General features: G+C 60.6%; 55 protein-coding genes, 1 tRNA gene, 1 other RNA gene and 1 pseudogene (1 of these 58 cut by a window edge). 27 read left to right on the top strand and 31 right to left on the bottom strand.

Annotated features, from left to right (window positions below):
* Window positions 1-54: 54 nt before the first annotated feature.
* From AAGW23_RS02300 to AAGW23_RS02220, 17 genes and pseudogenes are all read right to left on the bottom strand, one after another.
* Entirely contained in the window at window positions 55-810 is a 756-nt protein-coding gene (locus AAGW23_RS02300; RefSeq protein WP_102836544.1) for an ABC transporter substrate-binding protein, read from the bottom strand.
* Window positions 811-826: 16 nt separating this feature from the next.
* Window positions 827-1,600: an ABC transporter ATP-binding protein gene (locus AAGW23_RS02295; protein WP_342404734.1), complete on the bottom strand. Its 774-nt coding sequence runs from the start codon at window positions 1,598-1,600 to the stop codon at window positions 827-829.
* 295 nt (window positions 1,601-1,895) lie between these two features.
* A complete protein-coding gene (locus tag AAGW23_RS02290) occupies window positions 1,896-3,953 on the bottom strand; it encodes a BCCT family transporter (RefSeq protein WP_342404732.1) in 2,058 nt (685 codons plus the stop codon).
* Window positions 3,954-4,263: 310 nt separating this feature from the next.
* A complete protein-coding gene (locus AAGW23_RS02285; protein ID WP_342404731.1) occupies window positions 4,264-5,220 on the bottom strand; it encodes a DMT family transporter in 957 nt (318 codons plus the stop codon).
* A complete protein-coding gene (locus AAGW23_RS02280; protein WP_342404730.1) occupies window positions 5,217-5,789 on the bottom strand; it encodes a TetR/AcrR family transcriptional regulator in 573 nt (190 codons plus the stop codon). Before AAGW23_RS02280 ends, AAGW23_RS02285 begins: the two co-directional genes overlap by 4 nt.
* A 133-nt stretch (window positions 5,790-5,922) precedes the next feature.
* Window positions 5,923-6,258, bottom strand: coding sequence for a DUF3325 family protein (locus AAGW23_RS02275; RefSeq protein WP_342404729.1), 336 nt, complete (start codon window positions 6,256-6,258; stop codon window positions 5,923-5,925).
* A complete protein-coding gene (locus tag AAGW23_RS02270; protein WP_342404727.1) occupies window positions 6,251-7,798 on the bottom strand; it encodes a PepSY-associated TM helix domain-containing protein in 1,548 nt (515 codons plus the stop codon). The genes AAGW23_RS02275 and AAGW23_RS02270 overlap by 8 nt, the downstream gene beginning before the upstream one ends.
* A gap of 30 nt (window positions 7,799-7,828) precedes the next feature.
* Window positions 7,829-8,170 (bottom strand): hypothetical protein, encoded by a 342-nt coding sequence (locus tag AAGW23_RS02265; RefSeq protein ID WP_342404726.1) that lies wholly within the window; start codon window positions 8,168-8,170, stop codon window positions 7,829-7,831.
* A gap of 4 nt (window positions 8,171-8,174) precedes the next feature.
* Window positions 8,175-10,307 carry a TonB-dependent receptor gene (locus tag AAGW23_RS02260; protein ID WP_342404725.1) on the bottom strand — a complete coding sequence of 711 codons (2,133 nt, stop codon included), beginning with the start codon at window positions 10,305-10,307 and terminating at the stop codon, window positions 8,175-8,177.
* Window positions 10,308-10,448: 141 nt separating this feature from the next.
* Window positions 10,449-10,943: a thermonuclease family protein gene (locus AAGW23_RS02255; protein WP_342404724.1), complete on the bottom strand. Its 495-nt coding sequence runs from the start codon at window positions 10,941-10,943 to the stop codon at window positions 10,449-10,451.
* A gap of 160 nt (window positions 10,944-11,103) precedes the next feature.
* Window positions 11,104-11,883: a substrate-binding periplasmic protein gene (locus AAGW23_RS02250; RefSeq protein ID WP_342404723.1), complete on the bottom strand. Its 780-nt coding sequence runs from the start codon at window positions 11,881-11,883 to the stop codon at window positions 11,104-11,106.
* A 439-nt stretch (window positions 11,884-12,322) separates the two neighbouring features.
* A pseudogene (locus tag AAGW23_RS02245) lies at window positions 12,323-12,525 on the bottom strand (Arm DNA-binding domain-containing protein); the annotation flags it as partial.
* 206 nt (window positions 12,526-12,731) lie between these two features.
* Window positions 12,732-12,807 (bottom strand) — tRNA-Phe (locus tag AAGW23_RS02240).
* A 161-nt stretch (window positions 12,808-12,968) separates the two neighbouring features.
* Window positions 12,969-13,241: an oxidative damage protection protein gene (locus tag AAGW23_RS02235; protein ID WP_248494158.1), complete on the bottom strand. Its 273-nt coding sequence runs from the start codon at window positions 13,239-13,241 to the stop codon at window positions 12,969-12,971.
* Window positions 13,238-14,320, bottom strand: coding sequence for an A/G-specific adenine glycosylase (gene mutY / locus AAGW23_RS02230; RefSeq protein ID WP_342404721.1), 1,083 nt, complete (start codon window positions 14,318-14,320; stop codon window positions 13,238-13,240). Before mutY ends, AAGW23_RS02235 begins: the two co-directional genes overlap by 4 nt.
* Entirely contained in the window at window positions 14,317-16,542 is a 2,226-nt protein-coding gene (locus tag AAGW23_RS02225; protein ID WP_342404720.1) for an AsmA family protein, read from the bottom strand. The genes mutY and AAGW23_RS02225 overlap by 4 nt, the downstream gene beginning before the upstream one ends.
* A 167-nt stretch (window positions 16,543-16,709) precedes the next feature.
* Window positions 16,710-17,108, bottom strand: a complete 399-nt coding sequence (locus tag AAGW23_RS02220) for an acetyl-CoA sensor PanZ family protein (RefSeq protein ID WP_342404719.1) — start codon at window positions 17,106-17,108, stop codon at window positions 16,710-16,712.
* A 231-nt stretch (window positions 17,109-17,339) separates the two neighbouring features.
* On the opposite strand from AAGW23_RS02220, the gene hisB reads away from it, so the two are divergent.
* The 7 genes from hisB (at window position 17,340) to AAGW23_RS02185 (ending at window position 22,448) form a co-directional block, all read left to right on the top strand.
* Window positions 17,340-17,933 carry an imidazoleglycerol-phosphate dehydratase HisB gene (hisB, locus tag AAGW23_RS02215; protein WP_102836564.1) on the top strand — a complete coding sequence of 198 codons (594 nt, stop codon included), beginning with the start codon at window positions 17,340-17,342 and terminating at the stop codon, window positions 17,931-17,933.
* On the top strand, window positions 17,933-18,571 hold the full coding sequence (hisH, locus tag AAGW23_RS02210; RefSeq protein ID WP_148925552.1) for an imidazole glycerol phosphate synthase subunit HisH: 639 nt from the start codon (window positions 17,933-17,935) through the stop codon (window positions 18,569-18,571). The genes hisB and hisH overlap by 1 nt, the downstream gene beginning before the upstream one ends.
* Window positions 18,571-18,831 carry a DUF2164 domain-containing protein gene (locus tag AAGW23_RS02205; RefSeq protein WP_102836566.1) on the top strand — a complete coding sequence of 87 codons (261 nt, stop codon included), beginning with the start codon at window positions 18,571-18,573 and terminating at the stop codon, window positions 18,829-18,831. Before hisH ends, AAGW23_RS02205 begins: the two co-directional genes overlap by 1 nt.
* Window positions 18,832-18,932: 101 nt before the next feature.
* Entirely contained in the window at window positions 18,933-19,676 is a 744-nt protein-coding gene (gene hisA / locus AAGW23_RS02200; RefSeq protein WP_342404718.1) for a 1-(5-phosphoribosyl)-5-[(5-phosphoribosylamino)methylideneamino]imidazole-4-carboxamide isomerase, read from the top strand.
* 95 nt (window positions 19,677-19,771) lie between these two features.
* A complete protein-coding gene (gene hisF, locus AAGW23_RS02195) occupies window positions 19,772-20,542 on the top strand; it encodes an imidazole glycerol phosphate synthase subunit HisF (protein ID WP_342404717.1) in 771 nt (256 codons plus the stop codon).
* A 92-nt stretch (window positions 20,543-20,634) separates the two neighbouring features.
* Window positions 20,635-21,381: an ABC transporter substrate-binding protein gene (locus tag AAGW23_RS02190; RefSeq protein ID WP_342404716.1), complete on the top strand. Its 747-nt coding sequence runs from the start codon at window positions 20,635-20,637 to the stop codon at window positions 21,379-21,381.
* A 320-nt stretch (window positions 21,382-21,701) separates the two neighbouring features.
* On the top strand, window positions 21,702-22,448 hold the full coding sequence (locus AAGW23_RS02185) for an ABC transporter substrate-binding protein (protein ID WP_342404715.1): 747 nt from the start codon (window positions 21,702-21,704) through the stop codon (window positions 22,446-22,448).
* 7 nt (window positions 22,449-22,455) lie between these two features.
* Here the strand turns inward: AAGW23_RS02185 and AAGW23_RS02180 are convergent, their stop codons facing one another.
* The 4 genes from AAGW23_RS02180 to gpmI all read right to left on the bottom strand — a co-directional run bounded on the left by AAGW23_RS02180 (window position 22,456) and on the right by gpmI (window position 27,611).
* The gene (locus AAGW23_RS02180) at window positions 22,456-23,268 is read right to left on the bottom strand and encodes a divergent polysaccharide deacetylase family protein (RefSeq protein WP_342404714.1); all 813 of its coding nucleotides are present in this window, start codon (window positions 23,266-23,268) and stop codon (window positions 22,456-22,458) included.
* Window positions 23,269-23,271: 3 nt separating this feature from the next.
* Window positions 23,272-24,609, bottom strand: a complete 1,338-nt coding sequence (locus tag AAGW23_RS02175) for a S41 family peptidase (RefSeq protein ID WP_342404713.1) — start codon at window positions 24,607-24,609, stop codon at window positions 23,272-23,274.
* A gap of 42 nt (window positions 24,610-24,651) precedes the next feature.
* Entirely contained in the window at window positions 24,652-25,920 is a 1,269-nt protein-coding gene (locus AAGW23_RS02170; RefSeq protein WP_342404712.1) for a murein hydrolase activator EnvC, read from the bottom strand.
* Window positions 25,921-26,075: 155 nt separating this feature from the next.
* Window positions 26,076-27,611 (bottom strand): 2,3-bisphosphoglycerate-independent phosphoglycerate mutase, encoded by a 1,536-nt coding sequence (gpmI, locus tag AAGW23_RS02165; protein ID WP_342404711.1) that lies wholly within the window; start codon window positions 27,609-27,611, stop codon window positions 26,076-26,078.
* Between the two features lie 140 nt (window positions 27,612-27,751).
* Between gpmI and AAGW23_RS02160 the strand changes: the two genes are divergently transcribed.
* From AAGW23_RS02160 to secB, 3 genes are all read left to right on the top strand, one after another.
* Window positions 27,752-28,165 carry a rhodanese-like domain-containing protein gene (locus AAGW23_RS02160; protein ID WP_342404710.1) on the top strand — a complete coding sequence of 138 codons (414 nt, stop codon included), beginning with the start codon at window positions 27,752-27,754 and terminating at the stop codon, window positions 28,163-28,165.
* Between the two features lie 2 nt (window positions 28,166-28,167).
* Window positions 28,168-28,422, top strand: a complete 255-nt coding sequence (gene grxC, locus AAGW23_RS02155; protein ID WP_342404709.1) for a glutaredoxin 3 — start codon at window positions 28,168-28,170, stop codon at window positions 28,420-28,422.
* An 87-nt stretch (window positions 28,423-28,509) separates the two neighbouring features.
* The gene (gene secB, locus AAGW23_RS02150) at window positions 28,510-29,004 is read left to right on the top strand and encodes a protein-export chaperone SecB (RefSeq protein ID WP_342404708.1); all 495 of its coding nucleotides are present in this window, start codon (window positions 28,510-28,512) and stop codon (window positions 29,002-29,004) included.
* 52 nt (window positions 29,005-29,056) lie between these two features.
* Here the strand turns inward: secB and AAGW23_RS02145 are convergent, their stop codons facing one another.
* Entirely contained in the window at window positions 29,057-30,034 is a 978-nt protein-coding gene (locus AAGW23_RS02145) for an NADPH:quinone oxidoreductase family protein (protein WP_342404707.1), read from the bottom strand.
* A gap of 185 nt (window positions 30,035-30,219) precedes the next feature.
* Here AAGW23_RS02145 and AAGW23_RS02140 point away from each other — a divergent pair, with 185 nt between their 5' ends.
* A complete protein-coding gene (locus tag AAGW23_RS02140; RefSeq protein ID WP_342404706.1) occupies window positions 30,220-30,627 on the top strand; it encodes a flagellar basal body-associated protein FliL in 408 nt (135 codons plus the stop codon).
* Window positions 30,628-30,655: 28 nt separating this feature from the next.
* Here AAGW23_RS02140 and AAGW23_RS02135 read toward each other — a convergent pair whose 3' ends face one another.
* Window positions 30,656-31,105, bottom strand: coding sequence for an EVE domain-containing protein (locus AAGW23_RS02135; RefSeq protein ID WP_342404705.1), 450 nt, complete (start codon window positions 31,103-31,105; stop codon window positions 30,656-30,658).
* Window positions 31,106-31,262: 157 nt separating this feature from the next.
* Here AAGW23_RS02135 and AAGW23_RS02130 point away from each other — a divergent pair, with 157 nt between their 5' ends.
* Complete coding sequence (locus tag AAGW23_RS02130; RefSeq protein WP_045423487.1) at window positions 31,263-31,448, top strand: hypothetical protein; 186 nt, start codon at window positions 31,263-31,265, stop codon at window positions 31,446-31,448.
* Between the two features lie 53 nt (window positions 31,449-31,501).
* Here the strand turns inward: AAGW23_RS02130 and AAGW23_RS02125 are convergent, their stop codons facing one another.
* The 4 genes from AAGW23_RS02125 to AAGW23_RS02110 all read right to left on the bottom strand — a co-directional run bounded on the left by AAGW23_RS02125 (window position 31,502) and on the right by AAGW23_RS02110 (window position 32,840).
* Window positions 31,502-32,101, bottom strand: coding sequence for a 5-formyltetrahydrofolate cyclo-ligase (locus AAGW23_RS02125; RefSeq protein WP_342404704.1), 600 nt, complete (start codon window positions 32,099-32,101; stop codon window positions 31,502-31,504).
* A 6-nt stretch (window positions 32,102-32,107) separates the two neighbouring features.
* Window positions 32,108-32,286: non-coding RNA, 6S RNA (gene ssrS / locus AAGW23_RS02120), on the bottom strand.
* Window positions 32,287-32,319: 33 nt separating this feature from the next.
* Window positions 32,320-32,634, bottom strand: a complete 315-nt coding sequence (locus AAGW23_RS02115; RefSeq protein ID WP_046161525.1) for a cell division protein ZapA — start codon at window positions 32,632-32,634, stop codon at window positions 32,320-32,322.
* Window positions 32,631-32,840: a TIGR02449 family protein gene (locus tag AAGW23_RS02110; RefSeq protein ID WP_342404703.1), complete on the bottom strand. Its 210-nt coding sequence runs from the start codon at window positions 32,838-32,840 to the stop codon at window positions 32,631-32,633. Before AAGW23_RS02110 ends, AAGW23_RS02115 begins: the two co-directional genes overlap by 4 nt.
* Before the next feature lie 124 nt (window positions 32,841-32,964).
* On the opposite strand from AAGW23_RS02110, the gene AAGW23_RS02105 reads away from it, so the two are divergent.
* The 9 genes from AAGW23_RS02105 to gcvP all read left to right on the top strand — a co-directional run bounded on the left by AAGW23_RS02105 (window position 32,965) and on the right by gcvP (window position 44,958).
* Window positions 32,965-33,519: a YecA family protein gene (locus AAGW23_RS02105; RefSeq protein ID WP_102836578.1), complete on the top strand. Its 555-nt coding sequence runs from the start codon at window positions 32,965-32,967 to the stop codon at window positions 33,517-33,519.
* Between the two features lie 13 nt (window positions 33,520-33,532).
* Entirely contained in the window at window positions 33,533-34,864 is a 1,332-nt protein-coding gene (gene pepP / locus AAGW23_RS02100) for a Xaa-Pro aminopeptidase (RefSeq protein ID WP_342404702.1), read from the top strand.
* A complete protein-coding gene (gene ubiH, locus AAGW23_RS02095) occupies window positions 34,865-36,043 on the top strand; it encodes a 2-octaprenyl-6-methoxyphenyl hydroxylase (RefSeq protein WP_342404700.1) in 1,179 nt (392 codons plus the stop codon).
* Window positions 36,044-36,200: 157 nt separating this feature from the next.
* Window positions 36,201-37,421, top strand: a complete 1,221-nt coding sequence (locus AAGW23_RS02090) for a 2-octaprenyl-3-methyl-6-methoxy-1,4-benzoquinol hydroxylase (protein ID WP_342404699.1) — start codon at window positions 36,201-36,203, stop codon at window positions 37,419-37,421.
* Between the two features lie 107 nt (window positions 37,422-37,528).
* Window positions 37,529-38,530 (top strand): extracellular solute-binding protein, encoded by a 1,002-nt coding sequence (locus AAGW23_RS02085; protein WP_159966826.1) that lies wholly within the window; start codon window positions 37,529-37,531, stop codon window positions 38,528-38,530.
* A 136-nt stretch (window positions 38,531-38,666) separates the two neighbouring features.
* Window positions 38,667-40,283, top strand: coding sequence for an iron ABC transporter permease (locus AAGW23_RS02080; protein ID WP_342404697.1), 1,617 nt, complete (start codon window positions 38,667-38,669; stop codon window positions 40,281-40,283).
* A gap of 137 nt (window positions 40,284-40,420) precedes the next feature.
* On the top strand, window positions 40,421-41,503 hold the full coding sequence (gcvT, locus tag AAGW23_RS02075) for a glycine cleavage system aminomethyltransferase GcvT (RefSeq protein ID WP_342404696.1): 1,083 nt from the start codon (window positions 40,421-40,423) through the stop codon (window positions 41,501-41,503).
* Window positions 41,504-41,583: 80 nt separating this feature from the next.
* A complete protein-coding gene (gene gcvH, locus AAGW23_RS02070) occupies window positions 41,584-41,973 on the top strand; it encodes a glycine cleavage system protein GcvH (RefSeq protein WP_342404694.1) in 390 nt (129 codons plus the stop codon).
* Between the two features lie 108 nt (window positions 41,974-42,081).
* Complete coding sequence (gene gcvP, locus AAGW23_RS02065) at window positions 42,082-44,958, top strand: aminomethyl-transferring glycine dehydrogenase (protein ID WP_342404693.1); 2,877 nt, start codon at window positions 42,082-42,084, stop codon at window positions 44,956-44,958.
* A 57-nt stretch (window positions 44,959-45,015) separates the two neighbouring features.
* On the opposite strand, the gene yihA is transcribed toward gcvP, so the two are convergent.
* The gene (yihA, locus tag AAGW23_RS02060; RefSeq protein ID WP_342404691.1) at window positions 45,016-45,678 is read right to left on the bottom strand and encodes a ribosome biogenesis GTP-binding protein YihA/YsxC; all 663 of its coding nucleotides are present in this window, start codon (window positions 45,676-45,678) and stop codon (window positions 45,016-45,018) included.
* Window positions 45,679-45,956: 278 nt separating this feature from the next.
* On the opposite strand from yihA, the gene AAGW23_RS02055 reads away from it, so the two are divergent.
* From AAGW23_RS02055 to AAGW23_RS02035, 5 genes are all read left to right on the top strand, one after another.
* Window positions 45,957-46,589, top strand: a complete 633-nt coding sequence (locus AAGW23_RS02055; RefSeq protein ID WP_342404690.1) for a c-type cytochrome — start codon at window positions 45,957-45,959, stop codon at window positions 46,587-46,589.
* A gap of 183 nt (window positions 46,590-46,772) precedes the next feature.
* Window positions 46,773-47,402, top strand: coding sequence for a thiol:disulfide interchange protein DsbA/DsbL (locus tag AAGW23_RS02050; protein ID WP_342404688.1), 630 nt, complete (start codon window positions 46,773-46,775; stop codon window positions 47,400-47,402).
* A gap of 6 nt (window positions 47,403-47,408) precedes the next feature.
* Window positions 47,409-48,278, top strand: coding sequence for an endonuclease/exonuclease/phosphatase family protein (locus tag AAGW23_RS02045; protein ID WP_342404687.1), 870 nt, complete (start codon window positions 47,409-47,411; stop codon window positions 48,276-48,278).
* Window positions 48,278-50,134 carry a diguanylate cyclase gene (locus tag AAGW23_RS02040; protein WP_342404686.1) on the top strand — a complete coding sequence of 619 codons (1,857 nt, stop codon included), beginning with the start codon at window positions 48,278-48,280 and terminating at the stop codon, window positions 50,132-50,134. Before AAGW23_RS02045 ends, AAGW23_RS02040 begins: the two co-directional genes overlap by 1 nt.
* 146 nt (window positions 50,135-50,280) lie before the next feature.
* Complete coding sequence (locus AAGW23_RS02035; RefSeq protein WP_342404685.1) at window positions 50,281-51,057, top strand: N-acetylmuramoyl-L-alanine amidase; 777 nt, start codon at window positions 50,281-50,283, stop codon at window positions 51,055-51,057.
* A 9-nt stretch (window positions 51,058-51,066) separates the two neighbouring features.
* On the opposite strand, the gene AAGW23_RS02030 is transcribed toward AAGW23_RS02035, so the two are convergent.
* Genes AAGW23_RS02030 through algB form a run of 3 tightly spaced genes read right to left on the bottom strand, consistent with a single transcriptional unit; the run spans window position 51,067 to window position 54,640 of the window.
* Complete coding sequence (locus AAGW23_RS02030) at window positions 51,067-51,474, bottom strand: DUF1330 domain-containing protein (RefSeq protein ID WP_342404684.1); 408 nt, start codon at window positions 51,472-51,474, stop codon at window positions 51,067-51,069.
* A gap of 35 nt (window positions 51,475-51,509) precedes the next feature.
* Window positions 51,510-53,297, bottom strand: coding sequence for a KinB sensor domain-containing domain (locus AAGW23_RS02025; RefSeq protein ID WP_342404683.1), 1,788 nt, complete (start codon window positions 53,295-53,297; stop codon window positions 51,510-51,512).
* On the bottom strand, window positions 53,294-54,640 hold the full coding sequence (gene algB, locus AAGW23_RS02020) for a sigma-54-dependent response regulator transcription factor AlgB (protein ID WP_102836595.1): 1,347 nt from the start codon (window positions 54,638-54,640) through the stop codon (window positions 53,294-53,296). Before algB ends, AAGW23_RS02025 begins: the two co-directional genes overlap by 4 nt.
* Window positions 54,641-54,942: 302 nt before the next feature.
* Between algB and AAGW23_RS02015 the strand changes: the two genes are divergently transcribed.
* Window positions 54,943-55,255, top strand: partial view of a PA2169 family four-helix-bundle protein gene (locus tag AAGW23_RS02015; RefSeq protein WP_342404681.1) — the 5' portion only. The gene runs 131 nt beyond the window's last position; 313 of the gene's 444 nt are visible here — the first part of the coding sequence; its start codon is at window positions 54,943-54,945; the stop codon falls past the right edge of the window.

The raw sequence follows: 55,255 nt of genomic DNA, 5'->3' as shown, positions 1-55,255 counted from the left end.
CAAACACCAAAGCCCGACCTACCCATACGGCGGCCGGGCTTTGATTCAGACGGATCAGTAGATGTTGAAAGGGAAGTACTTGGCGTTGATCTTCTCGTAAGTTCCGTCGGCTCGGATTTCAGCCAGCGCCTTGTTCAACTTCTCGCGCAGCTCGTCGTTGCCCTTGCGGACGGCGATGGCGATCTTGTCGTTGTCGAACACCGGCTCACCCTTGAACTCGAAGTCCTTGCCAGCATCGCTCTTCAGCCATTCCCACTGCACGAACGAGTCGGCGAGGATGCCGTCGACACGGCCGGAGGCCAGATCGAGGTAGGCATTTTCCTGGGTATCGTAGAGCTTGATGTCGACCACGTCGTCCATGTTGTCTTCGAGCCAGGTGCCAGCGATGGTAGCCCGCTGGGCACCGATGGTCTTGCCGTCCAGGTAGCTTTCGTCAGTCTTGAAATCGACCGACTTGGGCGCTACGAACTGCAGCTTGTTGGTGTAGTAGTGGTCCGTGAAGTCGACCGCTTGCTTGCGTTCCTCGGTGACCGACATCGAGGCGGCGAGGAAGTCGAACTTGCCGGCGTTCAGCGCCGGGATGATGCCGTCCCAATCGGAGGTCACCACTTCACACTCCACTTCCATCTTGGCGCACAGGGCGTGGGCGATGTCGAGGTCGAAGCCGACCACTTGACCGCTGGCATCAATCAGGTTGAAGGGAGGGTAGGCGCCCTCGGTACCGATGCGCAGCTTGTCAGCGGCAAAGGCGTTGGCGCCGAGCATCAGGGTGGCGGCGGCAGTCAGCAGAATCTTCTTATAGCTTTTCATGCGATGTGTGGCTCCATTAGCGATGGCTGGACATGAACTGTTTACAGCGTGCCGATTGGGGGTTGTCGAACACCTGCTCCGGCGTTCCTTGCTCTTCGACCAGGCCCTGGTGGAGGAAGACCACCTCACTGGAGACCTGCTTGGCGAAGTTCATCTCATGGGTGACCAGCAGCATGGTACGACCCTCATCGGCCAGCGACCGGATCACTGTAAGCACTTCTTGTACCATTTCCGGGTCGAGTGCCGAGGTGGGCTCGTCGAACAGGATCACCTGTGGCTGCATTGCCAGGGTGCGGGCTATCGCGGCCCGTTGCTGCTGACCACCGGAGAGCTGGTTGGGGTAGACGTGACGCTTGTCGGCAATACCCACTTTCGCCAGCAGCGCCTCGGCCGTTTCGGTGGCTTCGGCCTTGCTCTGGCCCAGCACGCGACGTGGCGCCTCGATGATGTTGTCGAGCACGCTCATGTGCGGCCAGAGATTGAAGTTCTGAAATACGAAGCCGAGCTTGCTGCGCATCTGGTTGATCTGCTTGCCATCGGCAGCGACCAGATCGCCGTCTTTGGCGCGTTTGAGGCGCAGCGCTTCGCCTGCGACGATGATCTCGCCCTCATTGGGGTTTTCCAGCAGATTGATGCAGCGCAGAAAGGTCGATTTTCCTGAGCCGGACGAGCCGAGGATCGAGATGACATCGCCGTCGCGGGCGGTCAGCGAGATGCCCTTGAGAACTTCTAGATCGCCGTAGCGCTTGTGCAGATTGCGGATTTCCAGTGCGGGTATGGCCTCGGCCATAGAGCTTCCTCTTCTCGAAACAGGTCATCGCCTGGTCCGTTTCTATGTAAATTGCGCTCCGGCCAACTGCTCGCCGTCCTGGCGAGGCGCAAACCTAGCATGGGAGGGGGCATGCGCCAAGCGCGGCGCGGCCGCGAGTGTTGTGACCGGCCGGTCACTTGGATTGCCGCGGCCGATGTGCCTTTACCTGTATAGATGAAATTGGCCTCGCTTGCCCGTAATAGCCTCAGGCCCGGACAAGTACCTTCGGCCGAGCCCTGGCTGCTGGCCCGGCCGTGTGTCGATGCGAGCGCGGCTAGGAAGGCTCGCTCTTGGGTAGATCGGTATCGCCTGTGAGCATCTCGTCATGCTCGCCCATTTTCCACGGCAGGCTGCCGGGCGAGATGTGCAAGAAGTGCAGGTACTTCTCGAACTGATCGAGGATGTCGCTGATGATGTCGGCCTGGTCATAGCCATAGATGTCGTAGTGCTGACCGCCGCGTCGTAGGAAGACCTCTGCCCGGAAGTACTGCTCGTCAGTGTCCGGCCCCTCGGACAGGGCGAACGCTGGCATGGCGTACCCGACTGCACGGATCTCATAGACGAAATCCACTTGATCCTCTTTGATCACTTCCAGATACACCCGCGAATTAGCCTCGTCGGCGTGCACTTCGGCCGTCCATTCCTGGCCGCCAAGCTCGCGCTGCACTCGGCGCATGGCCTTGAGTACGGTGCTGCCCATGAATGCGTCGACCTGCTCTCGGTCAGGGAAGCTGACCAGGCCGGCCAGGCGCTTCTTCCACAGGCCGGGACCAGCATTGCTCGCCAGTCGACTGCTCTGCATATGGTTCTGCAGGCTGGTTTCATGGTGCCCTTCGATCACCAGTGCGCGCCACATGCCCAGCGCCGCGATCATCATGATGATGGCGAAGGGCAGCGCACTGGCAATGGTCATGGTTTGCAATGCGCTGAGTCCGCCCGCCAGCAACAGCGCGGAGGCCACCACGCCCTCGATACTGGCCCAGAACACCCGCTGCCACACCGGCGTATGGCTAGCGCCACCGGCTGCCAGGGAGTCGATCACCAGCGAGCCGGAGTCGGATGAGGTAACAAAGAAGGTGATGATCAATACCACCGCCAGAAAGGAGGCGATGGAGGTCATCGGCAGCAGCTCGAACAGTTTGAACAGGGCGATGGCGTTGTCGGCCTGCACGTCGGATATCAGCGAGGTATAGCCCTCGACCATGATCAGATGCAGGGCGGTATCGCCGAATACCGAGAACCAGAGAAAGGTGAAGATGGTCGGCACGAACATCACGCCGAAGACGAACTGGCGAATGGTCCGCCCGCGACTGATCTTGGCGATGAAGAGGCCAACGAAGGGCGACCAGGCGATGGTCCAGCCAAAGATGAACAGCGTCCAGTTGCCGATCCAGTCGCTGCGGCTGTAGGCCTGCAGGTTGAAGGTCCGCTCGATGATGTTGTTCAGATAGCTGCCGGTGTTCTGCAGGAAGGTCTCGAGGATAAAGATGCTCGGCCCGACCAGAAATACAAACACCATCAGCCCGATCGCCAGGATCATGTTCAGCAGCGACAGGTTCTTAACGCCTTTGTCCAGGCCGGCGACCACCGAGCAGATCGCCAGGCCGGTGATGATCGCGATGGCGATGATCTGGACGTTGATGCTGATCGGTATCGAGGGCCAGAGGTAGTTGACGCCCGCATTGATCTGGGTGACTGACAATCCGAGTGTCGTGGCGATGCCGAACAAGGTGCCGAGAATCGCGAACACATCTACCACGTGCCCGATCGGGCCGTAGATGCGCTCGCCGATGATCGGGTAGAGCGCCGAGCGCATGGACAGCGGCAGGCCATGGCGGAACGAGAAATACGCCAGGACCAGCCCGGTCAGTCCGTAAATCGCCCAGATGTGGAAGCCCCAGTGGAAAAATGCTATCTGCATGGCCTGCTTGGCGGAATCAACCGTTTCCGCCGCGCCCGCTGGTGGCGACGCATAGTGCAATACAGGCTCGGCGACGCCGAAAAACAGCAGCGCGATGCCATACCCTGCTGAAAACAGCATCGCAAACCAGGCCGGAAAGCTGTACTGCGGCTCGGCATGGTCGGGACCCAGCTTGATGCTGCCCCAGGGCGTCATGGCGATGCCGACGATGAACACCAGAAAGAACGCCACCGACAGCATGTAAAACCAGCCGAAATTGGTGGTGATGAAGGCCAGCGTAGAGCTGAACACCTCGCCGGCCAGATCCGGGTTGCTCATCGTGCCTATGACGAGAAGGAGCGTGACGACCACGGCGGGGATGAAGACGGGGAAAAGGATGATGGCCTTGGGTAGCTTTTTGTTTGCTTCCATGTGTTTTCTGGCCTCTGGCTGGCTGGAAACGGGGTACGGAAACGCGCTTGGAGTCCTCTAAGCGAAACCGATATCAGAAGGGTAGACGGCGTTTAGCCAAGGAATACTCACCAGAAATTGCGGTTGCGGGGCGTTTAGGGCTCAAGGGGAGGGCCAGCCCTCTGCCGGATGGACGCGCTTTCCCGAGCCCAGTAGCCCAAGCCGAGCTCTCGCCGCTGGTTGGGCTCCCAGAGGTGTGCCTGGCGGCGCGCCGCAGGAGAGTGTGCCGAGATCCCGGCGCGCCTCGTTGGCTCCAACTACCCCGGCTGCGTCAAACCGCCATGCTCTTGATGCGCGATTGCCTGCTGTAAAACGCCTGAATAGCCCACACAACGCCTATGAACAGCATCCCTGTGCCAGCCGCTTCGGCAGTAGACGGCCAGCGCTGTGTGATCAGCAGACCCAGTGCAGTCGCGTAGAGGGTTTCACTGGCGATCAACTGACCGCTGAGCGCGAGCGGTAGCCGACGAGTTGCGACTGACCATGCCCAGGCAGCGGCAAGTGTGGCGCCTAGGCCTTGGACCATTCCACTGATTATCAGCGCCTGGGTTCCGGCCACCTCGCCTGGCTGGATGGCGAAATTGGATAGCTCCAGGTAGAGCCCTAGCGGGATAAATATCAGCATTTCAATGGCGCAACTGAAGATCAGCATGGCTGACCACAGCATCGGTGACATCTTTGGACGTTGGGCCAGGGCACTTTCATTGAACAGGCCGAACCCCGTCCAAAATGCTATAGCTAACAGTGACGCAAGAAGCCCAAAGAGTATTGAGCCTGCTGGGCGGTCCACCATCGCCCCGCTCGCGTTGAATACGCTGTAGTTGACCAGTCCGATGCCTAGGGCTGCCATTACCAGCGGGCCGGCAATCGCGCGCCAGGGAATGCTGGAGCTTCGCAAGTTGGCCGCAATGGCGAGCACGATAGGTACGCAACCCATCATGACCGGAGGAATCACCGGACCGGCAGCCATTACCGCTGTCGTGATCAGAAAGAAGAAGCCGATATAACCCAGGAAGCCCAGCAGCGCCGCCCAGGCCCAGTCGTTCAGCCGCAATTGGCGAACTTCGCGACGATAGACAAACAGCACTATTGCGCTACCCACGCCGGCAAAGGCGTAGCTCACCACGGCCAAATCGAAAATGCTGTAATCGCCGACCAGTTGCGGAAAGACAAAGAGCAGTGACCAGGAAAAGGTTGCAGCGATTGCTGCCAGCAGGCCAAGTGTCATGCGCTTTGCTCCTGTGATTCTTGTTGTTGGATCCAGCTGTGAGCCATCCGGCGGGCCGTATCGAATACTGGTGTGTCCTGGCTCATTGAGCCGCTGACAAAACACCCCTCAAGCAAGATAAACAAGCCTTCAGCTGCTACATCAGGGTCTCGTACGCCTGCGCGCGCGGCCAGTGCTGAAAGGTGCTCGCGAATCCCCTGTTTATGCCGACTGACTGCCAGGCGCACAGGGTGGTCCGGCTGCGGGAACTCAGCCGCACTGTTGACAAACAAGCACCCGCGCCCGCTGTCTCGTAAAAGGAAACGCTGATAGAGGTCGAAAAACGCAAGCATGCCGCTGACCGGGTCGGGTTGCTTCGCCAAGGTGCGCGCGACCTCTTCGCGCCAGCGCCGGTCGCGCTCATCAAGACAGGCCACTATCAGAGAATCTTTGGAAGGGAAGTGGCTATAAAGCGTCATCTTCGTCACGCCGGCTGACGAGGCGATGGCCGTCACCCCAGTGATATGCACGCCGTGTGATAGGAACAGTCTCAGCGCCGCATCAATCAAGCGCATTCTGGTTTTGTCCATAGTGCAGGTCTCAGCGTGGTGACAGCTGAAACTATACTGACCGGTAAGGTTGGGGGTTGCCCAAATACGACCTGGGTTCTGGCTGTTACGACACGGACACGAAATGGTGGAGGGACTTTGGTGTCGGCGCGGCTCAGTGGGTATTTCCGGCGGTTCGGGAGCGCCTCAGCAACAGGCGCAGCCAGCCGGGCTTCCAACTCAACGTCAATGACAACGTGTACGCGGAGGCGCTGACCAGCAGCGCCCAGAGCACCGCACCTAAACCGCTGCCCTGTACCTCCAGCAGGCGGATCAGCGCCGCGGTAAGGCACGTTGCCGCCACGAACAATCGAGCAAACTGACCCGCAAGCGAGGCTGCCCGGGCAAGCGGATCGACAGCCTTGCGATGCGGCGCCTGGCAGAGTGCAAGCAGGGCGAAGGCGACATAGCAAAGCGCAAATGCCAACATCGAGGCGAGCAGTTCAGGCATGAGGCGGCTCGATGCGTGAAGGGTGCGGGGGGAGTGGTGCGCAGATCTGGGCCCTTCGAATTCTTCGTGACGCCAGCAGGCAGAGCCCAGCGAGTACCAGCAGCATCATGTCCATGCCTGCAACAGCGGCAGACCCGGAAAACAGGCTGAGCGGCAGTACAAAAGCGGTGGTGAGTGCATTAAGCGCCACCGCTGTAACAGCCAGTACAGCGGCGCATTGCAATTGCTGGCGCCACGCCTGCGCCGGGTAGCACGCAGCGTGGGCCAGTGCCAGAAGCCAGCTCAGGTAAAACGCCCAAATCTCCAGCTCAGCGCGACTGTGGCCAAACCACTCACAACCAGCGGGGAGCAGCCGGTTTGTGACGAAGAAAACCAGCGTCGCGATAATCAGTCCTGCGCCGGCCGTCACGCTCACAGCGTCGACCACCCGTGCGCCAATGCGCCCCTGGCGTTCATGCCTGGCGCGCCGTGAGCCGGACCAGAACAGCAGACCGGTGCCGATCAACACGCAGCCACTCATGCCGCCGATGAAGTAGAGCCAGCGCAGCGTCCAATGGTCGAACTGAATGAAATGCAGGCCCGTCAGAAAGCGCTGCACCCCAGCCACGGGGGCGGCCGAGTGCTGGTGTAGCAGCTCACCCGTTGTGCCGTCGAACGTCAGCCGATCGGCATTCATCGTCACCTCGTTGGCATGGGCGCGGCGAATTTCGACATAGGCGTTACGGTCGCCGGGATGCCAGACGCGTACGAAGTAAGCTTGGCCAGGCGTGCCGCTGCTTTCCCAAACGCTCTTTGCGCGCGTCAGCATGCTGTCTAGCGAGGCGATTTCTGCGGTCAGTCCAGACGCCGGGCGTGAATAGTTACCCAGTGCCTCCAATTGGAGCTGCGACCGGCCTTGTGGGTAGAGGGCCTGGGTGATTCCCGGAAAATAGATCGAATAGAAAATGATCAAACCCGACAGGGTTATGACGACGTGAAACGGTAAGACCAGCACACCGGTCAGGTTGTGCAGATCCAGCAGTCTGCGTTGCAACCGCTTGCGCGGCCGAAACGTGAAGAATTCGGCGATAAGCTTCCGATGCGCCACGACGCCGGAGGTCAGCAGCACCAGCATGCCCATTCCAGCCGCGCCAACCAGCCAGTAACCGATGCTGCGCCAGCCCAGGTGTAGGCTGAAGTGGAAGGGAAAAATGAACCGGGTGCCGCCCCAGCTGCCCTGGTCGGCCAACAGCTCACCGGTACGCGGATCGATATGACGGCGCACGGCCCCTTGTTGTGGGCGCTGATAGTCAAGCTGAAGCGTCGGCACGCGCGGAGTCGGCAGGCTGATGCTCCAGACTGGAGCGTCCTGCGCCAGTTGGCGCGCATGAGGGACGACGAGCTGGTCAAGCGAGAACGCTGAGGGAGGCGGCGCAAGGCGCGTACCCGGTTGCATCCAACGGTCGATTTCCCGATCAAAGACTGAGAGGGAGCCGGTCCAGAAAATGGCCAGAAGCAAGCCGCCCAATAGCACGCCTGCCCAGGTATGGAGCCATGACATCGACTGCCGAAAGCCGCTACCAGGCGCCATTCAGTCTGCCCCCAGCAGGGGAGCTAGCCATTGGCTTAGTGCCCCTCCGATCAGGATGCCCGTCAGCAGCAGCGCCCAGACCCGCCAGAGTCTGGGCTCGCTGAAACTCCAGATGAGCAACACGAGGTAGAGGATAAAGCCCAGCATTGCCGCCAGGATTACCGCTTCGCTGCGCGCGATGCTGCCAAACAGGACCAGCAGTTGCGCGCTTGCCGAGGCTAGCGCGACCGTGCAGGCATAGCCGCCACCAATGGACGATACAACACGCAGCGCCAGGCTGGCGCGGCGTGGCCATCGATGGTTGGAAACTTGCCTATCAGGCTTTGTCGCGGCTGCGGCCATGGCCTCAGAAACTGACCTGATAACCGAGGGTAAAGGTGCGTCCGCGGCCGTTGAACACTCGCCCGTTGCGGGTCAGGTCCGAGCCGGTATTGGCCGCCTGCGAGTAGTAGGTCAGGTAGTCCTCGTTGAACAGGTTCTCGATCCCCACGCGGGCTTCGCCGACCGGCAGGCGATACCCCAGCGTGGCATCGACCAGGGTGTACCCATCAAAATCCAGCCCAGGCTGGTCGAAGCTCCTGCTGGCGTAGTGGTTGGCCTGCAGCAGGCTGTGCAGCTTGTCGTTCCAACGGGCCTGCCAGGCAATGCCGTAGCGATCCGGCGAGATGTTCGCACCATTCAGGTCGGTATCGACCTTGCCGTCATCGTCAGTATCGGACTGGCCGTTGACCTGTGCATACATCAGCTTCAGGCGGTGCGCCTCGGTGATCTGCCAGCCACCGGTGAACTCGATGCCATCGATTACGGTACGCTCGCGGCGAACCTGATAGACCCCACCCACGCTGTCCAGACGCGATCCGAGTTCGGCATCCGACTCGTAGTAACTGATCTCGGCGTCGAACGGGCCATGATTCAGGCGAAGGCCGATTTCACGGTTTTCGGTGACGACCGGTTGCAAGTCGAGGAAGTTGTCGACGCTGGTGTCCGGCGTGCCGATGCCCCGCAGCACGCGTCCGACATCCGGCATGCCGAAGCCTTCCGAGTAGTTGGCGAACAGTTGCGCCCAATCATTCATCTGCCAGACCACACCGGCGTTGTAGAGCGTTTCCTCGAAGGTCGGGTTGCCCCCTTCCACATCGACACTACCCACCGGTTTGGTCGATGCAATGGTGCGGAAGCTGTCGACGTCGAGATTGGCGAACTCATGCCGCACACCGGCATGCAAGGTCAGTTGGTCGAGCGCGCGGATCTCGGCTTGGAGGAACGGCGCATAGTTGCGGAACACCGTTTCTGGCACCCATTCCCGATCAGTGAGAATAAGCTGCTGGCTGGTGGTGTCCTGCAGCACATCGAGTCCGCCGGTAAGCATCAGGCGGTTGTCGAGCATGCCGTCGCGGCTGACGGTCAGCTTGCCGCCGATCTTGTCCGATTCGTTCTGCGATTGGTCAAACAACGTTCCCGCCGGCGCGATGCTGGGGTCCTGGAAGGTGGCATTGGTGCCGCCACCGAAGCGGGCGCGAAATCGCTGGGTATAAAGCTGCAGGCCCAGTTCATTGCCGTAAAAATCGGCATGCTTGTAGGACAGGCTGGTGGCCAGTGTTTCGTTCTGAGGAGCCTTGCCCTGCGGGTCGCCTTTACGCGAGGTCGCGGGAATCTCAGCGTTGGCGTTACCCGGTACGTTGACGTACTCGTGTTCGCCTTCGACTTCGTAGCGATTGATCATCAAGCCGATGTTCTGGTTGTCATCCAGCCAGTAGCCGAGTTTGAGCAGCAGGTCGGTGCCGGTCGAATCCATCACGTCGCCCTGAGTGTCGTCGACGCCGATCAGATCCCCATTGGCGTCGTAGAACATGCCCTGGGTCTGCCAACTGGCGGCGGCGAGGTAATCGAGGTCGCCCTGGGTGCCTTCGACACGGTAATCAAGCTTGTAGCCCAGCCCTTCGGACTCGTAATCGCCGGGTGCGGTAAAGCTGACGCCTGCGTGCTGGCGCAGTGCGCCGCTGGCCGGGCGGCGGGTGACATAGTTGATGATGCCGCCGGTAGCGCCCAGGCCATGCTCAGCACTGGCGCCATGGATGACTTCGATGCGCTCGACCATCGACAGGTCGATCACATACCCGTCGCGCTGGCTGTCGCGAAGCGGCGTGGACTGGGGCACGCCGTCGATGAGAATCAGCGCCGAGCGGCCGCGAAACGTCTCGCCGGCGCTGCTCATCTTCTGCCTGCTGGGCGAATAGGACGGGATCAGGTTGCTCAGCACTGCGCCATGATCCGAGGTGATCGCCAGCTGTTGCTCAATCTGCTCACGGCTGATCACCGTGATTTTCTGTGGCGTCTTGCCAGCCTCGCTGCGCGCGCGCGTTGCGCTGATCGTGACTGCTTCGAGCTCTGTCGCTTCATCTGCCGCAGCGACTGGCAGGGACGATAGGGAAAGGGCTGCAAGAGCGATAGACAAGTACAGGCTGGTTTTGCAAAACACGTGAAGCTCCCGATGTTGGATTTGTTCAGGGAGCGCAAATGTAAACTAAACGCAAATTACTTGCATTAAGATATGGGTTTCCCGTATCCCTTGCTGCGGTTAAGGTCGTTTCGCAAGTTGTCATCTCGGCTGAACGTCCAGCTAAGGCGAAGCGGGGCGGCGGTTCTTGCGCGTCTGCTCGCGAGATTCCCATGCTGGTGGTTGTTCGGTCTGGTGCAATGACCACAGGCCGCGCCGGAACTCCCGCGCGACCGCCTCCAGGTCGAGCAGCCTGCGGTCGTCCAGGTGACCACGATGCGCCCAGGCGGCGCCCACCCTGACCAATTCAGAATTGACGTCGATGTTGCCAACGCTGACTTGCGCCAGGGTCCGCCCCAGATCATCGCGGCGCTTGACTTTGAGCGTCACATTTTTGCCGATGATGTGGCTGGAGAGCGCTTGCCGGGCCTGAATGCCATAGGGCTGCTTTAGCGCCGGGGTATCGATTTCCGCCAGCCGAACCCTGAGGCGGTCGCCCATGTTGGTCTGGCAGCTGAAAGTATTGCCATCGGCAATGCCGATCACCCGGCAGTCGAACGATTCGGCAGAGGCAGGCATGGCAGTGATGAGCAGAGCGGCAAGCAGATAGCGCAGCATGAGAGCATCCATGCGGTTCGGGGCGGGCGAGGGTAGCAGGCTGGTCGACGCCCTAATCGGCGCCAGGTCTCAGATGGTTCGTCTGCGCTGGCGAAATGGCGGCCGGTCACGCATGGCGAGAAGTACGCCGAACCGCCGCTGGCCAGGGCGTGCGCAACGCTCAGAAGGCGGCTTCGAGCTGGTACCGGCGCAGGATCTGCGGCACCGTGCCATCGGCTATTGCCGCATCCAGCACCTGCTCGAAGGCTTCGAACTGAGCTGCACTCACCGTCTTGCGCGAGAGACCGATGCCGTAGCGGATCGGGCCCATCTCCCCAGCCTCACGCACACCGGCAAGACGCTCTTCCTCGATCAGATGCCAGGCGACATCCTGATTGAGCACCGCCAGACCGTCCACGCCGAAGCGGCCGGACTGCAGCATGCGCAAGAGTCGGCGATTGTTGGTAGTCAGGTGCAGACGTACGTCAGGCACTCGCTTGAGGCGCTCGGACAGCACATAAGAAGTGCCAGACGGGCCATAAACGCCAACCAAATGTCCCGCCACATCAGTTGGTCGATTGAAGACGAAGCTGCTCTTGGTCTGGGCGAAAACACTGTAGCGAGAAGTGACCAGCATCCGGCTGATATGGAACATCTGCTCGCGCTGCGGTGAAGGTGTCAGTGTGAATATTCCGTCCACCAGTCCCTGTTCGGCCAGACGGAATGCGCGCTGCCAGGGGTACAGCTCAATCGTGCACTGGTGCTGCAAGCGTGCGCAGATCGCATGGACCACCTCCACAAACGGACCGGCCGCGGCAACGCCTTTGGTTTCGCTGACCGGCGCGTCAGCCGGATAGGTGAACGGGGGGAAGTCCTCGGTCACGAAGCGCCACTGCGCCGCGCTGGCCGGGGCGGCGCTCGACAACAGCCAGATCAGCAGAATCAACAGAATCCTGTGCACCTTTCGACTCCTTGCGTTGTGGGGCATTCCATGGCAGTTCGACGCGGCCGGACCAATTCAGCTCAGCTCTCGCGTCGTTAGCATCAGCCTAGCTCAGAAAGAAGTCGTAGCGATGAGGTGATAAGGCCTGGCGGTGCGCGCGGGCGCCCCACTTCCTAACTGAATCGCCCGGTCAGGCGGGTGGGAAGTGCTCTTTCGCTCCGTCTCGCTCCGTCGAGCTAGGCCAGCCAAAACTGTCAAGCCTTGCGCGTGATGCTCACCACGTTGGCAGCAGCACATAGCGCGTCTATCGAGTAGGCCCAGGCATACATCAGTCGGGTGGCGTAAGGGCGGCCTGATCATTCGGTCGCCTCAGGTAGTACAGGGCGACGCCGCTATGGGTAACGCCGTCTTCATCGGTCAGCATCACCCGTTCGGTGTGGGTGGGGTGCCCAGCGGTGCGCTTCTGGCGGGTTTTCTGAAGCGTGATGGCAGGACAGACACCAAGTGCCAGCATCGTTGCTTACCGTCAAAGCGGTAGCTTTAGCGCCACAGCTTGGAGTCAGCTTGCGCCACTTCCAGACACAAGCCGTTGGCGTCCGTCAGCCGGTAAAGCTTTTCCTTCGGCTGGGCGGTGCGGATAGTGTTATCGGATAAGGCCATTGCAACTCCCTCGCAAGCCGCGCCATTCGGGCGTCCCGTCGTGTCGCCGTGAGTAGTTTTCTAGACCGAACCGTCTCTACTCTGGATCTGCGCACAATTGTTGGGCTTACCGGGAAGCATAGGGAATTGCAAGCAACAAAAAACCCGCACGGGGCGGGCTTCTTGTGGGCTTTCGGGTGGTTTTGGCACCACCTGAAATTAATAGATGGTGCCCAGGGACGGAATCGAACCGCCGACACGGGGATTTTCAATCCCCTGCTCTACCGACTGAGCTACCTGGGCAACGGGGCGCTATTAGACGGATTTGGGGTTTGCCTGTCAAGCGTGGCTTTGAAAAATATTTAGCTAGAACGGGCATTTAGCGATATATGCGGGCGGTTTTGCCTCTAGGTGAGGTAGCAAACCTTGGCGCTGGCTCTTGCTGCGCCAAAGTTGCGAATACCTTACTCGCTCGGTGGCACGTAGCCTTCGGCCTGGGCGTATTCTTCGCCGGAGAGATATTTGTCCATCTCGGCCTGCAGGAATTTGCGGTCCTCGGCGTTCATCATGTTCAGCCTGCGCTCGTTGATCAGCATGGTCTGGTGCTTCTGCCAATCGTCCCAGGCTTTCTTCGAAACGTTGTTGTAGATGTCTTCGCCCTTGGCGCCGGGATAAGGCGGGCGCTCCAGGCCGGGCAGTTCTTCTTTGTACTTGCGGCAGTTCACGGTGCGGGTCATGACATCTCTCCTGCGTTCAATTCGGCGGCGGCGCGCTTGAGCAGCGTCTTCACCGGGGCGGCGAGCCCCAGTCGCGGCGGGGTGGCGAGGTTATACCAGAGCCAGTCCGGCTCGGCCACGGCGCCGACTTCTGACTTGACTCTGATCAGCCAAGGCTCGATGGACAATTGAAAATGACTGAAGGTATGGGTCAGGGTGGGAAGCTCGCGGCGCTGCTGCAGCTGCAGGGCGTGACGTGCGGCGAGTGGGTCGAGCGCTGTCAGATCGTCCAGTTCCGGCAGGCTCCAGAGCCCGCCCCAAAGTCCTGTAGGAGGGCGGCGATAGAGCAGTATGGCGCCCTCATGGTTGGCCAGCAGCGGCATTAGGGTGCGCTTGCGCGGTAATGTCTTGCGCGGCTTGGGAGTTGGATACTCGGTCTCGCGACCCAGCAGGTGGGCGCGGCAGCCAGTCTTCAGTGGGCAGAGCAGGCAGCTGGGTTTGCTGCGCGTGCAGAGTGTCGCACCCAGGTCCATCATCGCCTGGGTGTAATGGTTGACTCGTGTTTGCGGGGTCAGCCGCTCGGCCACGTCCCATAGCTGCCGGGCTACCTTTGGCTCGCCGGGATAGCCCTCCAGCGCGGCATAGCGGGCCAGCACGCGCTTGACGTTGCCGTCCAGGATCGGTGCGCGCAGACCCATGCTCAGGCTGGCAATGGCGCCGGCAGTGGACCGTCCGATACCAGGCAGCTCGGCCAGCTGTTCCACGTCTTGCGGAAATTCACCGGCGTGATCGGCGACGATCAGTTTGGCGGTCTTGTGCAGGTTGCGGGCGCGGCTGTAGTAGCCCAGGCCAGTCCATAAATGCAGAACTTCGTCCTCAGCGGCGCTGGCCAGGGCTTCGACGGTGGGAAGCGCTGCCATGAAGCGGTCGAAGTAGGTGAGCACGGTACTGACCTGTGTCTGTTGCAGCATGATCTCCGATACCCACACACGGTAGGGGGTGATGCCTTGCTGCCAGGGCAGATCCTTGCGCCCGTGGCGGTCGTACCAGTCGAGAACGGCGACGCCGAACTGCGCGTCGCTTAATGCTTGCTGGCTCATCGATTGAACAGGCCTTTGAGTGCGTCTTTCAATTCAGGACTGACCTTGTCGCCCAGCTTCTCTTCGATGGTTTCGTTGAGCTTGTCTCCGGCGAGCCGGGCGGCGATTTTGCCGAGGCGATCATTATCGAAGCGGCAGGCCTTGGCGCCCAATTCGAGCGGGCCGCGGCAGCGCAACGGCCATTCGATACCGACATACCGTTCATTGACCGCACAGGCCGGGTCAGGCATATCGCCCTTGTCACCCTCGATCACGAGGCCGATACGGTAGTCCATGCCGAGCACGCGCAGGTCAACATCGCCGTCGCCGTTCACCGTGAGACCGGGAATGCTGACTTTCAGGTCGGGGTTACTGGCGACGCCGTTGCGCAGGGTCAGGTTGCCTTTTAGCTCGCGGAATGGCGTGTCCTTGCCGCGCGGCTCGCTGCTCAATGGCTTGCGGTTGAGGGTGGCAATGGCGCGACAAAGCTGCTGCTCGAGGTTGGCATCGACGAGGATACCGTTGTCGATAATGAAGCCGATCTTGCCGTTGAGGTTGTCGATCCAGGCTTGCTGGCTGTTGCCCTGGGTGCGGATGTCGCTGTCCAGGTTGAGCAGGCCCTTGATCACCACCTGTTCACCCTGGCTTTGCAAAAGGCCTTCGATGGGGACGCGGGCCAGGCGGGTCTGGGCGGTAATCAGTGGCACCTGCGGTCGGACATCGAGACTGGCTGAGGCTTCAACTCGGCCGTTGTAGAGCCCACCGCGCAACTGCTCCAGCGTCAGCAGCCCGCCCGCGGTGCGCGCTTTGAGCGCAAAGTTGTCGACCGGCAGCTTCATTGCAGTGAGGTTGTCGATGCTCAGGTTGACGCGCGTGTCCAGATTGCGCAGGGCGCTGACCGGCAGAGCGGTGGCGGTGCTCCAGGCGTGCTGGGTCGGCTTGTCAGGAAGCGGCGTAGTGCCGTTACCGATGACTGCCGCTTGGGTCGCTTTGACTTCGCTTTCACGCGCGGCGCTGGCAGGGTCTTCCTTGGCTTGCGGTGGCAAATAGCGGTCGAGGTTCAGCTGGTCCCCGCTCAGGTCGACTCGCAATGCTTGCTTGGCAAAATCACTGACTGCGATCTGGCCGGTGAAGGTACTGCCGTCCACATTCAGTTTGATCTCTTCAAAAGTCAGGCTGGTCGCGGTACCGGCCAAGCGGGTTACCAGCTCGGCTTCGCTCAGGGCGGTGCTATCTGCCATGGCCGGAAGCTGTTGGCCGATGCTCTCGAGGAATTCGCGCAGGTTGAATTCGGCGATCGACAATGCGCCAGTGATTTTTGGCTCGTCCTGCAGATCACGGGCCTTGAGTTCGCCAAGACCACGCAGTTGATTGGCCGTGAACTTGAGGCTGGTCCACTCGGCGATATCGGCAGCCAGGTCGGCCAACAGCTGGCCCTGGGCGCTGAACGAGAGCGTCTTGCCCTGCAATGGCTCGCCAGAGGCCTCGCCGCTCAAGCGCAGATCCTCGAGCTGATAGCGCTGCAGCTTGGTATCGAAGCGCAACGCCCCCTGCAATTCGGTACGCGCGCGCATGACCGGCTTGTTGCTGCCGAAAAAGGCGTTGAGCTTGATTGGAATAGAAGTGGCTTCGCGAATGGCGCCCGTGGTCAGTTCGATGCCTTCGGCGCTGAACTGCTGTCCGGTCTGTGCATCATGGTAGGTCACTCGTGCGTCGCTGATGGTCAGGCTGTCGATGTCCAGTTGCAACGGGCGCCTGGCGTTATCGGCCGTCTGCTCGTCATCCCCAGGCTCGGCGGCTTCTGCGGGTGGCGTTGCGTCTGATGGCGTTTCGCTAGTGGCCGGGCGGCCCACGCCTTCCCAGTTACCACGTCCCTGCTCGTCGCGGTTAAGTGTCAGGTTCAGCCCATTGAGAGTGATGTCGCTCATCTCCACTTCGCGACTTAGCAACGGCAGTACCCGGACCGACAGCCCCAGCATGCGCAGATCGGCGAAGGGCTGTTCGGGTGTCTGCACGCTGGCCAGGGTGGTGTCGTGCAGTTCGAGGCCGAGCCACGGGAACAGGCTCCAGCCGATATCGCCGGCGATGTTCAGTTCGAGTCCGGCCTTGTCGCGAGCGAGTGTGCGGATCTCGTCTTTGTAGTCGTTAGGGTCGAACAGATGGGTCAGGGCAAAGCCCAATGCGACGATGAGGAGCAGCAACCCGAGGATTACCAGGCCCAGGATCTTGCCGAGCGCTTTCATGGACAGGTCCTTTGTGTTTGGCATTTCAAAAGCAGCGAGTATAGCGTCACGAACCACGGCTTTTTGCCGTGGCTGGCGTTGGAGTGGTTACCTGCGCCTGGGTTCCTGTGTGCGATGGCGGTGCTGCCAGAGGACTATGACAGTCGGGGGAGAAACGTTGGCAGGGCTTATATCGCGTCCAGCGGGAGATGTGCCCGTGCGGCCAATGCTTGAGCCTCCAGCTGGTCTGCCGGTGCCGCCAGGTGCAGATCCTGCCCGGCTTCACTGGCCAGACGCCGACTTTCTTCGAGGATGCGCGCACCTACGCCCCGACGGCGAGTGAGCTTACGTACGCACAAGTGCGACAGACGCCAGTTGGGCGAGCCTCGTTGCAACAGGGCGGCACCGAGCAGCCGGTCATTGAAACGACCCGCGATCAGGCTGTGGTCGGCCAACCCGGCGTCGATCAGGGCCGTGGCATCTGCGTATGGCGTCAGGAGCCAGGCAGGGGCGTCGGCGAAGATTTTCGCCAGATCGATACGGTCCTGCTGGCTGGGCTCGGTTACGGCTTCAACGAAAACGGGCATGTTGACCTGGCTGTTGTGGTGAGTGACGGAAAGGATAACCGTGCCGGCTCTGCGACGCACGACAGCGCAGCCGATAGGCCGGCCGGTGAGTCGTTGAGCGGTCAGCCTCCGTGCTGCTCGACCAGCCAGCCGGCGGTTTGCAGCAGCCGAGCCGCTGGGCGCGTATCGACGAGGGTAGGTTTGGGCCTATAATGCGGCTCATTTTTCGCCCCACGATCAGCGGAGCTGTTGATGTCCGAACGTACGGCTTGCGTAGAGCGCAACACCCTGGAAACCCAGGTCAAGGCCACCATCAACCTGGACGGCACCGGCAAGAGCCGCTTTGCCATCGGCGTGCCGTTTCTCGAGCATATGCTCGACCAGATCGCCCGCCACGGCTTGATCGATCTGGACATCGAATGCCAGGGCGATTTGCACATTGATGACCACCACACCGTCGAAGACGTTGGCATCACCCTCGGCCAGGCATTCGCCAAAGCTGTTGGCGACAAGAAAGGCATGACCCGTTACGGGCATTCCTACGTGCCATTGGATGAAGCGCTGTCGCGCGTGGTGATCGACTTTTCCGGGCGTCCGGGTCTGCAGATGCATGTCCCCTACACCCGCGCCAGCGTGGGCGGCTTCGATGTCGATCTGTTTCAGGAATTCTTCCAGGGCTTCGTTAACCACGCCTTGGTGACCCTGCACATCGACAACCTGCGCGGGCACAACACCCACCACCAGATCGAGACCGTGTTCAAGGCGTTCGGCCGCGCGCTGCGCATGGCGGTGACGCTGGATGAGCGCATGGCCGGGCAGATGCCGTCAACCAAAGGTTGCCTGTAATGCAGACCGTCGCAGTCATCGATTACGGCATGGGCAACCTGCATTCGGTCGCCAAGGCGCTCGAGCATGTGGGTGCCGGTCGGGTGCTGATTACCAGCGATGCCCAAGTCATTCGCGAAGCCGATCGCGTGGTGTTTCCCGGCGTCGGCGCGATTCGCGATTGCATGGCTGAAATCCGCCGGCTGGGCTTTGACGAGCTAGTCCGTGAAGTCAGCGTCGATCGGCCGTTCCTCGGCATCTGCGTGGGTATGCAGGCACTGATGGAGCGCAGCGAAGAGAACGGCGGCGTCGATTGCATTGGCCTGTTTCCCGGTCAGGTGCGTTTCTTCGGCAAGGATCTGGAAGAAGACGGCGAGCGCCTCAAGGTGCCGCACATGGGCTGGAACCAGGTCGAGCAGGCTGTCAGCCATCCGCTCTGGCACAACATTCCCGCCGATGGCCGCTTCTATTTCGTGCACAGCTACTACATCGAGGCCGGTAATCCGCGCCAGGTGGTTGGCCGTGGCCATTACGGCAAGGATTTCGCCGCCGCGCTGGCCGACGGTTCGCGCTTTGCCGTGCAGTTCCATCCCGAAAAGAGCCATACCCACGGCTTGCAGCTGCTGCAGAACTTCGCTGCCTGGGATGGCCGCTGGTAATGAGCCGGGCGAAGCTCAAGGCGCCGGTCTTGGCACTGGATTCAGCTCAGGAACAGGCCGCGCAGCAGATCATCAAGCGCTTTCTGGAAGACCGCTTCGAGTTGGAACTGGGTTCATTCGAGGCGCAAGAAGTGCTCGATCTGTTCGCTCGCGAGATCGCTCCGCTGTACTACAACAAGGCGATCTTCGACGTGCAGACGCACCTGAAAGAGCGCTTCGAAAGCATCGAAAGCGACCTGTGGGCGCTCGAGAAAAACTAGCGGCAGCGGCAGGCTTCTGCTGACGTTGCCAGAAATAGATACGCAGGCATGTTCGCCCCTATCGGCTTGCAGCCTGCCGCTCGTTTGACGAAGGAAAAAGCATGCTGATCATTCCCGCCATCGATCTCAAGGACGGCGCCTGTGTGCGTCTGCGTCAGGGCCTGATGGACGACGCCACGGTGTTCTCCGACGACCCGGTGGCCATGGCCGCCAAGTGGGTAGAGGCTGGCTGCCGTCGCCTGCACCTGGTCGATCTCAACGGCGCCTTCGAAGGCCAGCCGATCAATGGTGAAGTGGTCACCGCAATCGCCAAGCGCTATCCAGACCTGCCGATCCAGATCGGTGGCGGCATCCGCTCGCTGGAAACCATCGAGCACTACGTTCGCGCTGGCGTCAGCTACGTGATTATCGGCACCAAGGCGGTCAAGCAGCCGGAGTTTGTCGGCGAGGCCTGCCGCACTTTTCCGGGCAAGGTGATCGTCGGTCTGGATGCGAAAGATGGCTTCGTGGCCACCGATGGCTGGGCTGAGGTCAGCAGCATGCAGGCCGTCGATCTGGCGCGGCGTTTCGAGGCCGATGGCGTTTCGGCCATCGTCTACACGGACATTGCCAAAGACGGCATGATGCAGGGCTGCAACGTCGAAGCCACTGTGGCGCTGGCCAATGCCAGCCGCATCCCGGTGATCGCCTCTGGCGGCATTCACAACATTGGTGACATCCAGAAGCTGCTCGACACCAACACGCGCGGGATTGTCGGCGCCATCACCGGTCGGGCGATCTATGAGGGCACGCTCGATGTCGCCGAGGCGCAGGCGCTCTGCGATCTGAAGTACAAGGACGAATAAGCCGTAGGGCGGACAACGCTTCGCTTGTCCGCCGTGCATCCGGTGACCCGGTGGACAACGCTGCGCGGTTGTCTACCCTACGAGAGAGATCGACCATGGCCTTGGCCAAACGCATCATCCCCTGCCTCGACGTGGACAACGGCCGCGTGGTCAAGGGCGTCCAGTTTGAAAACATCCGCGATGCCGGTGATCCGGTGGAAATCGCCCGGCGCTACGACGAGCAGGGCGCCGACGAGATCACCTTCCTCGATATCACTGCCAGCGTCGACCACCGCGACACTACGCTGCATACGGTCGAGCGCATGGCCAGCCAGGTCTTCATTCCGCTGACTGTCGGCGGCGGTGTGCGCTCGGTGCAGGATATTCGCAACCTACTCAACGCTGGCGCCGACAAGGTATCGATCAACACAGCCGCGGTGTTCACGCCGGAGTTCGTTGGTGAAGCCGCTGATCGGTTCGGCTCGCAGTGCATCGTCGTTGCCATTGATGCCAAGCGGGTTTCCAAGCCGGGTGAAACTCCGCGCTGGGAAATCTTCACTCACGGCGGGCGCAAGCCCACAGGGCTCGACGCCGTGCTGTGGGCGCAGAAGATGGAAGCGCTGGGGGCTGGCGAAATCCTCCTGACCAGCATGGACCAGGACGGCGTCAAGAGTGGCTACGATCTGGGCGTCACTCGGGCGATCAGCGAAGCGGTGCACATTCCGGTGATCGCCTCTGGTGGCGTCGGCAATCTGCAGCATCTGGCCGATGGCGTTCTCCAGGGCAAGGCCGACGCGGTGCTGGCCGCAAGCATCTTCCATTTCGGCGAGTACACCGTGCCGGAAGCCAAGGCCTACATGGCCAGCTGCGGCATCGTGATGCGCTGATCCAGCGTGTCTCAGACTGCTCAGAGCTGCACTTAAATCATCCAAGGACACAGCCGCCACATACCGCGGCTGCCGCAACAAGGAGCCACGCCATGTTCAAGAACACGCTGTTGACGCTGGCCGCCAGCCTGTCGCTGATTGCTTCTGTCGCACAGTCTGCGCCGGAACCGATCAACCTGCTCACAGAAAACTTCCCGCCCTACAACATGGCTGTCGATGGCAAGAATTTCGCACGTGACGAAAACATCACCGGTATTGCCGCCGACATCGTTCGCGAAATGTTCCAGCGTGCGGGTGTGGAGTACACGCTGACGCTTCGTTTCCCGTGGGAGCGCATTTACAAGATGGCTCTGGAGATGCCGGGGTATGGCGTATTCGTCACTGCCCGGTTGCCGGAGCGGGAAGAGCTCTTCAAGTGGGTGGGGCCGATCGGCCCGGACGACTGGGTGCTATTGGCCCGGGGCGACAGTGCAATCGAGGTCAGCAATCTCGAGCAGGCCGGCCAGTACCGCATCGGCGCCTACAAAGGTGATGCGATTGCCGAACACCTTGCGGCGCAGGGGTTGGAGCCGTCGCTGGCGCTGCGTGACCAGACCAACGTGGACAAGCTTCAGAGCGGCGCGATCGACCTCTGGGCCACCGGTGACCCGGCTGGGCGCTACCTGGCCAAGCAACAAGGCGTAAACGGCCTAAAGCGGGTGCTCAAGTTCGACAGTGCGGAGCTCTATCTGGCACTCAACAAAGGTGTTCCTGATGAGACCGTAGCCAGGCTGCAGGCCGCCCTGGAGCAGATGCGCGCTGACGGCACGCTAGACAGTATTCAAGGTCGTTATCTGTAAGCGGTCTGCACAGCCGCATCTCAGCCTGTTCCGATTCGTAGCGTTGTCGCGCCCCAGCGCCCCGTTTCGGAACGCTATGCTGAACCTCCTCAGCTTGCCATGAGGAGGCGCTTTCCATTTCGCCCGTCGCGCAGCTTAAGGCGCTGGGATGATGGCAATATGATCTTCAAGTTTGTGCAGTCCGTCCCATTTTGGCTACAGCCCAGCTATGACTGGTGCGCAAGTTGCTAAACATAAAAGGTGCGACACAAGCATGGGCGCTGCTAGGCAGTTGTCAGCGTTGTGTCGCCTGGGGATGTTTTGCATACGGGGAGGGCGCGATGAGACGAATTCTAGTAGCCGGGCTGTTGCTGGTGATGGCCGCCTCGGCCAAGGCAGCACTGCCTGAAGACTACAAGGTGGTGCTACTGACCGAGAACTTCCCGCCTTTCAATATGGCAGCGGACGGCAAGAACTACGCAGCAGACCACAACATCAGCGGGATCAATGCCGAGATCGTGCGCGAGATGTTCAAGCGTGCCGAGATCGATTACAGCCTGACGCTGCGTTTCCCCTGGGAACGTATCTACAACCAGGTCCTGGAGCATCCCGATCAGGGACTGTTTTCTACCACCTATACGCCCGAGCGTGAGCCGTTGTTCAAATGGGTCGGCCCGCTGGCCAGTACCGGATGGGTGCTGCTGGCCCCGGCTGGCAGTCCGATGCGGCTGAGTTCGCTTGAGCAGGCTAAGCAGTACCAGGTCGGCGCTTACAAAAACGACGCGGTTAGCCAGCACTTGGAAAGCAAGGGTTTCGAGCCGATCAACTCACTGCGCGACCAGGAAAACATCGGCAAGCTGCTCAAGGGGCAAATAGATCTCTGGGCCACGACCGACCCGGTCGGGCCCTATCTGGCGAAGCAGGAGGGGGTGAGCGGTCTGACCACGGTGTTGCGTTTCAACGACGCGCAGTTGTTTCTTGCGCTGAATAAAGAGACGCCGGATGAAGTCGTCTCACGGTTGCAGAAAGCGCTGAATGAGATGAAGAGTGACGGCGCCATCGATGCCATCATGCGTCGCTATCTCTGAGCTGTATTCATCGATACAGGCCGTTTGCGCCGTGGGCGATCATGGCGCGGTTGCCTCGGGTGGCGATCATCTGGCCGAGGTCCACCCAGTCGATGCCCTGAGCCGCCAGCTTCGGCAGCTCCCGCTCCAACAGGGCGAGCGTTGCTGGGTGTGGGTGACCGATCACCACCACTGAACCCTGCCTGCGAGCGAGCTGTACGGCGGCGCGAAACTGTGCGGCAACGGCTTCGGGGTTGGGGTCGTCATCGAGAAAAATGTCACGAGAAAGACTCGCTAGGCCGATGCGTTGCGCAGTTGCGGCTGCAACGGTAGCTGCATTGGTACGGCTGTCGAGAAAGAACAGGTGGCGCTGTTGAAGCTCGCGCATGAGCGAAGCCATGGGCTCTTGGCGGCCGGTCATCTGGCTGCCCATGTGATTGTTAACGCCGCTGGCATGCGGCACCTTTGCAAGCGCATCGGTCAGCCGCCGGTCCAGCTCCGCTGCAGGCAGCTTCGGTTGCCAGGCGTAAGGCCCGTCAGCAGGGGCCATGGGAAGGTGCAACATGACGGTCTTGCCTGCCGCGTTGGCACGCTCGGCCAACTCTGTGGCATGCCGAGTGTCAGGCAGAATCGCCAAGCCCACAGGGCCGGGCAAGGCTAGAACGCGAGCATCACGCGCCGCGTTCTGGCCCAGGTCATCCATGACCAGTGCCAGCTTTGGCATTCGCGAAACGGATGCCAGATCGACGGCTTCGCCGTTGTTAAGGGGTGCGATATCCGTTGCGCCAACAGCCGCAAGCGGAACCAAAACTCCCAACAGCAAAGCTAGAACCCTGGGCATCAACTACTGGCCGCGGGTGAGGTTCAGCCCCTTGAGCAGATTCAGCGCCTGACCGAGTTGGTAGTCCTCGTCCTGAGGGCGTGGAGATTCACTGACAATCGGCGCCGTTGTGGGCCGGTCCTCGCCTCCGTTGCCATTGCCAAGGTGCCCGGCCAGATCGGCCTCGCGAATGCCTTCCGCCGCTTGTTCGCGCGTCAGTTTGGCGCGGGTGACCCGAATATCCGGCTCGATTCCCTGGGCCTGGATGGATCGACCGTTAGGCGTGTAATAAAGCGCAGTGGTGAGCTTCAGGGCTCGATCGTTATTCAGCGGAAGTACCGTCTGCACCGAGCCCTTGCCGAAGCTGTCGGTCCCCATGACCACGCCACGTTTCTGATCCTGCAAGGCGCCGGCCACGATTTCCGACGCCGAGGCGCTGCCGCCATTGATCAGCACGACCAGCGAAACGCCTTCGCTGGCGTCGGCCGAGTCTGCGTTGAAGCGCAGTTCGGAGTTGGCAATACGGCCCTTGGTGTAAACGATCAGGCCGTCAGTCAGGAAATGATCGGATACTTCCACTGCCGCCTGGAGTACTCCTCCGGGATTGTTGCGCAGATCGAGCACCAGTCCGTTGAGCTTCTTGCCATTTTCCTTGCGCAAGCGTGCCAGGGCCTTACCCACTTCCTCGCCGGTGTTGATCTGGAATTGCGTGACGCGCAGATAGCCATAGCCCGGCTCAAGCAGCTGACTCTTGACGCTGTTGACCTTGATCACGGCGCGGGTGAGCTTGACCGTAAAAGGTTTGCCGCCCTCGCGCACCAGTGAAAGCGATATATCGCTGCCTGGTTTGCCGCGCATCATGCCCACCGCATCCATCATCGACATGCCCTTGGTCGGCTTGCCGTCGATCTTGACGATCAGATCGCCCGCCTCGATGCCGGCCTTGGACGCGGGGGTGTCGTCGATCGGCGAGACCACCTTGATGAAGCCGTCTTCGATTCCGACTTCGATGCCCAGGCCGCCGAACTCGCCGCTGGTACTCTCTTGCAGCTCGGCAAAGGCATCGGGTTCGAGGTAGGCGGAATGGGGGTCGAGGTTGCTGAGCATGCCCTTGATGGCATTCTCCAACAGTGTTTTGTCGTCGACCGGCTCCACGTATGCGGCCTTGATTCGGTCCAGTACTTCGGCAAAAGTCCGGAGTTCTTCCAGCGGCAGCGGCGCTTTTTGCCTCGCGGCGTTTAGCTGGAGCGGTTCTTGGGCGATCTCAGGGGGCGATTGCTGCGCCCAGGCGCTACCGTACATCCCTAGCATGACGGTCAGGGCCAGGGTGGTGGGTTGGGCGAAACGGCACAGGTGCAGCATGTCTGACTCCAGTTGTGAGGGGCGCGCTAAGGCCTGAAGGGCCTATCCCTGAGCGCGACACCATTGTGCCGGATCGCTCGGGCGACCCTGTTGGCGAATGGCGAAATACAGTGCGGCAGACTCTTGCCCGCCACTGGTTCCTACGGTGGCGATCGGGTCGCCTGCCTTGACCATGTCTCCTGCATCACGCAGCAGGCTTTGATTGTGTCCATAGAGGCTCAGATAACCGTTGCCGTGATCGAGGATCACCAGCAGGCCGGCGCCACGCAACCAGTCGGCGAAGACCACGCGGCCTCCATGTACAGCTCGGACTTGAGTGCCAACGTCGGCACCAATCAGCACGCCGTCCCACTTGGTTCGAGCATCGCCTCCGCGCGGAGTGCCGTAGCGTGCCACCAATCTTCCGTCTACCGGCCAGGGCAGCTTGCCTTTGGCCTTGGCGAAAGGACCACCAAAATTTCCCCCCGCACTCGAGACGAGGGGGCCGGACGGTGCTCGGTTAGGGCCGCCAGCCTGCGGTTGACGCGCCTGTTCTTGTTCGCGCTCGCGGGCCATGGCCAGTTCGCGCTGGCGCGCTTGTTCGGCCTCCCGCGCCTGACGCGCAAGGGTTTCTTCAATGGTCTTGAGCACGCGCTCCAGCTGCGCCTGCTCCTGCTTGCGCGCTTTGAGTTTCTGGTCGCGGCTGGACAAGTCTTTATCGAGTTTGGCCAGCGCCAGTTGGCGCTCCTCGCGGACTTCGGCCAGTTGCGCTCGCCGTTGTTTGAGGCCGTCCTGCTGCTCTGCCAGCGTGGCTTGCTGCTTTTCAATACCTGCTTCCACGCCGGCTAGCTGGCGCAGCGTTTCATTGAAGCTCTCGAGCTGCTCGAAGCGGGCTTTGCTGAGATAGTCGTAGTAGGTCAGGGTGCGGCTGAATTTTTCCGGATTTTGCTGGTTGAGCAGCAGCTTCAGGTATTCCTCACGGCCGCTCTGATAAGCCGCCCGTGCCTGTATGCCGATCAGGCGTTGTTGTTCGATGCGAGCGCCTTCCAGTGTGGCTTTCTCGTCATTGAGACGTTCCAGCTCAGCCTCGCTGCGATCGATTTCCTGTTGCAAGGAATCGACCTGTTTCTCCAGCTGGCCCATTTCGCTTTCGGTCGTCTGCAGTTGCTTCTGGACCGCGGATTTCTCCAGTTCGATCTGTTTGAGCAGCTTCTGCAGTTCCGCGACGTCCTGGCGTGCCGCTTCGATCTGCTTGCGCGCATCCGCGCGTTCGTCCGCGATGGCTGAGCCAAGCAGGCAGAAAAGTGCGAATACGAGAAATATACGGGACATGAGAGGGCGTAACCGAGAGTTCAACGACCGTCGTAGTATGCCTAAAAAAGCACGGGCAATCTGCACGCCGTACGCTACAGATGACGGGGGCGATAACCGGTACGTCTTGCCGACGTACCGGTGCTTCAATGGTGGCGTTTAAGAGTTCGAGCGATTCAGCTCAGCTCGACAATCGAACGACCGGTCATCTCCGCGGGTACTGACATGCCCAGCAGCGTCAGCATGGTCGGTGCCACATCGGCGAGTACGCCGCCTTCGCGGATGGTCAGGTTGCGCTTGCCCACATAGATGAAGGGTACCGGCTCGCACGTATGAGCTGTGTGTGCCTGTCCGGTCATGACGTCTTCCATCTGCTCGACGTTGCCGTGATCGGCGGTGATCAGCGCTTCGCCGCCGACCTTGTCCAGTGCTTCGACGATCCGTCCAACACACGTGTCCAGGCATTCCACGGCCTTGACCGCCGCCTCGAATACGCCGGTATGGCCGACCATGTCTCCGTTGGCGTAGTTGACGATGATCACATCGTAGCGCTGGTTCTCGATGGCCTCGACGATGCGATCGGTCACCTCTGGCGCGCTCATCTCCGGCTGCATGTCGTAGGTGGCGACCTGCGGAGATGGAATCAAGATGCGCTCTTCGCCGGCAAAGGGTTCCTCGCGGCCGCCCGAGAAGAAAAAGGTGACGTGCGCGTATTTCTCTGTCTCGGCGATACGTAGCTGAGTCTTGCCGTTGTTCGCCAGGTATTCACCGAGCACGTTGGTCAGACCTTCCGGGGCAAAGGCGCTTGGCGCCGGGATGCTTGCCGCGTATTGCGTCAGCATCACGAAACCGGCCAGCGCTGGGACGCGGGTACGTTGAAATTCGCTGAAGCCAGGCTCGACAAAGCAGCGCGTCAATTCACGTGCGCGGTCAGCGCGGAAGTTCATGAACACCACGGCATCGCCGTCCTCCACGCGGACCGGCTCGCCAATGGTGGTCGCCTTGACGAACTCGTCGCTCTCGCCGCGCTCGTAGGCAGCAATCAAGCCGTCGACCGCATAGTCGGCATGGTATTCGGCCCTGCCGTCGACGATCAGGCTGTACGCCTGTTCGACCCTGTCCCAGCGGTTATCGCGATCCATGGCGAAGTAGCGGCCGATGAGGCTCGCGACGCGACCCTTGCCCAAGCGGGTAAAGGTCGCCTGCATCAGTTCGATTGAGTGCTGTGCGCTTTTCGGCGGTGTGTCGCGGCCGTCGAGGAAGGCGTGCAGGTAGATTTTGTCGGCGCCGCGCTTGGCGGCCAGTTCCGCCATTGCAACCAGGTGGTCCTGGTGGCTGTGTACGCCGCCGTCGGAAAGCAAGCCGAGAATATGCACCGCTTTGCCTGCGCCCACGGCCTTGTCCACGGCGGTACAAATGGTCGGATTCTCGAAAAATTCGCCGTCGCGGATGGATTTGGTGACCCGCGTGAAGTCTTGATACACCACCCGGCCAGCACCCAGATTCATGTGGCCGACTTCGGAATTGCCCATTTGGCCGTCCGGCAAACCGACATCCATGCCGCTGCCGGAAATCAGACCGTGAGGTTGGCTGGCCAGCAGGCGGTCATAGACTGGCTTGTTGGCCGCGTGTATGGCATTGAATTCGGGACTTTCACTGTGTCCGAAACCGTCGAGGATGATCAATACCAGGGGTTTGGGCGCGGCGGGCATGTGTTGGGCTCCTTGCACAGGTCGCGAAAAAAGGCGGCCAGTCTAATAGTTGGCCGGTTGGGCGTCACGATCCGCAGGGTTCAGCCCGGTGGGGGGGCTGTGTATACTGGCCCGCATTTTATCCCCCGAGTACCCTTTAGATGGTCGCTAACCTGATTGAATTTGTCTCTAACCACTATGTTCTGGTCAGCATCTTTCTGGTGTTGTTGGTTCTTCTCGCCATCACCGAGGCGCGCAAGGGTGGCAAGAGCCTGAGTAACCGCGAACTGACCGGTCTGGTCAACCGCGACGAAGGCGTGGTGTTGGACGTGCGCGCGAAGAAGGAGTTCGACGCCGGCCATATCGTCGATTCATTGAACATTCCCCACGAGAAGCTGGTCAGCCGACTGGGCGAGCTGGAAAAGCACAAGGGCAAGACGATTGTCGTCGTCGACGCCATGGGTCAGCACGCCGGAACGGCTTGCCGTGAGCTGCAGAAGGCAGGCCTAACTGCCGCGAAACTGTCCGGAGGAATTTCCAGCTGGCGCGGCGAAAATCTGCCAGTGGTTAAATAACTATGTCGAAAGTCGTCATGTACACCACCGCCTGGTGCCCGTTCTGTATCAGGGCCAAGAGCCTGCTTGATCGCAAGGGCATCAGCTACGAGGAAATTCCTGTCGACGGTAAGCCTGCGTTGCGCTCGGAAATGGCGGCGAAGGCTGGAAGAACTTCTGTCCCGCAGATATGGATCGGTGATGAGCACGTCGGTGGCTGCGACGAGCTGCACGCGTTGGAGCGGGCTGGCCGCCTGGATGCAATGCTTCAGGCGTGAATCGATAAAACGGCCCGTCGGTAGCGGTTGAGATTTCCGTACAGGCGGCGCGACTCAAATACGACATGCACAACAAGAAGGCTTCACATGACTGAACAAGCAAACAACGGTGCCGCCGCAGGTCAGGACGAGCAGGGCGCGCAGTTTTCACTGCAGCGGATCTATGTCCGCGACCTCTCTTTCGAAGCCCCGAAGAGCCCGGAAATCTTCCGCCAGGAATGGAATCCGAGCGTTGCGCTGGATCTGAACACCAAGCAGAAGTCGCTGGAAGGTGATTTCCACGAAGTAGTGTTGACGCTTTCCGTAACCGTCAAAACCGGTGAGGAAGTGGCTTTCATTGCTGAAGTGCAGCAGGCGGGCATCTTTTTGATCAAAGGGCTTGAAGCGCAGGCTATGAGCCATACGCTTGGCGCGTTTTGCCCAAATATCCTGTTTCCCTATGCGCGGGAAGCACTCGACAGTCTGGTCACGCGCGGCTCCTTCCCAGCGCTGATGCTGGCGCCAGTGAATTTCGACGCGCTCTACGCCCAGGAAATGGCTCGCATGCAGCAGGCCGGCGAAACTCCAGCTACCGCCCATTGATTCGGCGGCTGCCGCTCGTTGCGCACAACGGTGCGCAACGAGCGGATTCTCTTTAGCGCACTTTCACGACCAGCTTACCCACCGCCTTGCGTTGCCCAAGCGTATTGATTGCATCGGCTGCCTGCTCCAGGGCAAATGTCTGTGACACCAGTGGCTTCAGCTTGCCCTCGGCGTGCCATGCGAAAAGCTGCTTGAAGTTCGCCGCGTTGTCGTGTGGCTGCCGTTGGGCAAAGGATCCCCAAAACACACCCACAAGCGAGGCGCCTTTCAGGAGTGGCAGGTTAGCGGGAAGCGAGGGGATATCTCCTGCTGCGAAACCGACCACCAGCATTCGGCCATTCCAGGCGATGCTACGAAACGCCTCTTCGAACAGTGCGCCGCCAACCGGGTCGTAGATGACGTCGACGCCCTGGCCAGCAGTAAGCTCTTTCAGCTTTTCCTTGAGGCTGGTTTCGCTGTAGTTGATGAGTTCGTCGGCGCCCGCGTTTTTTGCCACTTCCAGCTTCTCGACAGTCGAGGCGGCGGCAATGACTTTTGCCCCCATTGCCTTGCCGATCTCTACGGCAGCCAGGCCGACCCCGCCAGACGCGCCAAGGACCAGCAAGGTTTCGCCCGGCTGCAGGTTGGCGCGCTGCTTCAATGCATGCATCGAGGTGCCGTAGGTCATGCTGAAGGCCGCGGCGGTTTCGAAATCCATCTCTTGAGGAATCGGCAATACGTTGTGCCCAGGTACCGCGACCTGCTCAGCGAAACTGCCCCAGCCGGTCAGCCCCATGACACGGTCACCGACCTTCAGGTGCGTAATCTTCTCGCCGACGGCCGCGACCACCCCGGCCGCCTCGCCGCCGGGGGAAAACGGAAATGGTGGCTTGAATTGATACTTGCCCTCGATGATCAGTGTGTCTGGGAAGTTGACGCCCGCTGCGTGCACATCGAGCAGCACGTCGCCCTTCTTGATCTGAGGGCTGTCGCACTCTTCTACGACGAGATTTTCGGCCGGGCCGAATGCTTTGCACAGGACAGCTTTCATCGAGTTTCCTTTTATTGTCGTATCTGGACTGATGGCACTCATGGCCTGGTTGTGTTCGGTCAGTCTAGAAGGCTGCTCGGTCGACGCAACGAGCATGTTCGGCTCTGATGGCAATTCATAAGGCTGGGCTTGGGTCCGTGCACATCACTGGGTATGCTGGCGCCAATAGCCCTAGGAGCAGTTCCGTGAAACGCATCATTCTTCTCTGTCTGGCCCTGGGCCTCGCGCTGCCCGTATTCGCCAACTCCCCCGAGCCCGAAGAGGGTGCCGCTTCTAAGACCATCTACTGCGGGTTGGTACCCGCATTGGTCGGCAACTATGGTTCCGACGGTAAGCTCAAGTACTACAAGGCAGATATCGCGCTGCGCGTGACCGGCAGTGAAGCCGAGGCCAAGGTAAAGCACCATGAGCCGCTCATTCGGAATCAGCTGGTCATACTGTTTTCCCAGCAAACGGATGCCAGCCTCGGCTCGGTCGAAGCCAAGGAAGCGTTACGTCAGGAAGCGCTCAAACAGGTACAGGCGGTGCTGACGCAAGAAGAAGGCAAGCCTCTGGTCGACGACCTGCTGTTCAACAATTTGATCATTCAGTAGCTGTGGGTCTAGCGGGCGGCTTGCTGACTCAGCGGAGTGAGAGCACGGCCTGCCATTCCGTCTCGGTAACAGGCATGACCGAGAGCCGACTACCTTTCTTGACGAGCGGCATCTGTGAAAGCGCCGGGTGCGCCTTCAGTTGAGGCAGCGTTAATGTCACCGGAAAACGCTCGACGAAGTCTACGTCCACAGCATCCCATGGATTTTTGGACGTAGTGGCTTTCGCATCGTAATACGGGCTAGCGGGATCCAGTGCAGTTGGGTCCTGATAAGCGCTGCGGATAATTTTTCCAATGCCGGCGATACCCGGTACTGCGCAGCTGGAGTGATAGAAGAAGAACAGGTCCCCCTCAACCATGTTTCTTAGAAAGTTGCGCGCTTGATAATTGCGCACACCGTCCCATCGGCCGGTTCCTAGTTGCTGTAGGTTTGCGATTGAAAACTCGTCGGGTTCGGACTTCATGAGCCAGTACGGCATGGTCTTTGCTCGCTGATATCTGCATCTTGGGTTCTCAAGCGAAACTCCCCGACAACCGGTCGCAACGCCTGTTTGCGCGGCATCGGTGCATAGCGGAGAATGCCGCGCTTGAGGTTGGCATTGTCGAGTCTGAAAAACTAAAACGATACTGACTCGAATGAAACTATTCGCCTGGCAGGGGGAGGCGAAAACTATGAAACGCAAGCCAGATATTCTTTGGATATTGGTGCTGATCTTTGGCCTCGGTGTCGTCACTACCGGCTACACTCAGGGCCTTTGGGAGCAATCAGGAGATTCGTCTTCGATGGTTCCGATCAGTCACTCTCAGCAGCTTCAACGCTGATCGAGTCCGCCGCATGGATGCGGCTAGCAACACTCTCCGCAACACCCGCCGCATCACCCATACCAGCTCTTGTTCGTCACGGTAGCCTGCAGGCTCACATCCCAGGGTTCTAGCGGTAGTCTGTCCACCTTCTGGCACTCATGTGCGAGCCCAAGAAGTGTCGGTTTGTGACCATTTTTGCGCCTGCCGCGATATGCCAGGCTTCGGTCGTAAAAGCCGCCGCCCATGCCCAGGCGCCCGCCGTGCTCGTCGAACCCGACCAAAGGCATCAGTACCAGATCGAGCGTCCAGATACGTCGTTGCCGTTTCGGGCGAAACGCGGGCTCTGCAATGCCAAAGCGATTCGGCCCCAGACGCTCGTTCGGCATGAGCCGTTGAAACACCATGCGTGTCCGCGGCCACGCGTTGAGCACTGGCAGATAGGCCGCCTTGCCGCGACGCTGCGCTTCAAGCATTAACGGGCGGGGGTCGATCTCGCCGTCGTTGGGCAGATAAAAGGCGATATGGCGAGCGCGACGGAACACTGGGTGCTGAGCAAGCTGACGGTAGAGGTCTCGTGCTGCAAGCCGTTGCTGGGTAGGAGACAGTTGGCGGCGAGCCTGGCGCAGCTGACGTCGCAGCGCTGGGCGAGAAAAACCTTTGGCTACGATCATGGGATGAGGCTCCCCAGCATGCCGCTGCCCGCGTAGGCCCTTGAACCCGAGAGTTCAAGGTGGCGACTACAGAGTACCTTAAGGCTTTCCGTCAGGCGGACATGCACACCGGCACTACGTGTAGCCTCCATGGTGTTGCTTATCGGGAGAGGGTCATCGCAGACTGGCGAACATGCCAGGGAGTGAGCGGGATTATAACGCAATCTGGCTTCCGTTCATCAGTTGCCGGTAGGGTTTGGATCGGCGGCTAAAGCGCTATCCACTCTTTCCAGCAAAGAGCGAACATGCTCGCGGGCACTGTTGGCTTCGGCGTCCAGGCGGTCATGCTTGTGCAGAAGCTCATGCGTGATGTTCAGCGCTGCCATGACCGCAACGCGATCGGCACCAATGACTTTGCCGCTGCTGCGTATCTCACGCATCTTGCGGTCCAGATAATGGGCGGCGCCTTCGAGATTGCTGCGCTCTTCGGGCGGGCAAGAAATGCAATATTCCTTGTCCATGATGTGCACGGTAACGGTGTTCGGCTGGGTCATGAGTCCTGCTCCAGAGCTTTCAGGCGCGAAATCATTGATTCGACCTTCACGCGGGCCATTTCGTTCTTTTCGATCAGATGAGCGCGCTCCTCGCGCCACGCCTGCTCACTCTGGCGCAGGAGACGATTCTGCGCCTTGAGTTGCTCGATGCGTTGAATCAGCTGCTCCAGCTTGGCAGTCAGCAATTGCAGGTCGGCGTCTTCCATGGGATTCCCGTGTCAATGGCGCGAGCGCTGGGTGGGCCGGCTTCGATGGTCTTGGCTCGTGTGCCGATGCTAGGATACAAGGCCTTCATTCTAGACATTAGCGCCTCTGCGCGCCTAGCTGCCAATGCCCATTCAGAACTCGCCTTACGCTGCTTTCGCAACATTGTTGGCCAGCAGTGCCCAACCCGTCACACCCGCCGAGCTGCACGGTCTGTTGCTCGGGCGCAGCTGCGCCGGCGCTGGCTTCGACGCCGAATCCTGGCTGATCGATGCTGTGGAGCTGCTTGGTGCCGAACCTGACGAGCCGGTGCGCCAAGCACTGATCGGACTGCAGGAAATGGTCAAAGGCGAACTCGCCGGCGATGACATTGCAATTGTCTTGCTGCTGCCCTCCGATGATGCGCCGCTTGCCGAGCGCGCGCTCGCACTGGGGCAGTGGTGCCAGAGCTTTCTGGCCGGCTTCGGGCTGGTTGCCGGTGACCGCGCGCTGAGCGGTGAGGCCGTCGAAGTCTTACAGGACTTGGCGGCGATCGCTCAGATTCAGGACTCGCTGGACGAGTCCGAGGACGGCGAAAGCGATTACATGGAAGTCATGGAATACCTGCGCGTTGCGCCGTTGCTGTTATTCACCGAATGCGCAAAACCCGTACCGCCGACACCCAAGCCCTCCCTGCATTGAGGACCGCCTGTCCATGACCCGCATCCCCAGAACCGAATACGTTCGCCGGCGCAAGGCGCTGATGGCGGAGATGGAGCCCAACAGCATTGCCATCCTGCCGGCAGCGCCGATGTACATCCGCAACCGTGACGTCGAGCATATCTACCGTCAGGACAGTGATTTTCAGTATCTCTCTGGGTTCCCCGAGCCTGAGGCTGTGATTGCGCTGATCCCAGGCCGGGAGCACGGTGAGTATGTGCTGTTCTGTCGCGAGCGCGATCCGGCTCGCGAGTTGTGGGATGGCCTGCGCGCAGGGCAGGACGGCGCCATCGCGGAGTATGGAGCGGATGACGCGTTTCCTATCGGGGATATCGACGACATTCTTCCCGGTCTGATAGAGGGTCGCTCTCGCGTCTACTACGCCATCGGCAGCAACCAGGAGTTCGACCACCGGTTGATGGAGTGGATCAACACCATCCGCTCCAAGGCTCGACAGGGTGCGCAGCCGCCGAACGAGTTCGTTGCGCTTGATCACCTGCTGCACGACCTGCGCCTATACAAGTCTGCGAACGAAGTAAAGGTGATGAAGCAGGCGGCAGAGATTTCGGCGCGTGCCCATATCCGTGCCATGCAGGCCAGTCGTGCGGGACTCTACGAATACCACCTGGAAGCCGAGCTCGATTACGAGTTTCGCAAGGGCGGGGCGAAGATGCCTGCTTATGGGTCAATCGTTGCGGCCGGGAAGAATGCCTGCATCCTGCACTACCGCGAGAACGATGCGCTGCTGAGGGACGGCGATCTGGTGCTGATCGACGCAGGTTGCGAAATCGACTGCTACGCCAGTGACATTACCCGAACGTTCCCAGTCAGCGGCCGTTTTTCGACCGAGCAAAAAGCGATTTACGAACTGGTGTTGGCTGCCAACGAAGAGGCGTTCAAGCACATTGCGCCCGGTAAGCACTGGAATGAGGCACACGAGGCGACCGTGCGAGTCATCACCGCCGGGTTGGTGGACCTGGGGCTGCTCAATGGCGATGTCGGCGAGTTGATTGCCGCTGAAGCCTACAAGCCTTTCTACATGCATCGCGCCGGCCATTGGCTGGGGATGGATGTGCATGACGTCGGTGACTACAAGGTCGGTGGTGAATGGCGTGTGCTCGAGCCTGGCATGGCGATGACCGTCGAGCCGGGCATTTATATTGCGGCTGACAACCAGGATGTGGCGAAGAAGTGGCGCGGTATCGGCGTTCGCATCGAAGATGATGTAGTGGTGACTCGTCATGGTTGTGAGATTCTCACGAACGTCGTGCCTAAATCGGTTGCCGAGATCGAAGCACTGATGGCGGTTTCCGCCGAGGTCGCGTAGATGGCCGCGCTGGCGATCGTTGGCGGCGGGCTGGTTGGCGCCAGTTTGGCGTTGGCGCTGCAGCGTGGCGCTAAAGAGCGCGGCTGGACAATCGAGCTGATTGAGCCTTTCGAGCCGGGCCACGACTATCAGCCGAGCTACGACGCACGTTCTACGGCGTTGTCCTACGGCACACGGCTTATCTACCAGTGCTTGGGCGTGTGGGGTCAAATCGCCGAGCGTGCAGAGCCGATCACCGATATTCATGTCTCCGACCGCGGGCGGGCAGGTGTCACTCGACTCGATGCTGCCAGCCAGCAAGTGCAAGCGCTGGGTTACGTCGTGGAGAATGCCTGGATCGGTCACTGCCTCTGGCAGGCACTTGATGACAATGTAGTGACCCGTCGCTGCCCTGCCGAAGTCGAGTACATGCGAGCTGTGCCGGGTGGCTATCGGCTGACGTTGACTGACAGTCAAACGCTCGACTGCGATCTTGCTGTGCTGGCCGACGGTGGCCGCTCGGGCTTGCGTGAGCATCTCGGGATCGAAGTCAAACAGTCGCCTTATGGGCAGACGGCGCTGATCGCCAATGTAACGCCCGGCATCCCGCACGGCGGGCGAGCGTTTGAGCGTTTCACAGATGAAGGGCCGATGGCGCTGCTGCCGCTGCCTGATAACCGTTGCGCTCTCGTCTGGACTCGGCCGGAGCGGGATGCGGCGCGTCTTGGCTCGATCCCTGAAACGGAGTTTCTCGACGAGCTGCAGCAGGCCTTTGGCTATCGGCTTGGGGGGTTCCAGCAGGTTGGAGCGCGGCACCTTTATCCGCTTGTGCTGATCGAGGCGGAAGAACAGGTGCGCTCCAGCTTGGTCGTGCTGGGCAATGCTGCACACAGCTTGCACCCTATTGCCGGGCAGGGTTACAACCTATCCCTGCGAGACACCGAGGCGCTTGCGGTCGCGCTTTTGCACAGTTCGGCGCCGCTGGGCGACCTGAGCGTACTGCAGGGCTACCATCGGCAGCAGCGTTCGGATCAGCGACTCACGGTGGGCTTTTCCGATCAACTGACTCAGCTGTTCGGTGAATCGGGGCGCCTCTCGGTTGCTGGGCGAAATCTTGGGTTGCTGGGGTTGGATTTGCTGCCGCCCGCCAAAGCCTGGTTTGCACGACAGGCGATGGGAATGGGCGTGCGCGAGCGTTAGGACGGAGTCGAGTACGCTGCCTTGGCAGGTACCGATACGCCGGAACAGCAGTATTTCGACCAGCCGCTGCGGCTGAACCCTAAGGTCGGATGTTCGAATACGCGATGGCGCAGGCGAGCGGGCCGACTGTATGCAGGACGGGCAGGAGAGAGCAGTAATGCAAACGGACCTCATCATCGTTGGCGCCGGAATGGTCGGCAGCACCTTGGCTTTGGCCCTGCAGGACTCCGGCCTTACCATCATGCTGGTCGACGGCGGCCCGCTGGACTTGCCGCCGTTCAAAGCGTCGGACAATTTCGAACCACGCGTCAGTGCCCTGTCGGCTGCCAGTCAGCGCATTCTCCAGCGCGTCGGTGCCTGGGAGGGGATTGTCAGTCGACGCGCCAGTCCTTATCTGGACATGCATGTGTGGGATGGCTCTGGCACCGGTCAGATCGATTTCTCCGCCGCCGCAGTGCACGCCGATGTCCTTGGTCATATCGTCGAGAATCGGGTCGTGCAGGATGCTTTGCTGGATGCGCTGAAGGACCGTGGCTCAGTAGCACTCAAGGGCAATGCACGACTTGAGCAGCTGCAGCAGAACGAGGACGGGTGGACTCTGACGCTTGCTGACGGGCAGCAGCTGAGCGCCAGCCTGGTAGTTGCGGCCGACGGCGCCAGCTCTACGGTCCGCCAGCTGGCCGGCTTTGAAACCCGCGAATGGGATTATCTGCATCATGCCATCGTCACCAGCGTGCGCTGTACCGAGCCGAACGAGCAGGCTGCGTGGCAGCGGTTCACTGACGAAGGGCCTTTGGCGTTTCTGCCATTGCAGCGGGAGGGCGACGCACACTGGTGCTCCATCGTCTGGTCTGTCACGGAGACCGAGGCGCAACGGCTGATGATGCTGGACGACGTCGCGTTCTGTCAGGCGCTTGGGCGTGCCTTCGAATATCGCTTGGGTGAGATAGTCGAGGCCGATCCGCGCTTATGCATCCCGCTGCGTCAACGCCATGCCAAGCGTTACGTGCAACCTGGTTTGGCATTGATTGGCGATGCGGCACATACCATTCATCCGTTGGCTGGCCAGGGCGTTAACCTTGGGTTGCTCGACGCAGCCGTGCTTGCAGAGGTGCTGCAGGCCGCGGTCGCGCGAGGCGCGCAGCTGGGAGATCCGCGGGTATTGGGGCGTTTCGAGCGGCGCCGAATGCTACATAATCTGACCATGATGGCGGCGATGGAGGGGTTCGAACGTTTGTTCCAGGCCGATCCGCTGCCGCTGCGCTGGTTGCGCAATGCGGGCCTGAAAGGTGTTCAGGCGCTACCTGCAGCCAAAGCGCTGTTTGTTCGTCAGGCGCTGGGCTTGAGCGGTGACATGCCGGACCTGGCTCGGATCTGATCGGTTGTGAGTTTCCCCGCCGTCGGCGCGCGCGAATTGTCGCGTTGAGAAAGTAAATGACATTCAATACTATTCAGTCTCTTGAACAATTTATAAGAGGCTGATCCATGCAGGCAAGCAAAGGTTTACTCGCCGTTCTCGCGCTCACTGCGCTGTCGAGTGCTGTACAGGCTGCCGACGAAGTAGTGGTTTACTCTTCGCGGATCGATGAGCTGATCAAGCCGGTTTTCGATGCCTACACCGCCAAGACGGGCGTCAATGTCAAGTTCATCACGGACAAGGAAGCGCCGCTGATGGCCCGCATCAAGGCCGAAGGCGAAAATACGCCGGCGGATCTGCTCCTGACGGTAGACGGCGGCAACCTCTGGCAGGCCGAGCAGATGGGTATTCTTCAGCCGATGAACTCGGCGGTTGTGAACGACAACATCCCATCGCAGTACCGCTCTTCTACTGATGGCTGGACAGGTTTGTCGCTGCGAGCGCGGACCATCGTTTATTCGCCTGAGCGTGTCGAAGAAGGCGAGCTGACTACCTACGAAGCGCTGGCCGACAAGAACTGGGATGGCCGTCTGTGCCTGCGGACCAGCAAGAAGGTCTATAACCAATCGCTGACCGCCACGCTGATCGAAACTCATGGCGCCGAGAAGACCGAAGAAATCGTCAAGGGCTGGGTAGACAACCTGGCCACAGACGTATTCGCCGACGACACCGCGTTGATTCAGGCGATCGACGCCGGTCAGTGTGATGTAGGTATCGTCAACACCTACTACTACGGTCGCCTGCATGCACAAAACCCGGATCTGAAAGCCAAGCTTTTCTGGCCGAACCAGGACGGTCGCGGTGTGCATGTCAATCTGTCGGGTATCGGCTTGACCAAGCACGCGCCGCATCCGGAGGCTGCACGCAAGCTGGTCGAGTGGATGACCACCGCCGAAGCGCAAAACATCTTCGCCGACATCAACATGGAGTTTCCGGCAAACCCCGAGGTGAAATCCTCGGCTGAGGTTTCTGCCTGGGGTGATTTCAAGGCGGACACCATCCCGGTCGAAGTGGCCGGTAAGCGTCAGGCCGAAGCGATCATGCTGATGGACCGTGCGGGTTGGCGATAAGCCGCTCTCGGCTGGCCGCCTAGGCGGCCAGTCAGGCTCTGTGCACATCTGAGTGCTGGGTTGCCGTTTGCAGCTACGGCTATAATCGACGCCCCCGCACGCCGGGGGCGTCGTCTTTTTTGCTGTTGAGGCTTGCGTGTCCCACCCCGTCGAGCGCCGCTGGTATCCCATCACTTTCGCAATTGCCGCGTTGGTATTGCTGCCGCTGAGCGTCCTGCTGTTCAGTTGGAGCGATATCGATACCGACATCTGGTCGCATCTCTGGCAGACCCAGATGCCGCGCCTGATGGCCAATACGCTGACGCTGGTTCTGGGCGTTTCGGTGGGTGTAACCGTGCTCGGGGTGAGCCTCGCGTGGTTGACTTCGTTATGCGAGTTTCCGGGGCGGCGCTGGCTGGATTGGGCGCTGATGCTGCCTTTTGCGATTCCCGCCTATGTGCTGGCGTTCGTCTTCATTGGCCTGCTCGATTTCGCTGGGCCGGTGCAGACGCTGGCTCGGGAGTGGTTCGGCAGTGGCGTGCGCTTTCCGCGGGTCCGTTCCACCGGCGGTGTCATCACCGTGCTGGTGCTGGTCTTCTACCCGTATGTCTATCTGCTTGCCCGCTCAGCCTTCATTGCTCAGGGTAAGGGGCTGATGGAGGCGGCGCGCGTCCTCGGCAAGTCTCCCTGGAAGGCCTTCTGGAGCGTCGCGCTGCCGATGGCGCGCCCGGCTATCGGTGCCGGTCTGGCGCTGGCCTTGATGGAAACATTGGCCGATTTCGGTGCCGTTGCGGTGTTCAATTTCGATACCTTCACCACGGCGATCTATAAAACCTGGTACGGGTTTTTCAGCCTCACCAGCGCGACCCAATTGGCCAGTTTGTTGTTGTTGGCGGTAATGCTGGTGCTCTACGGTGAGCGGCGCGCGCGGGGATCGGCCAGGCCGGCGAATGATCGGGCGCGCTCGGCGGTGCTCTATCGTCTTCGCGGTTTCAAGGCTCTGGCCGCCAGCAGCTGGTGTGGCCTGGTGTTTCTTTGCGCCTTCGTCATACCCGTGCTGCAGTTGCTGGTCTGGCTCTGGCAGCGCGGACGCTTCGATCTCGATGAGCGCTATACCGGCTTGATCCTGCATACCCTCTATCTGGGCGGTCTGGCGGCGTTGATCACGGTGACCGTGGCGCTGTTGCTGGCCTTTGCTCGACGCCAGACACCGCTGCGTCCGATAAAAATGGCAGTGGGGCTGGCGAATCTGGGTTACGCGTTGCCGGGGTCGGTGCTGGCCGTGTCGATCATGCTCGCGTTCAGCTACCTGGACCGCGAGTTGGTGGTGCCGCTGTCCGGCTGGCTCGGTGGCGCGCAGAAGCCGATCTTGCTCGGCAGTCTCGGTGCTTTGCTGCTGGCCTACCTGATTCGCTTCATGGCGGTAGCGTTCGGTCCGCTGGAAAGCGCGCTGGCACGCATCCGGCCCTCCTTGCCGCAGGCGTCACGCAGCCTTGGTGTCGGCGGCCCGGCACTGTTCTTCCGGGTCTACCTGCCGTTGTTGTTACCCGGAACGCTAAGTGCCGCATTGCTGGTATTCGTCGATGTGCTGAAGGAGATGCCAGCCACGCTGCTGATGAGGCCGTTCGGTTGGGACACGCTGTCGGTGAGGATCTTCGAGATGACCAGCGAAGGCGAGTGGGCGCGTGCTGCCCTGCCTGCGCTGACGCTGGTACTGGTCGGGCTTTTGCCGGTCATCCTGTTGATTCGGCGCTCTGCCCGGCGAGTCGGTTGAGCGCTCCATCACCTCACCGTGACCTGTCACGGGCTTGGGGCTACAATGCGCGCCATTCAAAATACGTCGGGCCGGCTGCTCGGCTCTAATAAGCTCTACCCACGCCGCTTTGGCGACCTGCCCGGAAGGAGAAACCCATGGGTCAGCGTACTCCCCTCTACGATCAGCATCTTGCACTTGGCGCCAAAATGGTCGACTTCGGCGGCTGGGACATGCCGCTGCATTACGGCTCCCAGGTTGAAGAACATCATCAGGTGCGACGTGATTGTGGGGTCTTCGACGTCTCCCATATGACGGTCGTCGATGTCGCGGGGGCGGATGCTAAGGCCTACCTTCAGCGTCTGCTGGCCAACGATGTGGGCCGCCTTGGGCAAGACGGCAAAGCACTGTATTCGGCGATGCTCAACGAGCGCGGCGGCGTGATCGACGACCTGATCGTTTATCTAACCGATTGGGGATATCGCCTGGTCGTCAACGCCAGCACCCGCGACAAGGACCTGGCCTGGATGCAGGCGCAGGCCGAGGGATTTGCCGTGGAGGTGACCGAGCGTCCAGAGCTGGCGATGCTGGCTATCCAGGGTCCCCACGCACGGGCACGGACCTCCGAGCTGGTCAACCAGGCCCGCGCTGCATTGATTCACGAGCTCAAGCCATTTCATGGTCATGCCGTCGGCGATTGGTTCATCGGTCGCACGGGCTACACCGGCGAGGACGGCCTGGAGATCATCCTGCCGGCCGACCAGGCGCCGGACTTTCTAAGCGAGTTGGTCGGGGCCGGTATTTCACCGATCGGCCTGGGCGCGCGTGACACGCTGCGACTGGAGGCTGGGCTGAATCTATACGGCCAGGATATGACCGAAGACGTCTCGCCGCTGCAGGCCAACATGGCCTGGACGGTAGCCTGGAAGCCGATGGAGCGTGACTTTATCGGGCGCTCCGCGCTGGAGACTCAGAAGGCGCAGAGCGATCTGCCGAAACTGGTAGGGCTGGTGCTCGAAGAGCGTGGCGTTCTGCGTGCCCATCAGATCGTTCGGGTCAATGGTATTGGTGAGGGCGAGATTACCAGCGGCAGTTTTTCGCCTACGCTTGGAAAGGCCATCGCGCTAGCGCGTGTCCCTGCCGGGGCGGGCGATCGTGCCGAAGTGGAAATTCGTGGTAAGTGGTATCCCGTGCGCGTGGTGCAGCCGACTTTCGTGCGTCACGGCAAAGTACTGGTGTAAATTCGGCCGACTGCAATTTTGCAACGGGCCGCTAAGCCTGCTTCGTGCCCGCAACCGACAGTTTTATTGAGGACCTACGAATGAGCGATATCCCCAGCGATCTGCGTTACGCCGCCAGCCACGAGTGGGCCCGTCTCGAATCCGACGGTAGTGTGAAAGTCGGTATCTCCGACCATGCCCAGGAAGCGTTGGGCGACGTGGTGTATGTGGAGCTGCCAGAAATCGGCCAGCAACTGACTGCCGGGCAGCAGGCCGGTGTGGTGGAATCGGTGAAGGCTGCGTCGGACATCTACGCACCCATCTCCGGAGAGGTGGTCGCGATCAACGAACAACTCACCGACTCGCCGGAAGCCGTCAACAGCGAGCCCTATGGCAGCTGGTTCTTCCGGGTTCAGCCGAGCGATGCTTCGCAACTGGAGAAGCTGCTCGATGCAGAGGGTTACAAGGCCTCCTGCGACGCTGAAGCTTAAGCCTTCCAAACTCAAAAGCCCCGCAGTGCAGGCGTGTGAAAGCCGAGCGTAGTCGTTTTTCACATCAGTCCGGTATGTCGGGGCTTTCCTTTTTCGAGAGAAGCAGTGATGTCTCAAGTGCCGCGCCTTTCCCAGCTCCAGCAATCTGACGCCTTTCTGCGTCGTCATCTCGGCCCTGATGCCGCTGAACAGCAGGCCATGCTTGAAGCGCTCGGCTTGTCCAGCCGCGAAGAGTTGATCAAGCAGACCGTGCCGCCGGCGATTCGTCTGCAAGGCGACCTGGCACTGCCGGCAGCGCTGGACGAGCAGGAAGCACTGGCGCGCCTTCGGGGCTATGCGGAACAGAATCAGCTGTGGACCAGCCTGATCGGCATGGGCTACCACGGCACGATCACGCCGCCCGTAATCCTGCGCAATGTGCTGGAGAATCCGGGCTGGTATACCGCTTACACGCCTTATCAGCCGGAGATCGCGCAGGGCCGCCTTGAAGCGCTGCTGAATTTCCAGCAGCTGACCATCGATCTCACCGGGCTCGACCTGGCTAACGCCTCGCTACTCGATGAAGCAACCGCTGCAGCGGAGGCCATGACCCTGGCGCGGCGCATGGCCAAGAGTAAAAGCAACTGCTTCTTCGTCGATGAGAACTGTCATCCGCAGACGCTCTCCGTGGTGCAGACGCGTGCCGAAGCCTTTGGTTTTGAACTAGTGGTCGGTGCGCTTGATGAGATCGCGGCGCAGGACGTCTTCGGCGCACTGCTGCAGTACCCCGACACTCATGGCGAAATTCGCGATCTGCGCCCGGCAATCGAGGCGCTGCATGCCAAGCAGGCGCTGGCCTGCGTTGCCGCGGACCTGCTCAGCCTGCTGCTGTTGACACCGCCTGGCGAGCTCGGCGCGGATGTGGTGCTCGGTTCGACCCAGCGCTTCGGCGTCCCGATGGGATATGGCGGTCCGCACGCCGCCTATTTCGCCACCCGCGACGCCTTCAAGCGCGCCATGCCCGGCCGCATCATCGGCGTGTCCAAGGACGCCCGCGGCAACACGGCGCTGCGCATGGCTCTGCAAACCCGCGAACAACATATCCGTCGCGAAAAGGCTAACTCGAACATCTGTACCGCCCAGGTACTGTTGGCCAACATTGCCAGTTGCTTCGCGGTCTACCATGGCCCTGAAGGGCTCAAACGTATCGCTCAGCGTACCCATCGGCTGACGTCGATTCTGGCCGGTGCGCTGGAGCAACGCGGCATCAAACGTCTCAATCAGCACTTCTTCGACACGCTGACCCTGGACGTCGGTGGCGCACAGACCGCGATACTCGAAAGCGCACGTGCCGCTAGGATCAACCTGCGCATCCTCGGACGCGGCAAGCTGGGCGTCAGCCTGGACGAGACGTGCAACGAGCAGACCGTCGAGAAGCTGCTGACGGTCTTCCTTGGCGCGGATCATGGACTGAGCGTCGTAGAGCTGGATGGCGGCGAAATCGTCAGCGGTATTCCGACTGCGCTGCAGCGCAGCAGCGGCTACCTGGCGCATCCGGTGTTCAATACGCACCACAGCGAAACCGAGATGCTGCGCTACCTCAAGCAGCTGGAAAACAAGGATCTGGCCCTGAACCAGGCGATGATTCCGCTCGGTTCCTGCACCATGAAGCTGAACGCCACCAGCGAGATGATTCCGATCACCTGGCCAGAGTTTGCCAACCTGCATCCGTTTGCCCCGCGGGAGCAAGCTCAGGGTTACAAGCTAATGATCGACGAGCTGGAAGCCTGGCTTTGCACGATCACCGGCTTCGACGCGATCTCCATGCAGCCCAACTCCGGCGCGCAGGGCGAGTACGCGGGGCTGGTGGCCATTCGTAAGTATCACGAGAGTCGCGGCGAAGGACAGCGTGATATCTGCCTCATTCCGTCGTCGGCGCACGGCACCAATCCGGCGTCGGCACAGATGGTCAGCATGCGCGTGGTTATCGTCGAATGCGACAAGGCCGGCAACGTGGACCTGGAGGACCTCAAGCGCAAGGCCGCTGAGGCGGGTGACAAGCTGTCGTGCCTGATGATCACCTACCCATCGACCCACGGCGTCTATGAAGAAGGCGTCCGCGAGATCTGCGAAACCATCCACGCCCATGGCGGCCAGGTCTATATGGATGGCGCCAATCTCAACGCCCAGGTCGGCTTGGCGCGGCCGGCTGACATCGGTGCCGATGTCTCGCACATGAACCTGCACAAGACCTTCTGCATTCCGCATGGCGGTGGCGGTCCGGGCATGGGCCCGATCGGCATCAAGGCGCATCTGCAGCCATTCGTTGCCAACCATCCGGTCATCGAGTTGCAAGGTCCCAACCCCGAGAATGGCGCGGTCAGCGCAGCGCCCTGGGGGAGCGCCAGCATCCTGCCGATCAGCTGGATGTACATCGCCATGATGGGCCCGCAACTCCGGGATGCCACTGAGGTTGCAATCCTCAGCGCCAACTACCTCGCGATGCGTCTCGGTGAAGCCTTCCCAGTCCTGTATAGCGGCCGCAATGGGCGTGTAGCCCATGAATGCATCATCGATCTACGACCCTTGAAGGCGCAGACCGGCATTACGGAGGAGGACGTCGCCAAGCGACTGATCGACTATGGTTTCCATGCGCCGACCATGTCCTTCCCGGTCCCTGGCACCCTGATGATCGAACCGACCGAGAGCGAGTCGAAAGCGGAGCTGGATCGTTTCGTCGAGGCGATGCTGAGCATTCGTGCGGAGATAGCCAGGGTGCAGGATGGAGGTTGGCCTGCAGAGGACAATCCGCTGGTACGCGCTCCGCACACATTGGCCGATGTCACCAATCTTTGGGATCGCCCTTACAGCATCGCCGAAGGCGTTACGCCCAGCTCCCATACCCGGGCGCACAAATACTGGCCGGCAGTGAATCGAGTCGACAACGTATTTGGTGACCGCAACCTGTTCTGCGCCTGCGTGCCGATTGAGGATTACCGCGAGTAGTGCTGATCCGCCCGGGCTGACTTCTGCGTCAGATCGGGCGGTATCTCTCCCGAAGGATCAGTCTTCTTGTGAAGGCTCCTCGGACGCATCATCGTCTTCTTCGCCGATCATCCCCAGTAGCTGCGCCAGCACCAACTGCGCTTCTTCCACGCCCTGGCGTTTCGGTGCCGAGAATAGCTGGACGCTCACACCGTCTCCCCAACCTTTGCGGATGTCGCGCTGGATGGCCAGCAGCGCGTTCTTTGCTGCGCCAAAGGCAAGCTTGTCCGACTTGGTCAGCAGGATATGCAGCGGCATCTCGCTGGCGTTGGACCAGTCGAGCATCATGCGATCAAACTCGGTCAGCGGATGGCGGATGTCCATCATCAAAAACACGCCCGCGAGACTTTCGCGGCTGCTCAGGTACGCCTCCAAGTGTCGTTGCCAATGTTGCTTGAGAGGGATCGGCACTTTTGCATAGCCGTAGCCAGGCAGATCGACCAAACGGTGGTGCTCGTCGAGACTGAAAAAGTTAAGCAGCTGAGTGCGCCCCGGCGTCTTGGACGTGCGGGCCAGACTGGCATGGGTGAGCGTGTTCAGCGCACTGGACTTGCCTGCATTCGAGCGACCGGCGAAAGCGACTTCCAAGCCTTCGTCAGCCGGGCATTGATCGACCTTAGCGGCACTGGTCATAAACGTGGCTTGCTGGCAGAGGCCTAAAATCGGGTTTTTTGGGAGCATGGGCTTTCCGGTGAGTGCGCGCGGGGGTGCGGCAATGGTTCATTTCCGTTTCAGGAGCGCCAGTATATAATGCCGCAGATTTTGTGTGCGCTTTGGTCTAAAAACGAGCCGGGTAGCCGCTCTGCCGGTCGCTTATGGCGATTGATCGGAAGCGCGTGAAGCGTGCTCCAGCGCCAGGTCAGACGTCACCCTGTTTATAACGAGCGTCGCCATGGCCCTAATCGGTCGGACTGCCGAATAAGATTTCTTTAAACCCTTAGCCGTAGTTGGATGAGCTGATGAACAAAGTACTCGTGAGTCTGCTGTTGACCCTTGGCATCACCGGTATCGCCCACGCGGCTGGAAATGCAGAAGCAGGAAAAGAAAAGGTTGCCGTCTGTGGTGCTTGCCACGGTGCAGATGGAAACAGCGCCGCGCCAAACTTCCCGAAACTCGCAGGCCAGGGCTCGAACTATCTGTTCAAGCAGCTGCAGGACATCAAGGCGGGCAGCAGCCCCACAGCGGAGCCGGGCGTTGGCCGGAAGGTGCTGGAAATGACCGGTATTCTTGATCCTTACAGCGAGCAGGATCTTCAGGACATGGCGGCCTATTTCGCCAGCCAGAAGATGACCATCGGCAGTGCCGACCCGGCTCTGGTCGCCCAGGGTGAGCAGCTGTTCCGCGGCGGTAAGCTGGAGCAGGGCATGCCGGCATGTTCCGGTTGCCATGCTCCGAACGGCGTTGGCAATAATCTGGCGCGTTTCCCACGCTTGGGCGGTCAGCACGCGGCCTATACCGCCAAGCAGCTCACTGACTTCCGTGAGGGAGACCGGACTAACGACGGCGATGCGGCCATCATGCGCACCATCGCGTCGAAGTTGAGCAACAAGGAAATCCAGGCCCTGTCGAGCTACATCCAGGGTCTGCACTGATCGTTAAACCGATCGGCCCGCAGAAGGCGTTCAGGGCTTGAGCCTGGACGCCTTTTTTTGTTTTTGCGCTCGCTATAATGATTGTCAAGATATTGAAAAGCGTCGAAAAGCGCTGGCGAGCACGCATGAATTGCTGCAGCCTGTGGCGCTATCGGTCAGCCGTTCATTACCAAGGGAGTCACCATGCGTAAACTCGTTTTCAGTGCCCTTCTCGTTACCGCCAGCCTGTTTGGCTTTTCAGCCAGTGCGGCAGAGTTCCAGGCTGGAAAGGAATATGTCCAGCTGAACAATCCGGTACCGGTTGCCGAGCCGGACAAGATCGAGGTGGTCGAGCTGTTCTGGTATGGCTGCCCGCACTGCTACCAGTTCGAGCCGGTGATCAATCCATGGATCAAACAACTGCCCGACGATGTCGATTTCAAGCGTATTCCGGCGATGTTCGGTGGCGTCTGGAACACCCATGGTCAGATGTTCCTCGCGTTGGAGTCCATGGGCGTCGAGCAGAAGGTTCATGACGCGGTATTCAACGCCTATCATCGCGACGGTAACAAACTTGACACCCCGGAGAAGATGGCTGATCTCCTTCAAGAGCAGGGCGTCGACGAGCAAGCGTTCCTCAAGGCTTATAACTCCTTTGGCGTGAAGAGCCGTGCCGAGCAGGCGAAGAAGCTGGCGATGGCTTATCAGATCACTGGCGTTCCGGTAATGATTGTCAACGGCAAGTACCGCTTCGATATCGGTTCCGCCGGCGGCCCGGAGCGAGCGTTGGATGTCGCTGACTTCCTGATCGAAAAAGAACGCGCGGCCCGGTAAGCGCAGATGCTTCGCCGCTGGAGTTCACCGCGCTTGGCTGGCCCGGGCCAGGCGCGAGTCAATCCGCTTTGTCTGGACTCCAGCGGCCTGCCCTGCGACGGCCGATTGCGTCTGCTGAGTTTCAACATTCAGGTCGGCATCAGCACCGAGCGTTATCATCATTACCTCACCCGCAGCTGGCAGCATCTGTTGCCGCACACTGGTCGCGCGCGGAACCTGCAGCGCATCGGCGAGCTGCTTGGCAACTATGACCTTGTGGCACTGCAGGAGGCGGACGGAGGCAGCCTGCGGTCAGGCTATGTCAACCAAGTCGAACATCTTGCGCAACTCGGCGCCTTTCCCTACTGGTACCAGCAGCTCAACCGTAACCTGGGGCGCTTCGCTCAGCACAGTAATGGCGTATTGAGTCGACTGGAGCCGCAGGGATTGGAAGACCATCCATTGCCGGGACCGTCCGGACGCGGTGCGATTCTGCTTCGATTTGGTCAGGGTGAGGACGCCCTGGTTGTCGTGGTGATGCACTTGGCCTTGGGCGGCGGCGCGCGCACTCGCCAGCTGGCCTACATCCGCGACTTGATCGGCGGCTACCGCCATCAGATTCTGATGGGCGACATGAACACCCACGCCAGTGATCTGCTGGAGCACTCACCGCTACGTGATCTTGGCCTGCAAGCGCCGCAAATCGAAGCGACGTTTCCCAGCTGGCGTCCGCAACGCTGCTTGGATCACATCCTGCTGAGCCCCAGTCTGACGCTCGAACGTGTCGATGTGCTGGCTCAGGCGACTTCTGATCACTTGCCGGTAGCGGTGGAAATTCGTTTGCCAGACGCACTGCATGGTGCTGACGCATTGCCTGTACCTATGGATAGGACCTGATGAGCGACGACGCGCAACGCTGGAAAGACAAGTATTTGCAGCAGCTGGAACAGCAGGAGCAACTCGAAGGGCGCTGGAATACGCGACTGGATCTTCTGCGTCGCAGTCTGGTTCGCAGCAGTTTTGCCGTAGACGGCGCCGATCCAGCAGTCGAACGTTGCATGCGCGAGCTGCGTGACGTGCTACGTGACGACGTGCAGGATGATCGTCTGGGTGCCTTGGTCCCGCGACTTGAGCGCGCCGTACTCGACACTGAGCGCAGTAAACAGGAGCGTCTCAGGCGGTTGACCGAGGCGCTTGATCGGCTGGCATCGCAACTGCTGGAGCTGCCGCTGCCCAGTGAAATCCGCAAGCCATTGAAGCAGTTCGCACGGCAGCTGGATGCGCGAGCCGCTCAATCGCGCGAGCTGCCCACGTTGTTGAGCGAGCTGGGTGAATTGCAGAACCTTGCTCTGACTGCACAGCGGCCTTCAGGAGCCTCCGCTTCGGTGGGGCTGCTAGGCCGTTTGTTCGGACAGCGCGAGCGCGCCGGTGAGATCACAGCGAAACCTGACGGTGATTCGTCATCGTTCCTGGCCGAACCGGTAGAGTCTCTTCAAGGCCGACCGGGCGTTGGGCCGTCGGAAGCGACCGAGCCAGAGCCTTTAGCAAACGCCCCGGAATTCGGTACGCCGGCGGTGCGGGCGCTGCAAGCTGTCATCGATATCGAGAAACCGCACAGCGATGCCCTAGCCGGCGTGACGTTTCCGGAGCCGACGCCGGAGAATCAGCCAGCCGACCCGTATCGGTTGCCGCCTTCGCCAGAGCAGGCCTATAGCGCTATCGCCGAGCGTGTCGAGTCGACGCTGCTCGGACTGCTCGAGAATTTGCGGCTTCCCGAACACCAGCAGGCGCAGGCTCATGCCATGCGTGAGCGAATTCAGCAGGGTCTGAACTGGTATGAGCTGGTGCCGGTGCTCGATGATCTGGCTCAGTTGATGCTGGCGGTGGCGGATCAGGGGCAGCGTGAATTCGAAAGCTATCTTGGTTTGCTCAACGAGCGGCTGGCCACCATGCAGGACAGCCTCGGCGCGGCCCGTGAAGGACACGTGCAGAGCAAAGAAACGGCCCAGGCGCTTGATGAAGAGCTGCGCCAGCAAGTCGGCGGCCTGCAAGACAGCATGCTCGGCGCCAAGGACCTGCCGAGCCTGAAGCAAACTGTTCAGCGGCGGCTAGATGGTTTGCTGGAGACTGTCGATGCCTATCAGCGCCAACGCAGTGAGCATGAACAAACCTTGAGTGATCGTCTTGGCACCCTGGTTGAACGCGTGGCAAGCCTCGAAAAGGCAGCCACAGGGATGCGTGAAAACCTCGAAGAGCAGCGCCAGAAGGCCATGCGGGATCCGCTCACCACCTTGCCCAACCGAGCCGCCTGGGACGAGCGCCTAGAACTTGAGGTCGCGCGTCATCAACGTTACGGCGGTCAGCTGCTGCTCGCGGTCCTGGACGTGGACCATTTCAAGCGTATCAACGACAGTTTCGGGCATCTGGCTGGCGATCGAGTGTTGAAGATTATTGCCAATGAGCTGCGCAAGCGGTTGCGCAAGACCGACTTCATTGCTCGCTTCGGCGGCGAAGAGTTCGCGCTGCTGCTGCCTGAGACGCCTACCCCGGCGGGGCTTAAGTTGCTCGACAACCTGCGCACCGGTATCGAGAACTGTCCTTTCCACTTCAAAGGGGCGCGCATCCAGGTAACCCTGTCTGGGGGGCTCGCAAGCTTCGCTGCAACCGATCGAGCCGAGCAGGTGTTCGAGCGCGCCGACCAAGCGCTTTACCGGGCGAAGGATTCCGGTCGCAACCGTATCGAAGCGGGCTGACGGGACGCGCTGGGAGCTCAAGGTCCGCCCCGGTATAATCCTGCCCTCTGCTCTGGCGCCGATCTCTCGGCGCTTCCCTGCGGGCCGCTCCCGGCCCGATCAGATGTTTCAGTCCGCGTCCTGTCGCTGTCGACCAGAGGTCCCCTATGAAAACCTTGATCCTCGCCCTGTTTGGCCTGTTGCTTGTCGGCTGCGCCAGCGGTCCGCGTATCGATACCCGCCATACTTCGCTGGGACACGACAGCCGAGCGCAGTTTATCGTGCTGCATTACACCTCAAGTGACCTGCAGCGTTCGCTGGAAATCCTCAAGGGTGACGGCGTCAGCAGCCACTATCTGATTGGTGACGCGCCCGCGACCATCTACCGTCTGGTCGATGAGGATCGGCGTGCCTGGCACGCCGGGGAAAGCCAATGGAACGGGCGCACCTGGCTGAATTCCAGCTCCATTGGTATCGAGCTGGTGAATCGAGGTTATATCGAAAGCGGCAACGGACGACTCTGGTATCCCTACTCCGATGAGCAGATCGACGCTTTGATCGTGCTGCTCAAGGACATCATGCAGCGTCACGGTCTGCAGCCTGGCGCAATCATCGGGCACAGCGACATTGCGCCGCAGCGCAAGGTCGATCCTGGTCCGCTGTTTCCGTGGAAGCGGCTGGCGGACGCTGGCCTGGTGCCCTGGCCGGACGCCCAGGCCGTAGCCCGTCAGCGCAGCCTGTTCGCGACGGCTTTACCAGACGTGGCCTGGTTCCAATCGCAATTGGCGGAGCAGGGCTACAAGGTGCCTGAGCACGGCTATCTGGATCTGGAGACCCGCAACGTCATTGCGGCGTTCCAGATGAAATACCGCCCGGCACGCTTCGATGGCGAGCCGGATGCAGAAACCGCAGCACTGCTCGCAGTACTGAATGCAGGGCACTGAGGGTTCAGCTCAACTACGGGGGTTACAGCCGATCAGTCTTGAGTCGGCGAGCGCTGCGGTGCGGTGGATCGTGGCGGCGCGATATTCCGGGTCCGCCAGCATGGCGAGAAAGGCTTCAGGCGAGGGGTAGCGCACCAGCAGCACCTCGTCCCAATGTTCCTGCTCCGGCGCAATCAGCGCGACGCGGGCGTTGGCCATGATCTCGACGTCGCCTCCGGCTGCACGCACCTTCTTGATGGCCGTGCGGCTGTAGACTGCATAAGCCTCTCGGCCGGAGTACGGCTGCTGGTCGCTCTCGCCAGGATAGGCGGCTTGGTCGTTGAAACGCAGCAGGTTAAGCATGAGGATTGGCTCGCCGGCGGGCATCTGCTCGGCGAAGCGTTTCAGCTGGTCCTCGCTCGGATTGAGGCTGGGCATGGTGGCTCCTTTTTATTCTTGCCGCCCTGCCAGGCTCAGATGGGCAGAGCGATGTAGAAGATGGTGCCGTGGCCGATTCGCGAATGCACGCCGATACGACCACCATGCAGCTGAGCAATTTCCTTGCATAAGGCAAGCCCCAGTCCTGCGCCGCCACGGCGCCGTCCGATCTGCACGAACGGTTCGAATATGCGTGCCTGCTGACTGTAGGGAATGCCTTCGCCATTGTCTTCGACGCTGAGAATGACCCGCTCGCCGTGATGTCGCGCCAGCAGGCGGATCTCGCCGCCGTTAGGGGTGTGCCGCAGTGCATTGCTGAGTAGGTTGTCGAGGGTTCGGTCCATCTGCTGCTGATCCAGCAACAGGCTTGGCAGTGGCGTCTGCAGTTCCAGCTTGATTTCAATGTCGTTTTGCGCGGCGCTTGCCTGGAAACGCTGTCGTGCTTGTTCAAGGAGCCCGGAGGGGTCGCACGGCACGCGCTCGAGCTTTTGCTGACCGCTCTGGTAGCGGGAGAAGTTCAACAGATCGTTGATCAATGTGACCAGGCGCTGCATCTCCTCGTGCACAGTGGTGAACAGGTCGGCTTCGCGGCTGTTGTCCGGGTAATGCGTTCGTTCGCGCAGCAAGCTGAAGGCCATTTGCATGCCAGTTACCGGGGTACGCAGTTCGTGCGAGGCACGCAGGACGAACTCATTGCGCACGCGTTCGAAGGTGCGCTGGTCCGTCACATCGTGCAGCACCATCACCGCACCGCTGATGCGGCCGTCGTGATGGTTCACGGGGCTAATGCGCCATGACAACAGGCGGCGCTCGCCGTCGGCCTCGATCACCAAATCTTCCGGCGGGGCGGATAACGGCGTGTCGGCCAGCACCTGCTGAGCGGCCTCATCCAGCTCTGGATGGCCGAGGGCTTGGCCAAGTGTCGAGCCGAGGTGTTCTGTCTCCCAAGCGAGTTGGCGCTGCGCGACCGGGTTGGCATGTTCCAGGCGGCCCTGGCGGTCGATGATCAGCAGCCCATCATCAATGCTGTCGAGCAACGCTTGTAGCCGTTGCTGGCCATCGACCAGTGCTTCGACATTGGTTTGCTTGAATTGGTGCAGGGCCTGTGCCATCAGACCGAAGCGACGAATCAGCGATGACAGCTCTGCGATAGGCGAGGTGGGCAGGCGGATGTTGAAGTCGCCGCGGCCGATCTGGTCGGCCACGCTGGACAGTTGCTCGATCGGGTCGCCGAAGCGCCGGGCAAAGCTGTGTGCGGTAACGAACCCGATCAGCAGCACCGCAATACCCGTCAATCCCAGCAGCCCGGCAAGCAGCTGTGCTCGATCGCGACTACGAATCTCGGTGTCGCGAATCTGGTTGTAGGCGGCCTGTTGCATGTCGACCATCAACTCACGAACGCGGTTGAAGGATTGGCTGAGGGGATTGTCCTCGAGCAGTGTCGCGTTCAGATTGGACCGTGTTTCCAGTTGCACGGCAAAGCGGGTGTAAGCGTCGCCGATGGCCTCATAAGCTTTGCGGTCCTGCTCGTCGGGGGCGCTCGCCATGCCGCGTGCCAGGGCGCTCAGGAAAACTTTGCGCGAAGCATCAAGGGCTTCGGTGTCGCGGTGTTCCCGAACCAGTAGCAGCAGCTGGTTTCCGAGCGCCTGGCGCAGCTGCTGATTGACCTCGATAACACCGAAGTTATCGCGAATGAGGTGCTCCTGACTCTTCGCCATTTGCACGACGCTGACCAGCGCCAGCAGCAGCCCAAGCAAGGCCACGGTCATCAATGCGGAGAACCCCAGGAACAGTCGGGTCCTCAGCTTCATCTGGATTTTCATAGGCCGTATTGCTTGCGTTTTCGATAGAGCGTCGAGGCGTCGATGCCAAGAATTCGGGCAGCTTGATCAAGGGTGTCGCTGGTGCTCAACACGCCTGAGATATGCGCTTTTTCCAGCGCTTCCAGACTGAGCGGCTCACCGATGCGCGGAGCATTGCTGACCGCCTGATCGGCCAGGCCGAGATGACTGACTTCGATCATGTCCTGCGGGCAAATGATGCTGGCGCGCTCGACCACGTTGCGCAATTCGCGCACGTTGCCAGGCCAGCGGTAGGCTTTCAGTGCGCCTATGGCGCCATCGCTGAAGCCGCGCGCCGGTCGTCCATAGCTCTTAACGAAGAATGCCAGGAAGCGTTCGGCAAGGGTCAGCACGTCTTCTGGCCGCTCGCGCATGGGCGGCAAGTTCAGGGTAATGACGTTCAGGCGATAGAGCAGATCTTCGCGGAATTTGCCTTCGCGAACCATCTCCTCCAGATTCAGGTTGGTGGCGGCAAGGATACGCACATCAGCCCGTCGGGTGACTGGGTCACCGACGCGCTCGTATTCTTTGTCTTGGATGAAACGCAGCAGTTTCGGCTGCAAAGCAAGCGGAAAGTCGCCGATCTCGTCGAGAAAAAGTGTGCCGCCGTCAGCCTGATTGACGCGCCCCAAGGTGCTTTCGGTCGCGCCTGTAAAGGCCCCGCGGTTGTGTCCGAACAGCTCGCTTTCCATCAAGTCCGCCGACAGCGAGGGGCAATTGATGGTGATAAAGGCCTTCTTCGAGCGCCTGCTCCAGTTGTGGATCGCCCGCGACAGTTCGCCTTTGCCCGTGCCAGATTCGCCGAGGATGAGGATGTTCGCGTCGGTATCGGCCACCTGGCGGGCAGTTTCCAGCACATTCATCATTGCCGGGCTGTACGAGCCCAGCGCATCGCTGCGTTTTTGTACTTCGCCTTCCAAAGCTTCCAGACGCGCTGCCATCTGACGCACTTCCAGCTGCTTGGCGGCCGACAGGCGCAGTTGCTCCGGGCTGCATGGCTTTACCAGATAATCCGCAGCGCCCGCTTGCATCGCGTCCACCGCAGTGTCCACTGCCGAATGAGCAGTCACGATGACTACGCGCATCCAGGGCGCAAGCACGCGCATCTGCTGCAGGACATCAAGGCCGTTGTCTTCACCCAGGCGCAGGTCGAGGAAGCACAAGTCGAACACCTGTCGCTGCAGGATCGCTTCGGCCTGCGACGCGCTGGCCGCCGTGACCACCGTATAACCACGATCCTCGAGGCAGTAGCGGAACGTGCGCAGGATCGCTGCCTCGTCGTCCACCAGAAGGATGCGGCCGCCGGTGTCGGTCGTTTGGTCCATGAATGCTCCAGTCAGGCAAAAGCGGTGAAAAAATGGCGAGTCGTTTGGGGAAAACCCGGTGCAATGTCGCCGCGAGGTCTCTTGGCGCCAGCGTTAGTCTACGCAAAGCCATGCAAGTTGCACGGTGCATGAAGGCCTTTCCTGCAGCCTGCAATCAGTGTCGAAGCGCAGCGTTTGCGCAACTTATTGATTATAAATAACTTTATGCGTTTTTATCGCTGGCACGGGGCTTGCGGTCGTTTATCAGTAACGCGCGTGTCGACAGCAGTCGAGGCGCATCGCATCTGCATCAGGAGGCCCCAATGAACCAAGACATCACCCACCTCAATGAGCTCATTGAAATCACCCGCGACGGTCAGCACTTCTATCAGCATGCGCTTGAAGAGGTGAAGGACGTCGAACTACAGCATCTATTTCGCGATATGGCTCAGGCCAAGACGCACATCATTCAGGCGCTCTCGGTGAAGGTGGCGGCCAATCAACAGCAGCCCGCACAAGGCGGCACTACAGCCGGCAAGCTGCGTGAAATGTACGCCGACACCAAGGCCCAGCTAGGCGACACCGACGCGGTGTATATCGACCAGCTCGACCAAACCGAAGAGCGCATCCTGGCCG

The sequence above is a fragment of the Stutzerimonas chloritidismutans genome (assembly GCF_038562055.1).
Classification (GTDB): Bacteria; Pseudomonadota; Gammaproteobacteria; order Pseudomonadales; family Pseudomonadaceae; genus Stutzerimonas; species Stutzerimonas chloritidismutans_A.
This window is presented reverse-complemented; position numbering and strand designations above follow the sequence as displayed.

Coding starts and splice junctions, on each gene's coding strand:
- AAGW23_RS02225 (WP_342404720.1), bottom strand. CDS start 16,542: ATGAAAGCGCTCGGCAAGATCCTGGGCCTGGTAATCCTCGGGTTGCTG.
- AAGW23_RS02115 (WP_046161525.1), bottom strand. CDS start 32,634: ATGACCCAGCCGAACACCGTTACCGTGCACATCATGGACAAGGAATAT.
- AAGW23_RS02180 (WP_342404714.1), bottom strand. CDS start 23,268: ATGCCCAGGGTTCTAGCTTTGCTGTTGGGAGTTTTGGTTCCGCTTGCG.
- AAGW23_RS02205 (WP_102836566.1), top strand. CDS start 18,571: ATGAGCCGGGCGAAGCTCAAGGCGCCGGTCTTGGCACTGGATTCAGCT.
- AAGW23_RS02280 (WP_342404730.1), bottom strand. CDS start 5,789: ATGGACAAAACCAGAATGCGCTTGATTGATGCGGCGCTGAGACTGTTC.
- yihA (WP_342404691.1), bottom strand. CDS start 45,678: ATGCTCCCAAAAAACCCGATTTTAGGCCTCTGCCAGCAAGCCACGTTT.
- AAGW23_RS02045 (WP_342404687.1), top strand. CDS start 47,409: ATGCTTCGCCGCTGGAGTTCACCGCGCTTGGCTGGCCCGGGCCAGGCG.
- AAGW23_RS02170 (WP_342404712.1), bottom strand. CDS start 25,920: ATGTCCCGTATATTTCTCGTATTCGCACTTTTCTGCCTGCTTGGCTCA.
- AAGW23_RS02190 (WP_342404716.1), top strand. CDS start 20,635: ATGTTCAAGAACACGCTGTTGACGCTGGCCGCCAGCCTGTCGCTGATT.
- AAGW23_RS02185 (WP_342404715.1), top strand. CDS start 21,702: ATGAGACGAATTCTAGTAGCCGGGCTGTTGCTGGTGATGGCCGCCTCG.
- AAGW23_RS02135 (WP_342404705.1), bottom strand. CDS start 31,105: ATGCCGTACTGGCTCATGAAGTCCGAACCCGACGAGTTTTCAATCGCA.
- AAGW23_RS02090 (WP_342404699.1), top strand. CDS start 36,201: ATGCAAACGGACCTCATCATCGTTGGCGCCGGAATGGTCGGCAGCACC.
- AAGW23_RS02160 (WP_342404710.1), top strand. CDS start 27,752: ATGGTCGCTAACCTGATTGAATTTGTCTCTAACCACTATGTTCTGGTC.
- AAGW23_RS02055 (WP_342404690.1), top strand. CDS start 45,957: ATGAACAAAGTACTCGTGAGTCTGCTGTTGACCCTTGGCATCACCGGT.
- AAGW23_RS02235 (WP_248494158.1), bottom strand. CDS start 13,241: ATGACCCGCACCGTGAACTGCCGCAAGTACAAAGAAGAACTGCCCGGC.
- gcvT (WP_342404696.1), top strand. CDS start 40,421: ATGGGTCAGCGTACTCCCCTCTACGATCAGCATCTTGCACTTGGCGCC.
- AAGW23_RS02145 (WP_342404707.1), bottom strand. CDS start 30,034: ATGAAAGCTGTCCTGTGCAAAGCATTCGGCCCGGCCGAAAATCTCGTC.
- AAGW23_RS02110 (WP_342404703.1), bottom strand. CDS start 32,840: ATGGAAGACGCCGACCTGCAATTGCTGACTGCCAAGCTGGAGCAGCTG.
- grxC (WP_342404709.1), top strand. CDS start 28,168: ATGTCGAAAGTCGTCATGTACACCACCGCCTGGTGCCCGTTCTGTATC.
- gpmI (WP_342404711.1), bottom strand. CDS start 27,611: ATGCCCGCCGCGCCCAAACCCCTGGTATTGATCATCCTCGACGGTTTC.
- AAGW23_RS02275 (WP_342404729.1), bottom strand. CDS start 6,258: ATGCCTGAACTGCTCGCCTCGATGTTGGCATTTGCGCTTTGCTATGTC.
- AAGW23_RS02290 (WP_342404732.1), bottom strand. CDS start 3,953: ATGGAAGCAAACAAAAAGCTACCCAAGGCCATCATCCTTTTCCCCGTC.
- hisB (WP_102836564.1), top strand. CDS start 17,340: ATGTCCGAACGTACGGCTTGCGTAGAGCGCAACACCCTGGAAACCCAG.
- AAGW23_RS02220 (WP_342404719.1), bottom strand. CDS start 17,108: ATGCCCGTTTTCGTTGAAGCCGTAACCGAGCCCAGCCAGCAGGACCGT.
- gcvH (WP_342404694.1), top strand. CDS start 41,584: ATGAGCGATATCCCCAGCGATCTGCGTTACGCCGCCAGCCACGAGTGG.
- mutY (WP_342404721.1), bottom strand. CDS start 14,320: ATGAGCCAGCAAGCATTAAGCGACGCGCAGTTCGGCGTCGCCGTTCTC.
- hisA (WP_342404718.1), top strand. CDS start 18,933: ATGCTGATCATTCCCGCCATCGATCTCAAGGACGGCGCCTGTGTGCGT.
- AAGW23_RS02025 (WP_342404683.1), bottom strand. CDS start 53,297: ATGAAAATCCAGATGAAGCTGAGGACCCGACTGTTCCTGGGGTTCTCC.
- AAGW23_RS02125 (WP_342404704.1), bottom strand. CDS start 32,101: ATGATCGTAGCCAAAGGTTTTTCTCGCCCAGCGCTGCGACGTCAGCTG.
- AAGW23_RS02085 (WP_159966826.1), top strand. CDS start 37,529: ATGCAGGCAAGCAAAGGTTTACTCGCCGTTCTCGCGCTCACTGCGCTG.
- AAGW23_RS02050 (WP_342404688.1), top strand. CDS start 46,773: ATGCGTAAACTCGTTTTCAGTGCCCTTCTCGTTACCGCCAGCCTGTTT.
- ubiH (WP_342404700.1), top strand. CDS start 34,865: ATGGCCGCGCTGGCGATCGTTGGCGGCGGGCTGGTTGGCGCCAGTTTG.
- hisF (WP_342404717.1), top strand. CDS start 19,772: ATGGCCTTGGCCAAACGCATCATCCCCTGCCTCGACGTGGACAACGGC.
- AAGW23_RS02295 (WP_342404734.1), bottom strand. CDS start 1,600: ATGGCCGAGGCCATACCCGCACTGGAAATCCGCAATCTGCACAAGCGC.
- AAGW23_RS02300 (WP_102836544.1), bottom strand. CDS start 810: ATGAAAAGCTATAAGAAGATTCTGCTGACTGCCGCCGCCACCCTGATG.
- AAGW23_RS02105 (WP_102836578.1), top strand. CDS start 32,965: ATGCCCATTCAGAACTCGCCTTACGCTGCTTTCGCAACATTGTTGGCC.
- AAGW23_RS02040 (WP_342404686.1), top strand. CDS start 48,278: ATGAGCGACGACGCGCAACGCTGGAAAGACAAGTATTTGCAGCAGCTG.
- AAGW23_RS02255 (WP_342404724.1), bottom strand. CDS start 10,943: ATGCTGCGCTATCTGCTTGCCGCTCTGCTCATCACTGCCATGCCTGCC.
- AAGW23_RS02285 (WP_342404731.1), bottom strand. CDS start 5,220: ATGACACTTGGCCTGCTGGCAGCAATCGCTGCAACCTTTTCCTGGTCA.
- AAGW23_RS02130 (WP_045423487.1), top strand. CDS start 31,263: ATGAAACTATTCGCCTGGCAGGGGGAGGCGAAAACTATGAAACGCAAG.
- AAGW23_RS02035 (WP_342404685.1), top strand. CDS start 50,281: ATGAAAACCTTGATCCTCGCCCTGTTTGGCCTGTTGCTTGTCGGCTGC.
- gcvP (WP_342404693.1), top strand. CDS start 42,082: ATGTCTCAAGTGCCGCGCCTTTCCCAGCTCCAGCAATCTGACGCCTTT.
- algB (WP_102836595.1), bottom strand. CDS start 54,640: ATGGACCAAACGACCGACACCGGCGGCCGCATCCTTCTGGTGGACGAC.
- AAGW23_RS02265 (WP_342404726.1), bottom strand. CDS start 8,170: ATGGCCGCAGCCGCGACAAAGCCTGATAGGCAAGTTTCCAACCATCGA.
- AAGW23_RS02270 (WP_342404727.1), bottom strand. CDS start 7,798: ATGTCATGGCTCCATACCTGGGCAGGCGTGCTATTGGGCGGCTTGCTT.
- secB (WP_342404708.1), top strand. CDS start 28,510: ATGACTGAACAAGCAAACAACGGTGCCGCCGCAGGTCAGGACGAGCAG.
- AAGW23_RS02175 (WP_342404713.1), bottom strand. CDS start 24,609: ATGCTGCACCTGTGCCGTTTCGCCCAACCCACCACCCTGGCCCTGACC.
- hisH (WP_148925552.1), top strand. CDS start 17,933: ATGCAGACCGTCGCAGTCATCGATTACGGCATGGGCAACCTGCATTCG.
- pepP (WP_342404702.1), top strand. CDS start 33,533: ATGACCCGCATCCCCAGAACCGAATACGTTCGCCGGCGCAAGGCGCTG.
- AAGW23_RS02030 (WP_342404684.1), bottom strand. CDS start 51,474: ATGCCCAGCCTCAATCCGAGCGAGGACCAGCTGAAACGCTTCGCCGAG.